The organism is Flavobacterium tructae, from assembly GCF_001853485.1.
GTDB classification, from domain to species: Bacteria; Bacteroidota; Bacteroidia; order Flavobacteriales; family Flavobacteriaceae; genus Flavobacterium; species Flavobacterium tructae.
This window is the reverse complement of sequence record NZ_MIKE01000002.1, coordinates 1-57,671: the sequence shown is the minus strand read 5'-3', so window position 1 is coordinate 57,671 and position 57,671 is coordinate 1. Positions and strand designations below refer to the sequence as shown.

The following is a 57,671-nucleotide window of genomic DNA, read 5'->3' as shown; positions in this document are numbered from 1 at the left end:
CCATCTCTATCGATGCCGAAATTGGAAATCAGGACAACTCCGGTATGCCTTTAATTTATCTTCCTTTTGGAGTTTCTATTGCTGACTTAGGAGTTAATAATGCTAAGAATTTGGATGTTAACTTCAAAAGATCATTTTTAGGAGATGAATTTATGACCAACACCAAAACATTAAACGTTTTTGCTCAGGCTCTTTATCAAATTTCTGACGAATGGACTTCTCAAACCGTGTTCAGCAGCAGTTCTAATAAAGCAAGTGGTTTACAAACATGGTTTTACCTTTTGAAAGATCAGGAATTTTCAAGAAACGCCTGGGATGCAAATGGAAAAGATAACGCAATCGAATTCCAACAAAACTTTAATGGTGATTTCAAAATTGGATCCATGAGAAACCGCTTTTTAGTAGGTGGTGATATCTATTACGGTTCAAATAAATTACTGTACCAAAGTTTACCGGGTTATGCGCCGTTTGATACCATAAAGTATACGGGAGCGGTAACTACTTATTACGACTTTAACCCAACAAATGTAAAGGATGCACTTACCGGGAAAGGGAATGCTCCTTATACCACTAATAGTTCTATAGCGACCTATAGTGTTTACGTAGCAGATGCAATCAACATTACAGAAAGATTAATTCTTTCGGCAGCAGTACGTTTTGATCATTTTCAAAATAAAGGATCATTTGATCCTGCTTCGAATACAAAAGCGGACAATTTTTCTCAAAATGCTTTCTCACCAAAATTTGGTGCCGTGTATCAAATCGTAAAAGATCAGGTATCTGTTTTTGGAAATTACCAAAATAGTTTTACCAATAAAGGATTCTTAAATGCTAATGTTGGCGGAAAGCTTGAAATGAAACAGTTTGATCCTGAAAAAGCAAATCAGCTTGAAGTTGGTGTGAAAGTGAATGCTTTCCAGAATAAAGTAAGCGCAACTTTTAGTTATTATGACATCAAAGTTGACAATATTGTAATCGCAGATCCGAATCTTCCAAATGCGAGCATACAAAACGGAACACAATATAGTAAAGGTTTTGAAGTAGAGCTTACGGCGAACCCAATTCCGGGATTGAACCTTCTTGTGGGTTACTCTAATAATAACTCTAAATTAAATGATTTAAGGCCTGTAACCGCAGGACCTGAAAATCTAATCAACTACTGGTTCAGCTATAACCTTCAAAAAACAAAACTGAAAGGATTAGGTTTAGGATTTGGAGGGAATTACGGAGACGCTACCTATATTTACAATAACGGACCTGGTCAAACTTTTGAGCTTCCGTCATATGCTGTGGTTAATACTGCTTTGTACTACGATCAGCCAAAATACAGAGTGTCTTTAAAAGTAAATAACTTAACAGACCAATTGTATTTTAATGGTTATACGACAATAAATGTTCAGGCTCCACGTACTGTTATGGGAAGTTTAACTTATAAATTCTAGTTTTTTTTTAGAATACTGAATACAAAAAGGCTCGAACGTAATGTTCGAGCCTTTTTTTGTTTGATGTAGTACTGCAGAAGTTAGTTATTTAATTCGGCTGATTTAAGTTTTGTTATTCCTTCGTGTAGAATTTGATCTTTCAAAGTTTAATAATAGGCAGTCCAAATGACTATGTAACAGCTATAAATAACTTTTACCTCAATTTAAATTTTTATATTTGAATTGTCTGATACAGAATCAATTGTTGAATTTTTAATCATTACTTATGTTATTAAATAGGAGAATATCACTTTTGTACTTTGTTAATGAGATCAGATCACAGATTGTACTGATCGTATTATTTGCGATATCAATTGGACTGCTCGACATGCATCCCTTATTTCAACAGGTATCTCTGCCGTTAAGTATTCCGGCATTAGTGGGTACTGCGGTTTCTCTTCTTCTTGCTTTTCGGACAGCGCAATCGTACGAAAGATGGTGGGAAGCCCGAACTGTTTGGGGAGCGATAGTAAATGATTCCAGGACTTTAATCCGGCTGATAATCCAATTTACACCAAAAGAAAATAAAGAGATTGCTGATGCTTTTACAGAAAGACAGATCATCTGGCTTTATGCATTGGGAGAGTCATTGCGCAAACAGCCGTTTTCAACAAGGGTGCAGACTTATCTTGATGTTTTTCAGATCAAAGCATCTAATATCCCTAATGCTTTGTTGGATAAACACTCCCTGAACATTGCAGAATTAGCATCACAAGGAATAATTTCAGAGTTTAAACAGGTGCAGTTAAATGAAACATTAGCCAGACTTTGCGACAGTATGGGCAAATGCGAACGTTTAAAAAATACCGTTTTTCCAAAATCATATAGTGTATTAGTTCATACCCTGATCTATGTATTTGCAGCTATACTTCCTTTTGGGCTCGAAGACTCACAGCTGGTGGTAGAGATTCTTATAACGATATTGATTCCTGTTCTGTTTATTTCCATAGAAAAAACAGCTATTATAATGCAGGATCCTTTTGAAAATACACCTGTTGACACACCGATGACTTCGCTTGCAAAAACAATAGAGATCAATCTGCTTGAAATGACAGGGGCAGAAAATATACCAATAAAGGAAAAAAATGAGCTTTATTACGAGATGTAATAAAATTAGAATGTGGCATTAAAAAAATATTTTATTATGGATATTGAATTTGAACTTTTACTTTCTGCCAAATTACTGTTAGCGCTTTTATTGGGAGGAATTATTGGTATTGAGAGAGAAAGAGAACAGCAGAATGCAGGTGTGCGAACTTTTGCGTGTATCTGTGTAGCTTCTTGTCTTTTTGTTTCGATTGCTGCCCATCTTACCGAGGATAAATCGGCTATTGCCAGAATGCTTGCAGCTATTGCAACAGGACTTGGTTTTATAGGGGCAGGGCTTATTTTTAGAGATGAAAAAAATCTACCTAAGGGATTAACCACTGCATCGGGTTTATGGACGACTTCGGCTGTAGGTATGGCCATCGCGCTCAATATGTTTGTTATCGCCATCTGCTCGACAGCCATTATCCTTTTTATATTTACAATTAATCAATTCTCATGGTACAGAAAGTTTGTGGAGAAATTATTTAAAGATAAAAATCTGAAAAAGTAATCTAAAAAAACAGGTAGGTATTGAGTGTGAAATTATTCAGAATCATAAAAAAGAGATTTCTTTCAACAATGTAAATTTGTATTTTTAATTGATCTATAATACAGTAAGAAATTAAAAAAGAAATAGCATTGCATTGGTCACAAAAATGGAAAACGTACAAACTACGGGAACTGTAAAAATTGAAAAAGATCAGAGCAAACGCAATTACCTGCAATTGCCCGAAGGTTCAGCAGGTTCAAATCTAAAAGCGGGGCTTTTCAAAAAGGAGCAATAAGTTTTGAAACTTTGCGTTGAAAGTTTTTTATAAATTAGGATCGTTTGACTCGTTAATCTGTACTATGTTAACCCTAAATTGGCGTATGTTATCTGATTGTGCATGAAATAGTATTAAGATAGAATAATCTTCTATTTTTAATAAAATTTCAACAAAAAATATGCAACCAATATCGCTTATTTCAGATCATTTTATTGAAGAAAAATGTAATTTTAAAGAACTTATAGAAAGACTTCGGGCTGGGTTTTCGACTTCGGATATCAACGTGCCTATGCGCCATCATCATGATTATCCTAATCCGGAAGAAGGTAAAGATTCTACACTGCTGCTAATGCCCGCATTCCAATCAGGTAAAGACTTAGGAGTAAAAATAGTTACGGTAAGTCCTAATAATGGTAAATATGACCTGCCTTCCATTCAGGGAACTTACATTTATCTCGACGGACACAAAGGAAATATAAAGGCAATTCTTGATGCAAAATCACTAACAGGCAAACGTACTGCGGCAACCTCTGCTTTGGCAAGCAGCTATCTTTCGAGAAAAGACTCCTCGTCTATGTTGATGATTGGTACAGGAGCATTGGCCATCAATTTAATTCAGGCGCATGCCAGTGTGAGACCTATAAAAGAAGTGTATGTTTGGGGAAGAACTATAGAAAAGGCACAATTGGTTTGCCATGTACTCAAAAATTCTCCATTTACCTGCAAACCCGTTTCAACTATAGAAGAAGTTATTTCTCAGGTTGATATCATTTCGTCAGCGACTTTATCACCCATTCCGCTTGTTTTTGGAAGATGGCTGAAAGCAGGACAGCATTTAGATCTTGTTGGAGCATACAAAAAAGATATGCGTGAGGCCGATGACGAAGCGGTTTTAAAATCGAGCCTGTTTTTGGATACCTATCAGGGCGGACTAAAGGAAAGCGGCGATATTTTGATTCCGCTAACAACTGGTATTATCACAGAAGAAACTATCAAAGCCGATTTGTTTGAATTGTGCAGTACTGCAAAACCGGGCAGAACCTCTGAGACTGAAATCACTTATTTTAAATCGGTTGGACATGCTTTAGAAGACCTTGTTGCAGCCGGATATTTTTATGAAGCGTATAATTTAAAAGCACAAAAGAATGTCTAGTATCTATCAAAATATTTGTAATAATACTGATTATAAAGCAGACACTTCCGTCCTGCAAATCAAAACAATTGATATGCATACAGGGGGAGAGCCTTTGCGTGTAATTGTTTCCGGTTTTCCGAAATTGAAAGGAAATACTGTTTTAGAATACAGAAGAGATATAAAAGAAAATTACGATTATTTAAGAACGGCATTAATGTTTGAACCTCGCGGTCATGCAGATATGTACGGTTGTATTTTACTTCCGCCAAATGATGATGAAGCAGATTTTGGCATTCTTTTTATGCATAACGAAGGATACAGCAGTATGTGCGGTCATGCCATTATTGCGATAAGTACTTTGGCAGCAATAATGAACTGGATCACAGTAAAAGAAGGTGAGAATGAATTGAAAATTGATGCTCCGTGCGGTCGGATTTTTTCGTTTGTCACGGTAGTAAACGGAGAAGTAACAGGAGTACGATTTCATTGCGTGCCCAGTTTTGCCGTAGGTTTAGATCGTGTTGTAAATGTTGAGGGGATTGGTGATGTCGTTTATGATTTGGCTTATGGAGGTGCTTTTTATGCTTATGTTGATTTGAGAAAAAATACACATTTGAATTTTGGATTAACGGAAGAAAATTATCGAACCATTATTCAAACCGGGGTCGATATCAAACATGACGTAATGGAGCAGGATGCCGAAATTCAGCATCCGTTTGAAGAAGATTTGAGCTTTTTATACGGAACTATTTTTATAGATGAACCGCTGAATGGTTCTAACCACAGCCGAAATGTTTGTGTTTTTGCCGATGGTGAAGTCGATCGCTCTCCAACAGGTTCGGGGGTTTCCGGAAGAATTGCGATTGAAAAAGCCAGAAGTGCTATCAACTTGGGTGAAGTTATTACGATAGAAAGTATCACAGGAAGTACTTTTAAAGGATCACTTGTCAGAGAAGAAAAATTCGGCCCCTTCAAGGCTGTAATTCCGCAAGTGGAAGGAACGGCCTTTGTAACAGGAGTAAATACGTTTTTAATAGATCCGAAAGATCCTATGAAGAATGGTTTTATACTAAGATAATGATCCATTTTAAAAAATATCCAGAATCACAATTAGTATAAGATTGGGAATTTCTAAGGATAAAAAATCTCTCCGTAAGCTTCCTGATTTGAAAGCTTATGGAGAGATTTTTTTATTCAAACACAATTTAGAAAAATTGAATCTTTTATTTTTATTTTTTGATGTAACCGGAGCAATTCAATTTTTAGCGACCTTTTCGTTTTTTTGATATTCTATCTAAAAGTAGTGATTTTAAAAGAGAACGAAAAATGTTAAAGAGTTTCAGTGTAGCGTTTGAATTAAGATATAAAAATGTCGTTATTTGTATCATTATGGTCGATATTTAAGATGGTTTTGTAAGATTTTTGGTTTGTCATTGAAAGATATTATTTGATTTTAACAAAATGAAAGAAAATTATTACGTTAATAAAATGTTAGGAAATATGATTATTTTAAATAAAGTATTTATTTTGCCCAAAATTCTAAATTTCTTCTAAATTGAACCATTACTTTACTTGTCATTAAAGGCTATTATATGAGAATCGAAAAAAAAATTAACAAGGTTTCGGAAGACGGATTATGCAAATTATCTGTTTTTTCGAATGTTTCTGTTTTTTTTTCGTTTTTCTTTCAAACTGCTTTTTATTATTGGTACTCAAAAATTGCCAGTTTCATTTCAATTTACTTTTTTAAGATTTTATTTCCCTTACGTAAAGAGGTATCATTTGTGTTATTTTATTTAGTATATCTTTTACTTTTCTCCAAAAGATGGATAGGCACTTAAACAGTTATGGATTTTTTAATCTCCTCTTCATTTTAATTGCAAAACTTTGCGGAGGGAATGAGCAATAATTGTTAAATCGCTTTCCTCTTAAAAAATAAGCAGCCTTTAAATTTACCATAACAAACAACACAATGAATACTAGTATTATTAAAAATTATTCAAAACTTAAGTTCTCCTTATATTTTTTGCCCTTATTCTGTTTAGCTGCTCTTGTAATGTTCCTTTATTATGAGAATGCTTTAAGTGTTTATAATTACGCACAAATTCAAAAAAGCACCTTTCTTTATATTAATTCCCATTTAGGACTTTATCCTAATTTACAATACAATCTTACTCAACTTGGAGATGCTTCGATTTTTTTATCCTTCTTAGCCCTTTTTATACTCTATGCACCCAAATTATGGGAAGCTTTGCTGTCGGGTTTATTATTTTCGCTCTTATTTTCCTGTCCGTTAAAAGCAATATTTGGTGTTCCAAGACCTGCCGTAATTTTTAATAATGAAATTACATGTATTATGGGAAGAAAATTATGTGGCTTCAATAGTTTGCCATCAGGACATTCGATTGTCGTTTTTACTGTATTGACCATTATCTTATTTGCCTTTATGCCACAGCGATTGAAATTTAAAGTTCTGTGGTCCGTATCGATCATTACAATAGGATTTATTTTAGCATTTACAAGAGTAGCTGTAGGGGCACATTATCCCCTTGATGTAATTACAGGAAGTATTCTGGGGTATATTTCCGGAATCTCAGGTATTTTTATCAGCAGAAAATATAAAATAGGGGCCTGGATCAACAATGATAAATACTATCCCATTTTTATCGCATTGTTTATTATTTGTTGTATTTGCTTGGTCGGCAAAATTATTAAAGAAAATTTGATCATATATTATCTTTCGTTTATTAGCTTAGCAGTCTCACTTTATAAGATTACTTATGTTTACGTTAAAAAATAATTTAAGAATAACTCATTTTGTTCTATTGATGAGTTTTTTGATTTTTTTGTTCTTCCACCTGCCATTTTACAGCTTTGTTTTTAACAATGTCGATTATAAAAGTTTCAATGGTATTGTTTTGATTGTGAGTTTGGTAATTTTAATGCTGGTGCTTAATGCATTTGTTTTATACCTCTTGTTTTCGCTCTCTCGTCATGTTGGGAAAGTTTTGCTGATCTTGTTTTTTATTGTTAGTTCAATTGCAGTCTACTTTGTGAATACGTATAGTGTCATCATTGATGAAAGTATGATTGGCAATATTTTGAATACTAATTACGAAGAATCCAGCAGTTTTTTTTCTTTTAAAGTAATTTTGTACGTAATTTTTCTTGGAATTATTCCGAGTATTTACATTGCAAAGGTCAAAATAACTAAGGTGCCATTGAAGGAGTTTTCAATCACTTCTTCAGTAACTTTAGTATTTATTGCCGTTTTGATATTTGTTAATGCCAGCAATTGGCTTTGGATTGACAAAAATTCGAAACGACTTGGAGGTCTTGCAATGCCATGGTCTTATTCGGTTAATACACCGCTATTTTACATTCATAAGTTCAAGAAAAATGAAAAGGAAATTTTGTTGCCCAATGCTGTTATAAAAGACAACGAGAAATCGGTTGTAGTTTTGGTTATCGGCGAATCGGCGAGAAGACAAAATTTTTCTCTTTACGGTTATAAGAAAAACACCAATCCGTTACTTTCCAAAACAGAAAATGTATTTCATTTTAATGCCAATTCTTGTGCTACATATACTACTGCAGGTGTAAAATGTATTTTAGAGCATAAGAACAGTGATGATCTCTATGAAATTTTGCCTAATTATTTATATCGAAATAATGTTGAGGTCATTTGGAGAACGACCAATTGGGGAGAACCGCCAGTTCATATAAAAAACTATCAAAACAAGGAAGCATTAAAAGCCGATTGTAAAGGTGTGGAATGCGATTATGATGAGGTTTTACTAAGAGGATTAAAAGAGCAGATTCAGGCCAGTAAAAAGAATAAAATACTAATTGTACTCCATACCAGTACAAGTCACGGACCTACATACAGTAAAAAATATCCACCACAATTTGAGACTTTTAAACCAGTCTGTAATAGTGTTGAATTGGGTAAATGTTCTCAAAATGAACTTCTTAATGCTTATGATAATACAATTGTGTATACCGATTATATACTTCATAGTGTAATTGAGGATTTAAAAGAACTAAAAGAATACAAAAGTACCATGATTTTTGTTTCAGATCACGGAGAATCTTTAGGAGAGAAAAATCTTTATATGCACGGTGTGCCTATTAGCATTGCCCCTAAGGAACAATATGAGATTCCGTTTATTGTTTGGGTATCTGATCATTCAAAACAGCTTAAGCCTAATGAAACATTAACTCAAAACCATGTTTTTCATAGTGTTTTAAAATTTCTTAATGTGGAAAGTCCGGTTTATGATGAGAAAATGAACATTTTTAAATAAGAAGTATTTGTGGTTTTGTCGCAGCTGTGGTAACTTGTTATCTCAGTCATTTCTAATTGAGTGGAACAGCTGCGACAGAAGCTGATATTGACTATAAAAAGAACTTTTGAATACTTAGTTTAACCCGTTGGGTGTAATTATTTTTAACGCATAGAGACATAGACTTTCTTCCTGTAAAAAATCTATGTCTCTATGCGTTAAATATTTTTTTACATGTAGATCTTGCAGATTTTCTAATCTTTTTAATCCCTTAATCCGTGGCTGTTTTTTAAAAACATAAACATAGACTCTCTTATTAAAAATAGGGCGTTTTACATTTCACTTCTTACTTTTTTAGGAGAATCTATGTTTCTATGTGTTAAATGATTTTTGTATTAATTACTCAACAGCCTTATTTTAATTTTTTTGATCAGAGGGATAAAAAATCTGCTTTCTACTAATTAAAACAGGTAGAATTACGCTTAAAAATCACAGTTTTAGTGAGTTTATTTGTTGTTACCAATAACATATCAAACAAATAAACTCCCTAATTATGGAAAACTACTTACACGGCTTACTCGACGAAGAGAATGACCCAATTATTCAGCAATATTTAAAATACATCGACGAAGGAATTCCCCGTACGGATAAACCAAAAGACGTATTGATCATTGGTGCCGGAATGGCCGGAATGGTAGCAGCGGCTATGTTGAAGGAGGCAGGCCATAAGGTTACAATAGTGGAATCTAATACCCGTGTTGGCGGCCGAATTAAAACCTTCCGAAATTCTAAGGACAAGAAATATTTCGAAGACGATACTGTTTATGGCGAAGCCGGAGCAATGCGCATCCCGACCATACATCAGATGGTACTCAAATACATCGATAAACTAGGACTCAAAACAGAGCCTTTTTATTATTTGTCGGTTGATAAAGCTCAGGCAATTGCATATCAGGCGGATCCTGCTAAACCAAAACCGGAAGTTACAAGAAACTCTCTTTTTTACGTCAACCGCAAACGTGTGGTTCAAAATGAGTATATCCCAAAGGATGCGAGTAAAATTGTCGATGTAAACGCCTTGCTCGACTTCCATTTAGGCAGCAGCGAAAACATGAGGGCAGACCAGTTAATGGCCAATTTAATTAATCCGCTTAAAGCTTTTATTGCCGAAGATCCGGAGAAAAACTGGCCCGTTTTGATCGAGCGTTACGGGGAGTATTCGATGCGTCGTTTCCTGAAAGAACATTCCATGTATTCTGAAAATGCTATTGAAATGATTGGTGTGCTCCAAAACCTGGAATCCAGAATGGCTTACGATTTCATCCAGAGTTTTATTGAACAAAATATTATTAAGGATTCTACGCGATTTATGGAAATTGTAGGCGGATGTGACAAGCTCCCTAATGCCTTTTTTAAAGCCCATAAACTAGAAGAAAATACCTATTTCGATTGTAGGATGACTAAAATGATGCTTGTCAACGACAAGGTAAAAATAGAAGTAGACATAGAGGTACAGCGTGACCCTCAGTTTTATGAAGATGCAGGATTCAAAGCATTAAAAACACCTGTTAGCGATATGGAATTTGATGAAGTAATTGTCAGCATACCATTTTCGGCACTAAGGCACGTTTATGTAACACCACAATTCAAGCAGCAAAAACGAAAAGCAATTCGGGAACTGCATTATGATTCTGCTACTAAAATATTGCTTGAATTTCGTGAAAAATGGTGGCAGGAAGCTCCGTATAATATCGTGGGCGGTGGTACAATTACCGATTTTTCTAACCGTTTTACGTATTATCCGAGTAATGATTTGGGAAGTAACGGACATGGTGTCGTTTTGGCTTCCTATTGCTGGTCAGACGAAGCAAGCCGTTGGGATTCGATGGATGATGATGACCGATATTTCTATGCACTTAAAAATCTGGCCATCATGCACAGCGATGATGTGAAAGAACAGCAGCGTATTATTGATCTTGCTGTAATCAGTTCAAGTATCAAAGACCGAAAAGGGAAACCCGGAAAATTAGTGGGTGCTGCAACACAAAGCTGGATGCGTGATCCTTATGCTTTTGGCGAAGCGGCAATCTTCAATCCGGGTCAGTTACAGTTATTACAGCGCCATATTATTTCTACAGAATGGAAAGGAAAAGCACATTTCGCAGGAGAGCATACTTCTTTGAAACATGCCTGGATTGAAGGCGCTATCGAATCGGGAATTCGTACCGCACTGGAAGTCAACGAAAATATAGGTAATCTTAATAACCCGATTTAAGATGGCAGAGCAAAAAATATCAGTAGCAAAGTACCTGCAGATACGCCTGGAAGAATTAGGGCTTACCCACTTATTTGGTATTGCAGGCAATTATACCGCTCCGTTTTTAAATACAATCCTTGAAGACAAAAATGCAAAAATTAAAATTGTTAACGATACAAACGAAATAAATGCCGGACATTGTACGGATGCTTATGCACGACAAAATGGTTTTGCAGCAGTAGCGGTAACCTACGGCGTGGGAGCATTTACGTTGTTGAATTCGGTTGCAGGTTCTTATGTAGAACATTGTCCCGTTTTGGTTATCAATGGAGCTCCAACCAATAAAGATCAACAGCGAAGCCTTGTTCAGGGAATGCTGGCTTCACACATGACTGGTGATATGTACAGCAATATCAATGTGTTTCGTAATGTTACTGTTGCAGCCGAACAGATTACGGGTTCATCTGACGCTCCTTATAAGATTGATGCAGTACTAAATGCCTGTCTTTTATACGGAAGACCGGTTTACCTTGAGGTTTTTGAAGATGCATGGCGAATGGAATGCAATGCACCTGTTACTCCATTGGTAGAAAAAGGAACATCAAAATGCCGGACAAGTGCCCGCAAGGCAGCTCAAAGGGTTGCCGCAATGGCCCGTGGAAAAGAGATTATTTTCTGGGGCGGAATTGAAATTCAGCGCTACGGCATTCAAAAGGAATTTTTGGATCTCATTGAAACTACCGATACAGAATTTGTAACTTCCATACTCGGAAAATCGATCGTTTCTGAAAACCATCGTAAATTTAGGGGGGTCTTTAATGGCAAAGCATCACCAAAAGATGTTAAGGAACAATTTGAAAAGGCTCAGGTAAAAATTGGTCTTGGTGTATGGACGACGGGTAAAAATCTGGGTGGTTTTGATGTCTGGAAAGATGACACGGTGCTCGCGAATCACAGCGGTGTAAGAATAGGTGCTTCTTATGTGGCCAATGTATCGCTAAAGGATTTTATTATTTTCCTGAAAGAAGAACTCACTAAAGTTACCTTTAGTGCCTATGAAATGTATGACACGGAAAAAAAGCTGCCTAAATCATTTTTTGTCGCCGATGATAGCATAGCAAAAAATGAAAAACCACTTTTGACCTATGATACTTTTTTCAAACGGATCAATAGTTTTATTAATGGCAGCCATATAGTAGTTGCAGATGCCGGTTTTCCTTTATTGGGAGCCCAAGGCATCCGTATTGCAGAACCTAATGGATTTGTGGCGCAGGCATCATGGCTTTCTATCGGTTATTCGGTACCTGCTGCAACCGGAATAAAATGTGCCAGACCGGATAAAAGACCAGTGGTATTTGTTGGCGATGGTGCTTTTCAGGAAACCTGTCAGGCCATATCAACACAGAATAAACTGAAACATGATACTATTGTTTTTGTATTGGATAATGGTATTTATGGTATCGAACAAATGCTGGTGAATCCTAATCCTTTCCGTGGTGCTGATCAGGTAGATTATGATATCCCTGATTTAAACAGTGTCTATGACTACAATGAAATGCATCGTTGGAAATATGCCAAACTCGTTGATGTATTTGGAGGGAAAGGTTTTGAAGTGAACACTCTAGATGAACTCGAAGACGTTTTACAACAGCTTGATACTATTAAGGAAAATACAATCATACACGTGAACATTCCAAAAACATCCATTCCGGAAGCGATTGCCTATAAAACGGAGGAGCCGGGAGAGGATGAATTTTTAGATAAAGACTGGAGTTTGTGTTAGGTTAAAAGGAGTGGTCTTGACATTTCTATAATTACTTATTATCTTTAGAAATTCGGATAAAAAAAAGAAAAAGAACAGAGTGGGAGTAAACTGGGGGATAGATGAAATCTATATAAAGTTTAACTTTAAAAATAAGCAAGTTTCACTCTGTTCTCTTTTATCAATTCAGTTAATTTTTCTTTCCAGTTTTTGGCTATTGAGCCGCCAGAATCATTATCATAATTATCATCATTGTCATTAATAATGTTATTTAATAAATAATTTACAGCTGCTATAATTTTTTTTTCAGAGACAGTTGTTGGAACTCCTCCACGCAATACATGATGATCTATCGATGACAGTGATGCATAGTTAATGGTAAATCCTTCGGTAAGTATTTTTTCTCCTTTGGTATTAAAAGAGGTATCGCATCTTGATAGAGAGGTTAGTATTTGGGGAGAAACCCAAGAACCACGAGAAAGCCTTTCCCAGTATAAATTAATTAAACGATCTCTTTTTGCCTGACTAATCAATAATAGTGAAACCGATGCTACTAGGTGAGCTCTCCAATTTTCCTGCTCTAATAATAATCTAATACCGTCACTAATTTTCTGTTCAGAGTTTGTTTCGAGTATGGCTTCTAATTTCGAAAAACTTAATTTTAAGTTGAAACTTTGAGATTCGTCACTTGTTAGCTCTACTAAACTTAGAAAAGGCAAATGGTTTGGATGCCCGTCCCAAAAATCCTTGAAAATCCCTAAATTCATTTTTAATTATATTTGTGCAGTTAAACAAATGCTAATATAGGGAATTAAAAGCCTAATTACAGCTTTTGAGTATTGTTTGATACTAGTTGAATAATATGCTCCGTGTTAATGGTCAGCAATTTCTATCTGCACCTTTGACAGAGGTTGGTGAAAGTGTTTTTTTAACCTGTAGATGGGAAGATAAGTAAACAATATTGAAAGCAGGCCTGCAAGAACAGCATCCAGAAGAGCCATAAGGGTAGGATCTAATTTATGGTTAACCGTTAAGCTCTGCTGTGCAAGAAGCAATATTGTTAATACCAGTAAACCGGTTATGATGCCATGCAAGAGGCATAATTTTGTTATAAACTTGTTTTTATTCAGCTTATGGTCTATTGCCACTTCGATTAATTCTTGTTTGGAGGCGACAATAACCCGATTGATGATATCCATTGTCAGGATTACAGGCAAAAAGATAGCCATTGGCAATGTTAAACGTGCTAAGCTTTGAGGACCGGCAAAAAAATGAGTATATCCTAATTCCTGGAAACTGGCATAAGCAATAATAAAATTGAAACATACGTTGGGAAGAAAATAATAAATCGCACGTTTTCTTAAAAAGCGTTTGAGGGATGTTTTTTTGGACTGAGTTGCTGTTTTCATACGTAATTTATAAGGGTAAAGCCAGTATTTCCAAGGCCTTATCTTTAATTTTTGAAGCTTCTTGTTTCGATAAGAAGTCTTCGTTGGACATTAAGGTAAAGTCCATTTGATCGTTAAAAGTAGTCGTCACTAAAGTGTTTGAATTTAGCCAGGGAAATGCTACTGTTGGACTGAAGATATCTTCCAGAATGAAATTTTTGTAATCGTTCCGGATTTGAAGGTTACCCATATTCGAAAGCGTCAGATCGTGTGCACCTCGGCTGGATTTTAGCAGCGCAATCATGCGATGTACCAGAGGGTGCATCTGTTCACCCATCCATAGGAGTTCCCGGGCATCCATTTTTTCTATTTTTTGAGCAAGATCTTTTTTGATGTGTTTCGCCTGATCCAGTATCTGATTTTTTTCTTTTTTTAAAGACAGTTCCACCGTTGGGGCAAAGGCAAACATTTGGTCTTTTCTAATTTCAGGAATAAAATGGCGGATATCAATAGGGCTGATGACCTTTTTTTTCGCTGATTTTCCTTGCAGATCCTGAAAAGCCTGCATAAAAGCGGTACAAAGAATGGCGTGTACCGAAATACCACTGTCTTTGCATTTTTGCTTTATAATGGAGGAGTTTGTCGGATCTAATTTCCAATGAATGGCATAATTTTTTCCAAGATTTCTTTTTTTATTTTTCCGTTGCAGTAAAAAGAAAAATTTCCCCAAAAATAAAAAAAGCTTTGCTTTGCGAGCTTTTTTTTGAAGATCAAACTGGGGCGTTAGGAAATTGTTGACCGATTGGAAGAGTGGATAGGGTTTCAGATCAAGTGTCGGATTATCGATTAAGGCAAGTAATTCCTGCATCAAAGTGACCATGCTGGTTCCATCGCAGATACAATGTGGCACTACCCATAACAATTCAGAGAATTTTTGTCCTTTGATCCATACCAATTGAGCCAAAGGGGAGCCTTCGCCTTTAAACTGCCGATACCATTCCTGTTCAGATTCCACTAACCAATGGGTATCTGTTTGGCGTTTTACGATGCGAAGCGGAATAGGTTTCATATTTTCCCTGATCGCATAAGCCGGATGCTGCTTATCCTGTAAATCAACCTCTGCACGGAGCAATGGATGCTTGTGTTGGATTTTTGTTAAGGCAATTTCGATCTGTTCTTGTAGAATTTCACCTTTGATTTTTGCCGTAAAGACACAGTTTAGAGGTGTGGCGGAATTCACATACATGATTCGTTCCACTAATAAGAGTTTTCGCTTGTTCATGAGGCGGCTTGATAATTTAATTGGTGTTTAATAGAATCAATTATTTCATCACGAATGGCTAAGGCTTCGTAATAAGGCAAATAACCTTCACTTCCCATAAACGAGAAGTCGATAACACCTTGATAAGTAGAGGTAAGGATAGTTGTTGTATTACCCAATGGCCCAATGACTGATGGACTGCGAATCGTTTCCAACGCAAAGGATTGGTATTGATAGGGTATCTGAATACGTCCCAGGTTAGAAAACATACAATCGTTGGAGGACTTGCCTCGTTTTAGAAGTTTTGTAAAGTTGTTCAACGCCTTATGAGCAGATTCCATAACCATCATGGTGATATAGGGATTAAGTTTGGCGGTTTTGCGATCTACATGCTGCTGCATGACACGTAAATTGTCTAAGAAATCGAGTTTAGGATCTGATGACAGGACGATCATCAGACCGAAGGCGAAAATATGATCTTTTTTTACCTGAGGAGCAAAGCGCCTGATATCTACCGGACAAGAAACTTTATTAAAGGCTTTGTTTCCACGTACTTTTTTAAAGGTGTCCAATACGATAGCACTTAAAAAAGTATTGACGGTTATGGCTAGTGATTGACAATGGGAAATAAGCTGTTGACTTGTGGCCGGATCTAATTTCCAATGAATCAAATAGTCTGTCTGTCGATCAATCGCTTTTTTGCTGACGGGAATGCATTTGATGGCGAATGTTGCCAGTCGACCAATCATTTTTGCTTTGAATCTTTGTCTGTTACTATTTAAAATAGGGGAAGGAACAACGTCCTGGATGCCTAAAATAGGGTTTTCAATGCCTATATCTGCTGTAGGATTATCTAATACTTTTAAAAATTCATGAATCAAATTCATCGCAGCACCACCATCACATAGACAGTGATGAAAAGTCAGCAGCATATCTGAAGTATCATTTCCTTTGATCCACACCAGGCGGATCAAAGGTTTGCTTTTATAATCAAAGAGTGTCTGCAATTCTCGCATAGTTTCTTGTTGCCAGTCCTCTTCTCTTTTTTGATCTACAATACGGATAGGAATTGGATTCGGTAGTTTAGATACTTCAAACCACGGGACATTGTTCTCATCGAGGTGGATGAGTGCTTGTAGCCAGGGATGTTTTTTTTGAAGTCTGCCCAAGGCATACTGAATCTCTTTTTCCTCCAATACACCGCGCAGGCGAAAAGGAATAACAACATGGAAAGGGTCTTTTCCTTCTCCCAAAAGCATACGCTCTCCAAATAACAATCTTCTTTTCATATTTTATACTGAAGCTAATACCAAACGTTCTTGTTTTACAAAATCTTCTAATAATGCCACTGCTTTGTCATTGCCGCCTGCTGTTAGAAAAGCGGTTTGAACTTCTTTGGCTGCATTTCTGTATTTAGGGTTTTCTAAAAGCTCAAAGACTGTTTTTCTCAGGTCTTCTATCCGAAGTCGTTTGTATCGAATACTGATTCCACAGCCCGCCTGTTCAATCAACTTTGCGGTATGAAAGTGATCGTAAGCGATTGGTGTAATCAACATCGGGAGACCATTGGTAAAGGTGTCGTTTACGGTATTGAAACCACCATGACAGATCACCATATCCATATGCGGCATCAATGTAGATTGTGGGACAAAACCATTTACAATAAAATTAGAAGGCCATTTGTCAAATATATCAGGCGGTGTCGCGGCTATTATAGTAACGGGTTGGTCGGCAAATGCTTCAATGAGTTTGCCAAAAAAATCTTTTCGGATATCCACTAATAAAGTACCCAAAGACACAAATATTTTTGGCGTTGTGCTGGCGGCTAATCGTTCCCAGTCAAATGGACTATTATTCGGACGGCCTTTTACCGGACCTACAAATTTCATGTGTGAGGGTACCGTTTCATAACCGGCAAATGATTGCGAGGTGAAGACCAGGTTTAATTGATGCGAATGTATGAAGATACCCTCATCAGCGATACCGACTTCTTTTTGCAGCTCTTTGATGAGATTTTGCTGCCATTCAAATATTTTAGGAGCACTTTTCTCGGTGTCACCCATAACATCCGGTGGTACCGGGGTTGTTGTTACAGAAGGGATACGATGTTTGTGTGCAAATAAAGCGCCGCCAAAAGTGATACAGTCATTAATGATCACGTCAGGCTGCCAGTGACCGAGTAGTGTTTCTAAGCCCGGCATCATCATTTTGGCAAATGGAACATAGGTTTCTTCCAGTGCCAGTTTCATGACTTCCGGTCCCGAACAAGATGGGCCATCGTCTTGTCGTTTTAATATTCGCTGAAGTTCCTCCTGATAAGGCAGGAGATCTTCCTCGGGATAGATATAAGTTCCTCCTGTCGGAATATGTTCCTTCGCCAATGGTGTAATACCAAACCATTTGACTTCATGACCACGAGCCAATAAACTGGCCCCCAAACTCAATGTTGGACTGATATGTCCGAAAAATGGCGGAACAACAACGAGAAATTTGGCCGGAGATTCAGTAGATCGCTTTGCGGAAATTATGGCATGTTCCAGTAGATCTGCTGCAGTCTTCGTTCCGCCTGCGTCTATAAAAGATTGGCGAACTTTGAGAGCAGCTTCCCGATATTGAGGATTATTCAGAATATCATGAACACTACTTTTTAGATGATTTGCTTTAAATCGGTTAAAATTGAGACGTTCACCCGCTCCGGTACGTACGACACGCCCTGCAACATGTGACTGATCGTATGCAATTGGAATAACAACGAGCGGCAGCCCCTGTGAAAGGGCTTCTGAGACCGTGTTGTGTCCGCCATGGCACACCACAGCATCTAAATGAGGTAACAAATCCAATTGTGGGATTTGTGCATAGACCATAAAATTTTCAGGCCACTGATCAAATAAATCTGGATCTGAAACCACTACAACCGTTAGATCTTCCTCCTGAAAGGCATCGATTACCTTTTGAAAAAATGCTTTTTTATGCTCGTGGTCGAATGTGGTGCCGATGCTGACTAAGATTTTTTTCCCTGGACTGTTTTTCAAACGCTCCCAATCGAAAGTGCTGGATATACGGCGTTCTGTTACTACCGGACCTGTGAATTGATAGTTTGAGCTGAGATCCATTTCTCCAAAGAAATATTGAGAGGTTAACACTAAAGTAAGAAGATCAGAGCAAGCCAGTGATTGGTTTTCTTTGACACCAAGCTCTTCTTGTAGCGCCAGGATCTGATTGACTTCCCATTCGTGTACTTTGGGTAACTCACTAATAATTTTGATTGCTGCCGGGGCAGTTACGGAGGTCGCATAAGGACGATTCACTTTTTTTGCCGCAATTGCCGCCGCAAATAATTGATGATCACCAATGACTAAATTTGGTTCATAGGCTTCCAACAGCTTAACAATTCCGTTATAACAATGTCTGTTTAAAGGGATCAACACTTCTTCGTATAAAAACTTGATACTGTCAATACCGTAAACGACCTTTTTTGAAATGATATCGAGATACTGTTCGCTCTCTCTTTTTTCTTCGTCAGTCTGATCGTATTGGATAAGCAATAATTGTCCGCCTGCAGGAAGTTTAGATTCTAAGGTTTGGTCAAGACTGATCCATGCTACTTCATGTCCTCTTTCTAAAAGCTCGGCACCAATACTCAATGTAGGATTGATATGACCTGTTAGCGGGGGAACAACAAATACAAATTTAGCCATAGTTCTGTAATAAAGGGTTAGTTAAAAATTGAACAATAGTTTCTGCTATCTGAATGGGAGCCTGAATGGGAATATTGTGATCTCCATTGATGAGTTTCAGCTCGGCTGTACCAATTTGAGATTCTAACCATTCTCCTGTCGGTTTACAGTCGGAAGCTGATCCATAGAGCAACAGAGTGGGTATGCGTAATTCGGAAATAAGAACCTGATACAGAAAATCTTTTTCTTTAACCATATCTGCTTTGATACTGGTCTGGTGAAATAAAAACTCGTATAACCGATGGTTTTTTTCGAATTGTCTTTTTCCCATTTTCACTTTTGTGGTATCCGTAAAATTGGCGATGTAATGTTCGAGAAATTCCTTGCTGTAAGCTTCGATAATACCTCGTGCCTTTTCATCTTGCGGATCCGGTGCTTCAATGACAACCAATTGATCTACACGTTCAGGGGCTATCAAAGCAGTTTGGAGTGCAATAAGTCCGCCAAAGCTATAACCAACAAGTTGTGCTTTTTTGATTTGGAGGTAATTCATCATTGCGATTAAATCAGAGGACATATTTTCTAAATCATATCCTTCTAAGGTACGCTCACTTCTGCCATGACTTTTTAGATCGTACATCACCACATGAAAGTGTTGTGCCAAAATGGGAGCAATGTTAAAATAATAAATAGAAAGATTACTAAACATACCGTGGATCAGTACCACGGTATCTTCAGCACCTTTATTGAGTTCCTGTACGTGAACTTTTTTATTATTAATAGTGATTATTGGCATTCGTAGATATAATTAATGATCTTATTCAGATCAAGATTGATCAGTTCATCCAAGTCCATAGCAGACAACCAGCCCGTGAAATCGATCTGATCGCCAAAGTGTGATTTGATTTTTTCTGAAAAAGATACAATCTCTATACTGTCCATTTCCAGATCTTTGGTAAATGAACTTTGCGGAGTGATATCCATTTCTTCTACAAATTCTTCACCAATAATTTCTGTAATAAAACCCTTTAAAAGGTTGAATAACTCTTCATGATTTCTTTTTAATGTTGTGTCTAAAGTGTCCATCCGATAATATAATTTAGGTGTTTGATTGTTTTAATTTCAATTTGATCGATCCACAGATGATCGCCTTGTATGCAGGTTACTTCGTGTCTTTTGGGGTTACCTTTCAGCCCCGTTCCCAATAGTTTTCCATAAGCTTCTTTTGCTACCCAAAATCGGGTGGTCCATTCGGCCTGATCTCGTTCTTCCAGTAAGGCTAATTCTGTATCGGTGAATACCAATTGATAAAATTCAGGACTGCGTTCGGCAATGATTTCCATGTCAATACCCACCGGTTTATCGTGTCGCGCAATGGCTACAGCATCTTTTCCTTTATGTGCCAGTGAGATCTGAATCTGTTCTGTAGCATTGCCTTTGAGATGAGGTTTGCCTGTTTTATCAGAATAAATCTCAAAGGTGATAGGATAACTGGGCTGCTTTTTCTTTTCGCTCAGCACCTGTCTTACGGCATCTTTTACGGCTACACGGCTCACCATCCAATTTTTTCTGCGATTGGGCAGGAGCTCCTGATAGTATTGTTTTTCCCTTTGATTGAAATAACGTTTCAGTATAAAATCCCAGGAACTTACGCGCGAGTAGGCCTGATGAAAGAAAAAGACTTGTGGGGCAATTTCTTCTGACAGACGGTTATGGAGCGGAGACATGGAAACATTCCATAAAGCTTCGTCAATTTCTAATCTCCGGTTTTGCCATCCTTTTATCGCACACCAAACTTTTCCGTCTCTTTGAAGTATAATGTCGGCGATAGCAAATTCATCGTTTAATTCAGTCAGTATACAGGTACATTCAAATACACCGTCCTGATCGTGCATATCTTCGAAGAATTCAATTTGTTTAATTTTGACCGGAAAAGCGATGCGGTCTTTGGTTAAGGTAAGTTGCAACCATAATCCAAACAATTGTCCGGCATTATCCAATAAGGAACCTTTACCGCCATTACCTTTTATTTGTCCAGTAATACCTTTCTTTCCAACAGCTGATACGACCGTAATACCCTGATATTTTTCTCCATGGAACATGTGCTTCTCATAGATTTCCAAAGGAGTTCGCTCAATAGGCAGTCGTTCGCCTATTGACAGATCAAAAGTAGGTTGTGGTGGATGTGATGCTGTTAAAGATACTTCTGCATTGGCAAAATTCTCTATGTCCAGATAGGCGTGATGGTTGGAACGCCAGACGCCTTTTATCATTTTTTCAAAAGGCCTGGCAACGTTCATCCATTGAAATACACTGACGTTCATGATTTTGTGAATTTTGGTTTCCGGCTGTTCTGCTTGTGCTGCTTCTGCCAGTAATTCAAAAATCATGGTCATTGGAATCACAGGTTCCATATCTGCCACATCCGACCAGCCTTTGGGTTGTCGCAAAAGGCTGTGATCAATCAGATAAGGATGCGTATCTAAATTGACGTGTAGTGTTTTTGTAAAAGGACTGTCGGCCAGTTGTTTTTTCGTTAAAACAGGTGTTAAAACGACGGCTTCTCCCTGATTTTGAAAGACATCCAGTACTTCTTCCTGCATTCGGATCATATCGGCGATATTTTCCTGAAAGGCACGGACCAAGGGGTGACTTACTTTTGCTTCGGTTAAAACCTTTTTGGGTTGTACGGTATGGATTGATTTCCGTAAGTTTTGCAGAGGTTCAAAATCACGTATAATAGGTGATCCTAATTGCAATTTTATGCCTTTTTTTGGGACTATTTTTCTGTGATTTTGAATGTTTAAAAAATCGAGCGCCAGTACTTTTCCTTCTACAAATAAAGCGGCTACTACCCGTTGAAGCTGAGCAAGTGCTGTTCGATTGGCTACACTTGAAGCAAGGGTACTGAAGGGGCTGCCTTTTAGCGTATCATCAATAAAACCGATTAATCCTCCTGTACCTACCTGAATAAAAAAACGAACTCCTTCCGCATAAAGTTTTTCGGTTAGTTCCCGGAATCTTACAGGCTGTACCAAATGTTCGGCGCTTAATTTACGGATAGACTTCTGATCTGCCGGATAAGGCAGGAGGGTAGTGGCTGACCACAATGGAATTTTTGTTTTTTGGAATTGAACTTTTTCCATACCGGCTAAGATTACATCCAGTTTATCTGCAACAAATGGAGAATGAAAACCGGATTGAAACGGTAAAACCTGGTGGAATATCTGTTTTGATTTTAATAAAGGGGTCAATTCCTGAAGTGCCGCATTTGTACCACACAGGATAACCTGATGTGGACAATTATCATTGGAAACATAAAGGTTAGGAATTTGTTCAATCAATGGCTTTACCTCTTCAAGACCTGCTCCGATAGCAATGAATTTTGAATCTTTTAGTTCAAATGTTTTCGGATCAAGAACATCGATTAGATCCTTGACAGAACTGGCTTCGGCCAAATCTGAAGCATATCCTGCTAACCATTCTCCTAAACTATGTCCGGCATTCATATCCGGATAGATTCCCAATTTTTTTAAGGAACTGTCCAGTATGCCACAAGTATTAAAAATACCTAATGCGTCGTTCAGCAGTCCTTCACCGGCTGTTTCTATAGGTGCTGTCAATCCAAAATATCGACTGACAGTTTCAACTTCACCTTTTTCTAAACCGTCTAATCCTGGGAATACAAAAGCTAGTTTGCCGCCATTTTGTAAAAGGGGAGCAGAGGTGTACCAAATATCTTGTTTATTGCGCCACGCATTATTTTTGGACACAATTTTGATTGCTTTTTGGATACGCTCGGGTGTTGGATCAAAGAGTGCAATACGATAATCTCCATTTCCTACGGAGGTATCGTTATCCTGAAGCGCCGAAAGTAAAGCTTCACGTGTCGGTCTTGCAAGTAACAATACTTCGTCTTTTTTGGGAATATCATAACCCTCCAGGACTACGTGGGCGTTGATCCCTCCAAATCCAAATGCGTTTACTGCTGCGATTTTGGGTAAACCGGTTTGTGACCAGTTCTTGGCTTCCTGTATTGGTGTAAATCTGGTGTCTTGTATAGAGGCAGTTGGGTTTTCACAATATAAGGTAGGCGGCAATATGTCGTGATGCAGGGCCAGACAGGTTTTAATTAAACCCGCTATTCCGGCAGCAGGCATGGCGTGCCCTATATTGGATTTGACTGATCCTATACCGGCGCGTGCAGCGGTTTCTTCTTTGCCAAAAAATTGTGCCAGAGTTTGCAGTTCTGTTTTATCACCTAAAGGAGTTCCCGTGCCATGAGCTTCCAGATAGCCAATTTGTTCTTTATTTAAATTGGCCTGTGCCCACGCTTGTTCCAATGCTTTTAACTGGCCTTTTACAGAAGGGCTCATCACGCTTGTTCCATTGCCATCACTGCTGATGCCAACTCCTTTAATAATGGCATAAATTTTATCCTGATCGCGTACCGCGTCTTCCAATCGTTTTAGGACAACGAAACCACAGCCTTCTCCAATGAGCAATCCGTCTGCATCTTCGCTAAAGGGCTTGATTTGCTGTTGATGTGATAATGCTCCCAATTGGCTGAATATGCTCCAAAATGCAGCATTTTGACCGGTATGAACTCCGCCGGCAATCATCATATCGCTTCGGCCACGCAGCAACTCTTGCACGGCATGGTCTACGGCTACAAGAGCGCTTGCACAGGCCGCATCAACGGTGAAAGCAACGCCTCCAAGATTGAATCGGTTGGAGACTAATGAGGCAACAAGGTTGGGGATTAACCCCATGGCGGTATCTGCAGAAAACCGCCCTTTGCGTTCCTGAAAGGCCTGTTTTATTTTTTCAATATCGGAAGAAGATACCTCCGGCAATAGTTCTTGCAAAAGTGAGAATATCTGTTCGCCAGTACGTACAATTTCAATGGCGCGTGTAGCTCCGGGACCTGTATAATTCCCTTTTCCGATGACAATTCCGGTTCGTTCCAATGAAACTTTTTTTCGGAATACACCTGCGTCTTCTAATGCTTTTTGAACGAGTTCGAGTGTTAATAAATGGTCGGGTTCAGTGCCTTCAACGGCAAGAGGTAAGATACCAAAGGCCGTAGGGTCGAATTCATAATCAGGAATAAATCCGCCACGATTACAATAAAAGCGGTCCGTAGCTTCCTTGCTTCCGTTAAAGTGAACAGGATCGATTCGATCTGCCGGAACAACTTGCGTGGAGTCGACTTTATTGATGATATTCTGCCAGAATTCCTCTGCATTTTTTGCACCAGGAAACAGGCAGGATAAACCTACAATAGCAATATCTGTTTTTTTCATAATAAAGGAATACGACGGTTATTACCAATTTTTACCAGACATAATTAATACCTGACTTTCTGTTCCATATTTGATTTCGTTCAGAAATAGTTCTTTCCCTTCTTCTAATGGGATCAGCGAAATTCCGCGGCGTTCGTACTCACTTTCTAATGATGAAGAAACCATTCCTGCGCCTTTCCATGGCCCCCAGTTGATCGAGATTACTTTTCCTTTCAGCCTTTTGTTTAAGACTTTGGCATAATCATCCAATACACTATTGGCTGCGGCATAATCCGTCTGTCCTTTGTTACCATACACAGAAGCAATGCTTGAAAATAAAACTACAAATTGGCAATCTGAGCGCAATTGTTCCGCCAGCACACGTAAGGGTTTTACTTTTGTATCAAAGACACGTTCAAAAGAACTTGTGGTTTTCTGCTTGAAAAGTTTGTCTTCCAAAAGACCTGCGCCATGAATGACACCGTCCAATTGTCCATATTGTTTATAAATATCATGGATAAGCTGAGTCAAGCCCTCTTCATCGCAAACATCTAAGGATTGATAGACTACTTTATTTCCCAATTCTTCCATGTGTCGAATGGTACGCAGAATTTGATTGTTTTTGAAAATTCGCAGCGTCTCTTTTTCAATTTCAGATGGAGCACTGAAATTACCGGTCTTGATGAAGTAGCTTCTGATTTCTTCTTTCGATTCCATTAATTCTAATTCTTTTGAATCGGTAATAACGTCTCTCGGGTCTGTTGATCTGCCCACAAGAACATAGGTACATGGATAAGTGGCGGACATGTGTTTGACCAGTTCCGCAGTAATCCCCTGTCCTCCGCCAAGGACTAAAACAACCGATTTTTTGTCCAATTCGATATGTGCCTGATCAAGAGCGGTTAACATGGGCGAAGGTATTATTTCGACTTTATGGCGTTGATTGTTTTTGTAAATCACTTCAACGGATTGGTCTGTTGTCAGGATCTCCCGTAAAGTAATTTCGGCTATTTGGTCTACTTCCTGTGCCGTATTGAGACTGATCAGTCTGAAGTTGGTTTGTTCAAACTCACGAGCTAAACTTTTGAATAAGCCGGGATAACCCTGATAATGACGTAATGCACGGGTATCTTTTAATTCTTCTACATGTGCCGGGATATCGGAGATCAAATAAATCCATTGCGCTTTTTCAAGATCCATATTCTTAATTAAACCAACGTGGTCGATGATACTATGCTTCACAGTAGCGGAGTATATATCGGTAATAATCAGTCCATCAAAGAGCGTTAGATTTTGTTCGTTATGAACCAATTCAGTAATTGCACCGTATTGTTCCAATATTGTTTTAATGGCCAGGGTTTGTGTTCCATTGTCCGGAACTATTGCAAATCGTTTTCCTTTGAGGATTTCGGTGTTTTGTGCTTCAGAAATAAGGGTGGGTACTAAATCAAATCGCAGGCGTGTCAATAAACTTTGCACAGGTTCAGTTGTACTCATTTCACTTATCCAGGCAGCTAAACCATTTAACGTTTTTATGGTGGCTAATTTTTCCATAAGATCATCAGCCTGTTCCTTGTCATCACCAAATCCGATTTTGTTTTTCAGATCGCTGATTATTTCCATTCGTTTAATGGAATCTATACTTAAATCGGCTTCCAGATCCAGATCCAGTCCCAACATTTCTTTCGGATAACCGGTCTTTTCACTAACAATATCTAAAATGGCCGTTTGCAGTTCTGCAAGTGTCACGGTGGTTTTATCCGCTGTTAAAGGTGCTACAGGTGGTAATTCAATTTTTGTTGAAACTGAATCAACCGTACCTGTGTATTCCGTAAGCCAGATTACAAGTCCATTTAAAGTCTTTATTGCCGCCAGTTGTTCCATCACTGTATCTTCATTTTCATGATCACTGTTGAGTATACCAAGCTCATTACGGAGCGCGCCAATAATTTCAACTCTTTTAATAGAATCAATGCTGAGGTCAGCTTCCAGATCCATTTCCATTCCTAACATTTCCTGCGGATAGCCGGTTTTTTCGCATACCACAGTTAACAACAAAGATTTGATATCTCTTGAAGGTATTTGCAGTGTTACTTTAGCTATCGGTTTATCGTTCGTAATTACGGTTGCTGCCAATTGATTAGCCATCTTATTTTCTACTGTCGCAGCATAAACGGGAATAGGAGTTAGGTGCTGCTGTTGTCCTAAGAAGGAAAGCATGACATCCCGCTGCGCCTGGATCAACATTTTCATACTGTTTAAATATTCTTGTAATATGTGTTCTGCGGCAGGTTGTGTATCTGGTGTTTGGATGATCTTGGAGTTTGTCATTTGAATGGGAGTAACGATTGGTAATGCACCATGAGCAGGTAATGTACCTGTGATTGGATGAGCGGCTTGTCCGTTTACACGCCAAATCGTTGGGCTCTTTTGATAAAGCTCCGGTTGATCGATTTGGATTAAATTTGCGTATCTGTCTTCAAAAAGTTTATTTAGATTAAAAGTGCGGCCAGTTCCAAGGTATTGTGCCAACATGCAAAGGAGGTGGGTGAGACTGTTATGATTGTTATCTTCAACATGTAGGATCAGTTCCTCTTGATTGAGGCAGGCCTTTGTTAGTCCTGTTAATATTTTTCCGGGACCTACTTCAATAAATATCCTTGCTCCATCGGCATACATGGCCTGGATTTCGTCAACAAAATGCACGGGTTGCACCAGGTGATCGGTCAATTGTGCTTTAATGTCAGATACCGCGCTTGGGTATAAGGTTGCTGTAGTGTTGGACCAAACCGGAATCTGCATTTCCTGAAAAGGAATTTCTTTCAGAACATTGGCATACAAATCTTTGGATTTACTCACCAAAGGACTGTGAAAAGCGCAGGCAACTTCTAGTTTTTTGGCTGAGATGCGCTCGTTTTTAAGTGCCTCGATGAATTTGTCAATGGCTGCGGTACTTCCGGCAACAACGCATTGAGTTGGTGAATTGTAATTGACCGGATAGCAGTCCTGATGTTGGTCCAGAATTGTTTTCAAACGATCTGCATCAATGTTTACGGCTACCATAGCTCCGGGATCACCATCTGTAATGGCATCTAGAATAGATTGTGCACGTTTGCTGCTGAGTTCAACCAACTGTTGTTCGTTAAATACACCGGCAAAACATAAAGCCGGTAACTCTCCATAGCTATGTCCTGCTAACATATCAGGTACGATACCGAATGACTGTAACAATTGAGCTAAGGCAAGATCTACAATACCTAAAAGAGGTTGTGCGAGACGGGTATCCTTAATGGTTTCTTTTTGTTTCTTTAACGTTGCGGTATCAAATGTGGCTGCAGGGAAGACTACTTTTTCTAAATCAGGATATTGTGATATGATTTTTCGCAGGGCAGGAAACAGCACGAACAGATCTCGTGCCATATGAATGTTTTGGCTGCCTTGTCCGGGAAACAAAAAGACAGTTTTACCCACTCGTTTGTTGACCATAAAAATATCTTTACTTTCAATGCCTGTTAGCAAGAGTTCGATTTTCATCACCAGATCTTCGGCTGTATCTGCAACAATGCTCAATTGTATCGGTTTTTCTGAACCCACGGCTAAGCTGTAGGCAATGTCTTTTAAAGATAAACTATCATTGATTTGCAATAAAGTTTTTACCTGTTCTAATTGAATTTTGGCTGCATCATAATTATCTCCCCGGAAGACGAATAATTCGGAGGGCCAGGATTGTAGAATGGCGGCTTCTTCTTTTTGCGGATGATTTTCGATTACCATATGAAAATTGGTACCACCAAAACCGAAGGCACTAATACCTGCATAACGCTCTTTTTCGGACCATAATCCTGTTTTTGCATGAAAAGCAAAAGGACTTGTGTGGGCATCGAAGTAGGCATTGGGCTGTTGGAGATGAAGGGTAGGAGGTTTTACTCCGTGGTATACGGCCATCGTGGCTTTGATCAGTCCGGCCAGACCGGCAGCACATTTGGTATGCCCAATTTGGGTTTTTACAGATCCAAGATGGGTCTGAGACGGTAAAGCTCCGGATTTTAGAAATAGATTGGTGAGTGCCGTAAGCTCCGTTTTATCTCCCACCACTGTTCCGGTACCATGAGCTTCAACTAAACCAACTGTAGCGGCACTGATACCTGCCTGATCATAGGCGCGTTCCAGTGCGCGTTCCTGACCGATTTTTCGCGGTGCGGTAAGACCAAGGGCTTTACCGTCGCTCGATCCTCCAACACCTTTTATCACCGAATAAATACGGTCACCATCACGAAGGGCATCTTCATATCGTTTTAAGACTAAAATTGCGACCCCTTCGCCCAGCGCAATACCGTCGGCAGCACTGTCAAATGTTGCACAGCGCCCTTTGCGGGAGAGGGCATGTGTACTGGAAAACATCAGATAATCGTTGATACCGTTATGCAAATCTGCTCCTCCGGTAAGTACCATATCCGATTTGCCCAGGATCAATTCCTGGCACGCTAAATCAATAGCAGCTATTGATGAAGCACAGGCAGCATCTACGGTAAAATTTCTTCCTCCCAGATCCAGACGATTTGTAATTCTACCGGCAATTACATTGGCCAATATACCCGGAAATGAATCCTCGGTGGTTTGTGGGAATGCTTTTTCTACTTCTTCGTGAAGCTCTCCGAAAACTTGTTTGTAATAACCTCTGAAACTGTAACTGTTTGCAAGATCATTTCCACCTTCAGCACCAATTATAACCGATATATTTTCTCTGTTGATTTGTTTTTCACCATAACCTGCATCTTCCATTGCACGTTTGGCAACGAGTAAAGTTAAAAGCTGCGTTGGCTCTATCGCTGCAAGAGATTGCGGCGGAATGCCAAATTCTAATGGGTCAAAATCTATTTTTGGAATAAAACCGCCCCATTTTGAATGTGATACGTCCGAACCATTAGAATCAGGCTGATAATAGAGGTCCTTATTCCATCGTTCCTCCGGTACTTCCGTAACGCAGTCTTTTCCAAGAATGATGTTCCGCCAGTATTCTGCTAAATTTTTGGCACCCGGGAACACGCATTCCATACCTATAATAGCGATATCCAGGGCTTTGTCGGCTGATGAAGGTTTTTCCGGCAGTGCTGCCTGTTCAATGTATTTTTGATTTTCGATAGCAACGTTATGGTGGAGTGATTCCAGTGTAATCACCTGATTGTGCATGGTGGCTACCTGCCCAATCATATACATACCTAAATCAAGTTGTTGGTTTTTGGGTATCGTTACGAGTGCATCACCTTGGCGGTCAATGCCTTTTGCTGCAATTCTGAGACGTCCTACATTCAGTTTTTCAAGCTCTTCCCAAATTTGCTTTTTGTCCGTTCCAAGGGCTAGTAACTTTTTCTTTTCATTGTCGAAATGTAGGGCGAATGCCGTATTTAAACAACGTGTTTCATGGCCTGGTGCCGTTTCCAGCAAAACGGTATCTTTAGCTTTCATTGCTTGCTGCTGAAACTCTTGCTGAATAGCTCCTGTACTCACTGCTTCTTGTGTATACAAATAGGCTGTTCCCATTAATACACCAACTTTTACACCTCGGGCAGCGAGAGTGGCAGTCATAATAGATACAAAGGCTGTGGAAAAAGCATCATGAATTCCGCCGGCAAAAAATACACTTATATTTTCCGGATGATCTTCTTTTAAGATACGTTCAATTTGTTTTTCCCAAAGTACTGTGCTGGAGAGCGGGCCAACATGTCCACCACATTCCCGACCTTCAAACACGAAATTTTTGGCGCCTTCTTTTAGGAAAATATCCAGTAACGCTGGGGAAGGTACATGTAAAAACGTAGTTATACCGGCTTTTTCAAATACTTTAGCTTGTGCAGGCCGACCTCCTGCGATCAATACTACGGGAGGTTTGGCTTCAAGGATATAGGCGGTTTGTTCTTCTCGTAATTCTTGTGGAGCAAAACCTAATATCCCTACACCCCAGGTTTTATCACTGGCCAGTTTTTGAGTTTCGATGACTAATGCTCTTGCTTGTTCTCCTTTGAGTAAAGAAAGAGCTATAAAAGGTAAAGCTCCTGTTTCGGCTACCGCTTTGGCAAATGCCGGAACATCACTTACGCGGGTCATCGGTCCTTGGGCGATCGGGTAGCGTAGGCCAAGTTGTTTGGCTAATGGATTATTTTCGTCAATAATTGCAGATGCTTTCGCTTGTTTTAGATGACCATATAGGGCTTCATGAAATCCAAAAATCAATTTTTTCAGCGTTTTGAAATTTTCATACAGCTCTGTCGCTAAAGCAATGTCTTGCCCCATCGTAATATAACTTTTTTCAGGGTCGAGATCATTAAAGTATTGCCCTAACTCTTCGATAGAAACATTTTCAGCTAAAACAGGCGAGTTGGGTCTAACCAATACGCGATGCTGGGCGATGATTTTGGTTTCCGTTCCATTTAATTTCGAACATAGATTTTTGAGTTCCTGTGGAACGGAACTTTCCGGATATAATGCCAATTGACTGTCTAATACAATACCTTTTGCCCCAAGTGCTTTTACAGCGGCAGCGGTATGAAGGCCTATTCCTCCTTGTACCCATACAGGTATGGTCTTGATTTCTTGTATGACACGCTGAAAGAGAACAAATGTGGATTCATAACCAACTAATCCCGCAGCTTCGTTTCCTTTCACAATAATTCCAACAGCTCCCAGTTGTTCGGCTTCTCTGGCTTGTTCAAGGTTAGTTACCTGATAAATTCGTGATACGTTGGGATAAATTTCTACTGAGATCCCAAATGGAAGGATGGCAAGGCTTACCTGCTCGGGCAGTTGAAGGGATGTTAGCCTGTCACTGGTAAGGTATACACCGTAGGAAGGTATACTGTTCCCGTCAAGTTGATGTAATGCTTCCTGAGCGATTTCGATATCATGTCCTAAACTTAATACGGGGAATGCTCCGGCCTGAAATAATTGAGACATTAGGTTGACGTCAGGCTTTTCAAAAGGCGTTAATCCTATAATAGTAGAATTTTTCATAGGTTGATAAGATTGAAATGAGATTTGGAAATGGTGTAACTTCAATAATGACCTTTGTGGTACTATAGTAGTTATCGTGGTATAGTGGAATAAAAGTAATAAATTTCTTCTAAATTACGAGTATTGAAATTTATTTTATAATGATTTTTTTACAAAAACTTTAAATACTGGATTATTTTTAGCTTGTTTGTAAAAAAATACTTCTTTTTTTATGGTTTTTATATTTTTTCTAAATTCGTTCGTACTGTTATTTAATGTATTTGTTTCATTTTTGAATAAGTACGATGAGAATTTTACTTCTAAAATAGTGCTCAGTGTTTCAATTAGAGCGAATTAAAACTTAAATGTACCTTTTAGTATTTATAAAAATCTACGGTATTTTGCAGGAAAAATTACGGTTATTTGCATGAAAAATCTGATCAGTTGTATTTGGTGATCTCTATCGTTAACAAAGAAAATTGTTGTTGCTGGTATTGAGTTGGAATACAGTAAAGTAGAGAAAGCTTTCTCTCGTGATTGAAAAATAAAGGGATTAATTCCTTCGTAAAAAAGTTTTGAAGCGAAACTTTTAGAGGTTTATTTTACAGGTTTTCTGTTTTATAAAGTTGTGATGAGAGGACTCGAACTATAAGGTTCATGGTCCTGTCTTTGGGGTATCTTTATTACTGCCTTGAACCTTAATGTACCAATTCTGCACCGAAATTCATTTTAAATTCAAAGGCTATCTTTAGAAAAAGTAGAGTAAGCCCATATTTTTTGTGGATTTTGTATTTAAGTATGCAATAGAGGGTATAACATAGTGTCGAAATTTTTTTCACTATATAAATAACTGTACTTATATAATTAGCAACAAATAGAAAGTTTTTAGAGTAGTTGAAAAGCACATTTACATTTGCCTGAAAATGTCTTTTTTTTATGTTTTTCTAAAATTTCCTCATAAGTGTAAATCTCTTGCAGTCGAACACTTTTTTTTAAATTTCTTTAACCATTTATGTAAGATATTAGTTAATATTCTACTACATTTGGGCCTTAATATTAACAAAAAAACGCCTATGAAACTAAGATTACTCTTTGTACTTTTTTTAGCTAGTTTATCTTCCTTTGCTCAATACACCCAGATCCCCGATGCGTATTTTGAAGCAGAATTAATCCGTCAGGGAATTGATTCCGGCACACCCGATGGTAAGGTTTTGACTTCAAAAATAAACACCCTGACTAGTTTGAATGTTAGAGGAGTAGGCCTTATTGAGGATTTAACCGGGATTCAGGATTTTACTGCTTTGAAATTTTTACTTTGTGATTCCAATCGATTAACAGCTTTAGATGTTTCCAAGAATACTTCGTTAACATACCTGAGTTTTGGAAACAATTTCTTAATGACGATAAATGTTTCGAAAAATATCGCTTTAACAGAGTTACGTTGTAATCATAATCAATTGACAACTTTAGATGTTTCCAGGAATACTGCTCTAGCTACTTTACATTGTTATGATAATCAATTAAGAGTTTTAGATTTTTCCAATAATACTGCTTTAACCTACTTAGATTGTTCTGCCAATCAATTGATAGGACTGAATTTGAAGAATGGAAATAATTCTAAGTTATCGACGAATAGTTCTTTTCGAGGCAACCCCGACTTAAGTTGTATTGTGGTAGATAATGTGGCTTATGCTAATACAAATTGGGCTGCGGCCAAAAATGCTACGGCGAATTACAATTTAGCTTGTGCAGCTGTTATTCAATATACCCTTATTCCTGATGTCAATTTTGAGAAAAAGTTAATGTCGTTAGGGCTTGACTCCGGTATAATAGACGGAAAAGTGCCAACAGCTAAGATTTCTGGGGTAACTTCTTTGAATGTTTCCAAGAGTTCTATTACTAATTTAACCGGAATTCAGGATTTTGCGTCTTTAGAGGTATTAGATTGCAGCGGTAATTCATTAACGACTTTAGATCTTTCTAAGAATATAGCTTTAAAAAATTTAGTTTGTTATTCTAGTCAATTGACGGCTTTAGATGTTTCTAAGAATACTGCTTTAGAACAATTAACTTGTTATTCGAATCAGTTAACAACTTTAGATGTTTCTAAGAATACTGCTCTAACATATTTATCCTGCTATTCTAATCAATTAGCGGCTTTAGATGTTTCTAAAAGTATCGCTTTAAAAAAATTAGATTGTTATTCTAATCAATTAACAGCTTTAGATGTTTCTCAAAATGCCGCTTTGACCGAATTAAATTGTTATTCTAATAAATTAATTAGTTTCGATATTTCTAAGAGTATTGTTTTAACAAAATTGTATTGTTATTCGAATCAATTATCTGCTTTAGATGTTTCTAAGAATATTGCTTTAATCGAACTATATTGTTATTCTAATCAGCTGACAGCTTTAGATGTTTCTAAAAATACTGCTTTAAGACATATAAACTGTAGTTCAAATCAATTAATGAGTTTAAATGCGATGAACGGAAGGGATTTTAGCACGTACAATTTTAAAAACAACCCTAATTTAGATTGCATTCAGGTGGATCACATTTATTATTATGATAATTCTTATAAAGACACTGTAGCAACTTACAGCAAAGATTGTTCACGCGTTCTTATTCCTGATGTGAATTTTGAAAAAAAGTTGATCTCTTTAGGAATTGATTCCGGAACAGTTGATGGACAAGTGCCAGGTTATAAAATAAACACATTGACTTCTTTGGATGTATCTAATAGTTCTATTGCTGATTTGACCGGTATCCAATCCTTTGTGGGTTTAAATGCATTAGATTGTAGCGGTAATCAATTAACGGCTTTAGATGTTTCTAAAAATATTGTTTTAGGTTCTTTAAACTGTAGTTCAAATCAATTAACGAATTTAAATTTGAAGAATCGAAACTATCTTAATTTTAGAACCAAAAACTTTAAAAACAATCCTAATTTAAGTTGTATTCAAGTAGATAATGTTGTTTATGCGAATACAAATTGGCTCGCAGCTAAAGATGCTGCGGCAACTTACAAGGCAGACTGTGCTGATGTTGTTCGATACACCCTTATTCCTGATGTAAATTTTGAAAAAAGGTTAATTTTCCTTGGTCATGATTCTGGAGCTCCTGACGGAAAAGTGCCAACAATAAATATTTCTTCGTTAACTTCTTTGTATCTCTTCGGTAGTGATATTACTGATTTAACCGGAATTGAGGATTTTGTGGCTTTAAAATCATTAACTTGTGCAGCTAATAAAATAACTGCTTTAGATTTTTCTAAAAATATTGCTTTAAGCGAATTAGATTGTGGCCGTAATCAATTAACGACTTTAAATGTTTCTAAAAATACTGCTTTAACAGTTTTTTCATGCGATTCTAATCAATTAACGGCTTTAGATATTTCTAAAAATGTTTCGTTAACATATGTACGTTGTTATTCTAATAAATTAATCAGTTTAGATGTTTCCAAGAATACTGCTTTAGAATCATTATATTGTTATTCTAATTTAATAACAGCTTTAGATCTTTCCAAGAATAAAGTTTTAACAGAATTTGAATGTAATTCTAATAAATTAACAAGTCTAAATGTGCAGAATGGAAACAATAATAATTTTGTAACTAACAGAACAGATTATAGAAAAAATCCAAATTTAGAATGTATTCAGGTAGATAATGTTATTTATTCTAAGGATAATATGTCTTGGGCAAAAGACGCGACAGCAAGTTATAGTACAAGTTGTCCTGCTTCCGTTGTCGCCCTTAGTAGTGCGTTTGAAGACCAATTAATCGCTTTAGGAGTCGATACAGATGGAAAAAACGGTTCGGTTTTATTGTCCAGTATAATAAATGTAACCAGTTTAAATGTGTCCAATTCCGGTCTCACCAGTTTATCAGGAATCGAATATTTTTCAAATCTAGAAACCTTAAACTGTCAGGGAAATTTATTGACTTATATTGATATGTCTTACAATCCGGCACTGAAATATTTAGATTGTTCAAAGAATCCTTTATCGACTTTGGATGTTTCTAAAAATACCCAACTTACAGAACTGTATTGTGATGGTATTGTGACAAGTGGTAAAAAAGGCAATGCCAAAACCAGTGCTGTCAATCAACTAAAGGTTTTAGATGTTTCTAAAAATTTATCGTTGACTAAATTGAGTTGTTCTAATAATGAGATAGTAAGTTTAGACTTTTCTAAGAATACTCTTCTTACAGATCTAAATTGTTCCAATAATAAATTGACTTCTTTGAATTTGGACAATGGAAATAATAGCAAGCTGGTGAATGTCAATTTCAAAACGAATGCTTCATTATCCTGTATTTTGGTATATGATGTTGCGTATGCCAATGCCAATTGGTCAACTGCCAAAGATGCGGCGGCAATTTATTCGAAAACAAATTGTACTTTAGGATTAGAAGATGTGGTTTTTAACAAAATCACCGTTTACCCTAATCCTACCAAAGGAGAATTATACATTGACAATATTGTGCTGGAAAAAGCAAGCGTGTATGACTCGTTAGGAAAGTTGATAACAGTTACGAAATTTACTAATGGTTCAAACACTAATAGCATCAATTTTTCAGGATTCTTGAAAGGGATTTATTATGTGTATTTAGAAAGTGAAGGGACAACTGTTGTTAGAAAAGTAATGGTCGAGTAAATTAAAAAGCATATATAAGTTAAAAACCACATTTTCATTCGTTTGAAAATGTGGTTTTTTATTTTTTACTTATCAAGCTTATACAGGCATTGTATAGATGGAGATATAGTTCCATTAACAAAAGAAGGTTTAAAAATAAGAAGCGCAGCAAGAATGCTATTATAAATTTTGATAGTAAGGCTTAAAGATTGAAAAGCTGTAAATTAGTTAGAAGTTTTTCTTTTGTTTTCATGGTGAGAGCAGGATTCGAATTGTATGTTGCGATAAATGCAGAAATATTAGAATACTACAAAGCAGTAATTAAATTTCTTTAAGATTGTCCTTATAAGTTCGGCCTATTGGCAACTCTCTGCCATCTCTGAGCTGTACCATGCGTGAATTGAATGATTTTACGTGGCTTTTTAAAACCAAATACGACTTATGTATTCTGATAAAACCCAGGTGACGGTGCATTTCTTCAAACTTTGCCATGCGTTCCAATACCATGTGGTTTTTGTAGCGGGATACAATTTTAAGGTATTCGCCAAAACCTTCTATCCAAAAAATATCATCCAGCTTGACTTTGTTTACAATATAATCTGATTTAAACATAATATAGTCCTCGGCAATGTCTTTAGACTTTATAAAATGGTGGTATTCTTTGGCCTTTGTAATGGCTTTTTCGAAACGTTCAATACTTATAGGTTTTATAAGATAATCTACTACATCAAGTTCAAATGCTTTGGCTGCATGTTGTTCTTCAGCGGTTATGAAAATGCAGAGTGGCTTGTTGGGTGTATTTTGCAGCAACTCTATGCCGTTGATACCGGGCATATTAATGTCAAGGATAAGTAAGTCAACTTCATTTTGCTGTAAAAAAGTGATGGCTTCCTGTGGATTGCTAAAGGTAGCGAGCAGGTTGACACCATCAGTATTGGCACAGTAGTTTCTTATTAGCTCCAGCGCAAGGTATTCGTCATCTACGCCCACAGCCTGCAATTGTTTCATAATTTAATTTTGAGAGTAGAAAAGTACGTCTTATTTAATAATTCGTCAAACAATTGATAATTTTCTGCATATTTCATGGTGAGGATTTTTTTCAGTGCAACGAGCCCCATTCCGTTATATCCGTTATGGTTATTAAAGTGAATCTTGTCCGGTACAGAATTTTCTATCCTGAATACGAAGGTATCATCAACCTTATCAAAGTTCACCTTAATATAGGCTTCTTTATCCGCTCCAATACCGGAATGTTTAAGTGCATTTTCAAAAAGTGTAAAATATATAGAAGGAGGAACCTCTACCTGTTCCTGTACTTCACTATCATTTAGTTCAAATACGATGTTCAGTGTATTATTGTACTTGAGTTGGTACAAACCTGCGAGAGCCTTCATCATTTCGAACTCTTTGTGTATGGCAATAGTTTTTTTATCGGTTTCGTATATAACATATTGCAGCAGCTGGCTTAGTTGTAGTATTGCTTCGGTTGTATTACCATGCTGATTGTAACTGCCCGCGTAAATGTTATTAAGGGTGTTGAGTAAAAAGTGAGGGTTTATTTTTGACTTCATGAGGTTGAGGTCGGTCTCATTTTTTTTCACCTCAAGGTCGAGATAGTCATATTCGATTAAGAACTTATGTCTTGATATTCCTAAAAAAGAAGCAACTAAAATTACGATACTCTGTGAACTGTATACACTGATCAAAAACAATGTCTGGTCTTGTACTGCATCGCTCTCTTGAGAAAATTCAGGTTCAACAAGCAGTCTTAACAACGTTGTTGATATAAATAATATCAGTGCATATAGCAGGTATTCAGGATACTTATTGGTTTGGTAATAGGCGGGAACTAAATAGGAATAACAAACAAAATATAATACCGTGTTAACCGCCATAATAAAAAGTATTCTATACAACGCAAAAGGCATTTCGGTAAAATAAAGTGTCGAAATTACCAGAAAGGTGGTGTATATCACAAAAAACAGGACGTGTTGAAATCGGATAAGGTTGGTCCATTGTTTTTTCATGAGACTGCCTATAATCTTTTGTTCAAACAGTAATCGGAAAGCTACAAGGAGGATAATGATGTTTATTAGTAAAACCATACTTTTTTGTGTTAAAAATTATTCACCCTTTAAAATTATATCATTAAAAATACAAATATCATTATTTTAAAACAGGCACTTTGCGTTGTTTGTTTATTAAATGAGTCGTTCGTTGAAAATTACTTTTTTGAAAAAATCAATCGTATACTTTTACTTCAGACAAATAAATTAACGATTTATCAAAATGTATAGAAAATATATATCAATCCTGTTTTTTTTAATGATTTTTTCTACGAAAGCAGTAGCGCAACAAGATAATTTTAACATGTGGCTGCAATATACAATGTCCGCAAAATTAAGCGAAAAGTACAGCTTTACGGCGCTTTCTCAATATCGGGCATACGATTTAGTAATGGATTCACGTCTTTTTTTAGTTTCGACCTACCTGGAAAGAAAGTTAGATCATGATCTTTATCCGGCTGTAGGGTATATGTTTTTGGTACTTCAGCCCTATACAAGCGATACCGATAAAAAGCTGCGTTATGAAAACAGGCCGTTTCAGCAGTTAACAATCAAAAATAAAATTGGCCGTACTACCTTATTACACCGTTATCGTGTCGAAGAACGTTTCTTAACCAACCCGGATGATTTTGTAGTAAGATTGCGTTATCTCCTATCGTTAAAAATTCCATTGGGTAAAGAAGGAGGGAAGAATTTATTATACGGTATTCTGAAAAATGAAATCAGGATGAATGTAGTAAAGACGGAACAATTTGACAGCAACAGGATCACTGCCGGATTAGGGATTAATGTGGGTAAACAATCAGCCATAGAACTTTCATTTGTCAATCAGGTTAGTCCGGACGATACCAGTAATTATGTGTTGGCGGGCTATAGAAACTCATTTGACTGGTCGTCAAAAACAGAAAATAATTAAACTTAAAATATACCGTCATGCTTACAATTTTAGGATTCTCAATGATCATTGTATTTATGTACCTGATCATGACCAAACGTTTGTTTCCGTTAACAGCGCTCATACTTATCCCTATACTTTTTGCCATTTTTGGTGGCTTTACAGCTGATCTAGGCTCGATAATCATGGAGGGTGTAAAAAATATTGCTCCAACCGGCATCATGCTCATTTTTGGGATACTGTTTTTCAGTATCATGATTGATGCAGGGCTATTTGATCCGTTGGTAAACCTGATATTAAAGTTTGTAAAAGGTGACCCGGTTAAAATAGCTTTAGGAACAGCTTTTCTAACGGTATTGGTTTCGCTTGATGGCGATGGTGCAACTACCTATATGATCGTTGTAGCAGCAATGTTACCCTTATATAAAAAGCTGGGTATGAATCCGCTTGTACTCTCGTGCATTATAATGCTTGGTGGCGGGGTAATGAACATACTGCCTTGGGGCGGACCTACGGCACGTGCGATGACTACCCTTAAAATGGATGCGTCAGAACTGTTTATGCCAATGATACCGGTCATGGCAGGTGGTGTACTTTGGGTAATATTTGCAGCATTCTGGCTTGGTCTCCGCGAAAAAAAGAGGATTGCCCGTGAAGGAGATATGAACAAGCATCTGATAAACGAGGAAGAAACTGTAATAGAGCGCGAGCTAAAAAGGCCAGGTCTCATATGGTTTAATCTGCTGCTTACCATACTACTGTTGGCTTCAATGATGTTTGATGTATTGCCGCTGGCCGTTTCCTTTATGATTGCATTTTGTATTGCACTGATCATCAATTATCCCAAAGTCGATGAACAGCAAAAAGTACTAAAATTACATGCAGGCAATGCCCTTTCTGTAGCATCAATGATATTTGCAGCAGGTATTTTTACCGGCATACTTTCCGGTACAGGAATGATGGATGCTATGGCAGCTTCGATGATATCGGTGGTACCGGATACCTGGGGAAATGCTTTTCCTGTGCTAACAGCGGTAAGCAGTGCACCGTTGACCTTCTTCTTGAGTAACGATGCTTACTATTTTGGGATACTCCCACTGATTACCGAAACAGGATTACATTTGGGGGCTACAAAATTAGAAATAGGAGCGGCATCACTTATAGGTCAGGGAGTTCATTTGTTAAGTCCGCTGGTACCTTCTACTTATCTTTTAGTAGGATTGGCCGGAGTTGAGTTTTCTGATCACGTAAAATTTACTATAAAATGGGCTTTGGGTTCATCACTTGCCATGCTCATTGCAGCATTGCTTATCGGGTTAATAACTTTTTAAAACTACCTTTGTAGAGCAACTTAATGAGTAAGGTTTAAAAAGATGAATACCACACCACAATATCCGGAAAGCAGCAGAATACCACAAAAGTATTTGAAAAATCTAGCAGCTTATGTTACTATAGCATTGCTGTTGGGAATTGCTGTAGGACACTATTATCCTGAAAAGGGTATTCAATTGGATTTTTTAGGCAGTGGATTTTTATATCTTATTGAACCCCTTATACAGCCCATCATATTTTTAACGATTATTATAGGGGTAAGCAGTATTGGCAATCTTAAAAAAGTGGGTCGTGTAGGGCTTAAGGCATTCGTTTATTTTGAAATAATAACGACTATTGCCATGATCATGGGGATAATGGCAGCGTTGTTTATAGAGCCCGGCAAGATCGAAAAAAGACTCATAGACGTAACTCTGCCCAAACATTTTACAGCTACCGAATCACTTGATAGCGGCTGGTTTAATTTTATAGTGCTTAACCGTCCCTTGGTATTGCTGCTGTTGGCTGTTGTAACAGGTGTTTTGCTTAGCCTTTCGCCAGGCAGAGCAAAGTATGTAGGGATCTTGCAAAAAATTATGACCTTTCTCTATAGCGTACTCCTGTATCTGTTTTTACTTATACCGGTTGCGGCTTTTGGCGGAATGGCTTATGCAGTATCGCGATTTGGTATACATAGTCTTTTGCCTTTGGGAAAACTGCTGGCTACGACTTACATCACAATGGCATCTTTTGTATTTATAGTATTGGGACTTTTGCTGCGTTATTACAACATCAGCCTTTGGAAGTTTCTCAACTATATTAAAGAAGAACTGCTTATTGTTTTTAGTACATCATCATCCAGAACAGTGTTTCCTTTGATTGTTGCAAAGCTGGAACAGGCGGGGTGTGGTAAAGCTGTCGTAGGCCTTTCAATACCACTGGGTTATTCTTTTAACCTTGCAGGGGCGTCTATATTTTTGCCTATATGTACGTTGTTTGTTGCTCAGTTGTTTAACATTCCGCTTACGTTTCGCGATATCATCACTATAGGGTTGGTTATCATGGTGACCTCAAAAGTAGCATCGGGAATACCGGGATCCGGTTTTGTAGCACTAACCATAACGTTTACAACACTCAATAAATTCCCTTTAGAAGGCTTGGCACTGCTTTTCAGTATTGATAAGTTTATGAACGAAGCCCGTACTATAACTAATTTTATAGGCAATGGGGCGGCCGTTATACTCCTTTCGAAATATGAAAATGACTTTGAACCCAATCCAGAAATAGACCTTTCCATAACAAAATAAATAAGCCATTAAGGCACCATACTTTAAAATAATAAATATGACTGATTTGATTACTACTTTTAATAGCCTTTGGCAAGATATTATTGCGCATCCGGGTACATCACTGGCAATTATTGGAAACCTTATTCTCATTGAGAGTCTACTCTCTGTAGACAATGCAGCCGTACTGGCTACAATGGTAATGGATTTACCGGAAAACCAGCGTGAGCGTGCGCTTAAATACGGTATTTGGGGCGCTTATATTTTTAGAGGTATTGCAATGGTATTTGCTTCGGCACTTATTGCTATTTGGTGGCTTAAACCTATTGGCGGACTTTATTTGCTCTATCTAGTATATTCCTGGTACAAAGACAAGCAAAAAGAAGGCAGTGAAGAGGAAAAAGTAAATAAGGAGGGGAACTGGTTGTATCGTCTTACAGTGAATACGATAGGTCATTTTTGGGCTACAGTTTGCCTTGTGGAGCTTATGGATATGGCTTTTTCAATAGATAATGTATTTGCAGCGGTAGCCTTTACACCAAATATCATATTGGTATGTATTGGAGTATTTATAGGGATACTGGCGATGCGTTTTATAGCACAGAGGTTTGTGAATCTTTTAGAAAAATACAAGTTTTTAGAAACCGCAGCTTTTGTAGTAATTGCTATTTTAGGGATCAAGCTGGCGTTGTCTTTATACGAACATTTTTATCCTGAAACAGCATTCAGTAAATTCTTAGGCAGCCATGCCGCAGATATTGGGATCTCGGCCCTTACCGTTGCCATATTTTTTGTGCCCATACTTACCAGTACCTTTTTTGATTTTCCAAAGAAAACTAAATCTGTTATGAGATAAATTTCATTATAAAGTATAACAGATAAAGTCTATCATTACGCCGCAAAGTTACTCTTTGCGGCGTAATGACGACTAAAACTACATAGACTGCAAAACTTTCTTCAATTGCAGACAAAGCAGGATCAACATTACACTTTCAGGTCCATAATCCGGTAGAAACTATTTATTGAATTACTCTCCAGCGCCTAATAATTTAAATAAAAGCAAAGAATTCCGGTTTTATATTTTCATCAGTATTTCATTTCGAAATAATTAAATGCAGATTTATAACTAACCTAAAGCAGCGACGTCATGTTGTGAATGTCACAATATTAACAAATTATTAAATGACAGAATTCAAAAATTAACAATTGAGGTTTATCATACATTTGTAAGGGTCTTCTTTAACAGTTGAAATTTTTATTATGAGTTCTAATTTAATTATAAGGTTACGTGCTGGTGATGATTCATGCTTTAAAGAAATATATGATTTATACCATTTTAAAGTATTTTGTTTTGTTAAAAAATACACCTCACAATTAGCAGATTCAGAAGATGTAACACAGAATGTTTTTATTCATCTTTGGAAATATCGTACCAAATTAGATCCTCAGGTAAGTCTTGAAGCTGTTCTGTTTAAGAGTTCTAAGCAGGAAATTTCCAGATGGTATAAAAAGCAAAACCGAATCTTTTCGGTTGAAGATAATGCCCTGATTCTGGAATTGGATAGTAAAACACAGTCTGAAGAAGAAGTGAGTTTACAGATGGAAAGAATTGAATACCTATTGGATAAAATCCCTGCTAAAAGAAGAAAAATATTCAGCCTGCACAAGTTTGAAGACCGCAGTTATAAGGAGATAGCCGAAGAAATGGAGATGTCTCCGGGGGCGGTTGCCAACCAAATTTCTAAAACCTTACAATTTCTTAAGAAAAACTCTGTCCATAATCATGAACTCTATTGGTTTGCTTTATTCTTTGTATATCAGACAGAATTAGTATTGTAGATACATTCAGAAGATAAAACCCGTTGGGGGTAATTGATAAAAAAATCACTTAGTACACAGACACATTGGCTTTACGCCCATAAAAGAATATAAAAAGAAACAGGTTTCTTACTTATAGTAGTCTTTGTGTGTTTACAATAAGAGAAATGCCTTTTATGAGAGCGTTAAATCGATGCTTCTATGGATTTAAAAATAATTGCATCCGGTGGATTATGTAAACCTTTTGAAGGTATTTGCGGATTGATTTTGTTCTAAACTCTTGTTGTTAAATCTTTATTCAGATTAAGAAAACGTTAATAGTAATACTGCTCCGTGATATTTGCCAAAGTGAGAATCTAATGTAGTTGAATTGATAGCTGTACGTAAATTTCAAATATTAAATGTTAACTCGAATGAAATCCAAAAGAATGAAAGAAGAATGGAATGTGATCCCCAACCGTGGTATACTTCCTGACAATATTGAGGCAAGAATGTGGAACAATATACGCAGGGTTACGATTGATAAATATAAAAGACTGTATAACTGGATGGCTGTGGCCTGTGCTGTATTTGTAATTTCAATTGGAAGCTTTCATTTTTTCGATTTACATAAAAAAACAGATATTGAAATTACTTCAACAATTACATTTAAAAATGATATCCGACTTATAAGTTTGTCTGACGGAACAAGGGTATGGCTGAATCAAAACTCTCAACTGGAATACCCGGAACATTTTTCAGATAACGAAAGAAATGTGAGCTTAAAAGGAGAAGCTTTTTTTGAGGTAAAACGGGATCCTTCAAGACCATTTGTAATTACCTCAGGAGTTATAAAAACAACCGTTTTAGGAACTTCATTCAACATTAAAGCCTACAATGAAAAACAGCCTGAGGTAAATGTCAGAACCGGAAAAGTAAAAGTTGAAGGTGAAACAAATACGGTATTGTTGCTAAGAGGAGATAAAGCAGTCTATACTGTGGTATCTTCTACCGTAAAAAAAGAAAAGACAGACATGCTGGAACCTGAATGGAAAAAAGCATTACTGTATGTTGACGGATTGACTCTGGAGCAGGTTTTAAATAAATTAAAAGAAGAAAATGATTTTAAGGTAAATTATTTAGAAGAGGATTTAAAAAACCTCACCATTCAGGGTACACTCGACAGCAGGCAGGGGATTTATGAAATGCTGCAGACTGTTGCATTTGCCTTAGAAATAAAAATCAGACCTACCGGTAATAATACCTATTTGATCAGCAGGTAAAAAAGAATACACCATTTTAATGCGATTTTTTGCAGCCTATAACTTTTGAAAAATAAGGTTTATAAGCAGCCGGGGATTTTTATGCCCAAACTTAAAAGATTTAACACGTACATCATATTCAAAAACAAATTCTAATAAACTAATAATTATCAATTATGAACAATGATTTTTCCAGGCAGTTTTCTTTTGTCTTATGGATTTTATTTTTTGGAGTTTTTCTCGGAACAAATACTATTTATTCGCAAACCGGAACTGTATCAGTTGATTTTAAAAATTCTTCGCCTCAAAAAATTATCGAGAATTTAAAATCACGTACACCTTACCAATTTATCTATCAAAAGGATTTAGATCTTAGTCTGCCTCTTATAACACTAAAAAAAGACAATGTTTCCATCGATGAAATTTTAAGTGATTTACAAAAAATGACCAACTTAAATTTTAGAAGAAACGAAAACAATATAGCCGTAAATAGTAAGGATGCGGACAAAAAAAAAAAGAAAGGAAAAATTACAGGTAAAGTTGTAGATACCAATGGACTTTCACTTCCGGGAGTTAACATAAAAGTAATGGAGTTAAATTACGGAGTACAGTCTGATATCGATGGTAATTATATTTTAGAATTAGAACCTGGAGAATATACGATTGAAATCAGCGCTATCTCTTTTCAAACACAGAAAATTACAGGTGTAAAAATAACGGAAGGAGGAGAAACACCTTTGGTTGTTTCCTTAAAAGAAGCCGCTCAGTCACTCAAAGAAGTTGTAATTGTGCAAAATTACAAACAGGCAACAGCTTCAATTCAGGGATTACTGTTACAGCAAAAAAAAGCAGCACAGTTCTCTGATGGTATCTCAGCAGAACAAATTGCGAGAACACCGGACAGAGATGTAGCAAGTTCACTAAAACGGATTACAGGTGTAACCACCATCGATAATAAATATGTTGTAGTTCGTTCTATGGGAGAAAGATGGAATCAGGCCGTTATGGACGGAATTACACTTCCCAGTACCGATGCTTATCAGCAAAACTTTTCTTTTGATATTATTCCAACCTCAATGGTGGAAAGTATCGTAGTCAGTAAATCAGCAACTCCGGATATGTATGCCAATTTTGCGGGAGGTTATGTAGAAATTAAAACAAAAGATATTCCTAAAGAAAATTTTAATAGTTTCTCGATTAGTACTTCATACAACAGCAGAAGTACTTTTAAAGAAAGACTTACTAAGCAGGAAGGTGCTTATGATTATTTAGGTTTTGATGATGGGAGAAGAGATTATCCAACGAATTTGACAGCCTTACCAATACCAACAAATGAAGCTGATTCCGGGCTTTTTATAGAACAGTCTAAGAGGTTTACAGCAGACAATTTTACTACTTATAAAACTTATGCCGCTCCGGGAACAACACTTCAATACGCGATGGGAAGAGCGTATAAATTAAAAGACAATAACAAGTGGGGTTTTGTAGGATCGCTATTTTTTAAAAATACTCAGGATAAACTGGATATTGAGCATACACAAAGAGCAAGTAATGCCGATAATTCACTTTTTGTTCCGGAGACGGATAAAGCATTGTATTCAACGTTTACAAAATACGGATTCAGAAATTCAGGAGCCAACTATACGTTTAATTCAACTTTGGCAGGAATGTTTAATGCGGGAATTCAGTTTGGCAATCATAAAATAACGGCACGTAATACAGTGATGCACATTTACAACAATCAGCTTACTCAGGTAACAGGATGGAGTGACAGTGATGCCATATCTGAAATTATGAATGGATCGATACTTCCTTCTACTTCAGAAACAGATTATCCCGTTTATCAGACCTTGCTGCAAAGCAAATTAGAAGGGAGTCATAAGTTTGGTAAGCTGGATATCAATTGGTTTGGAGCGTATAACACCGTTTCAAAAGATACTAAAGACGCTACTTTTTTGGATACCTACAGAAAAAAAGTGGGTGATGACACTTTACTTTATCACTATGTATACAACTCAGAAACAAGATTTCCTTTCAGCAGAAGTAACTTTACAAATGATGAAACAGATTATAATTTCGCAATAAATTTTAAGTACTCTTTTGACTTTAGCGATACGTACACCAATGATATAAAAGCGGGATATTTTGGGACCTATAAAAAAGCTACCAACCAGCAGGAATCGGCAAAGGTAGTCGTAATGGGTACAGGTGCGGATAAAGCGGAAATTTATGAACCTCTTTCCAAATTTTTAGACGGTTCAAGATACCATTATGGAGGTTTTGGATGGCAGGATTATGGCGTATACGGTAACAGATACGTAGGTGATGTAAAAGTACACTCGCCCTTTTTAATGCTCGATGATAAAATTGGACGTTATATAAGATTAGTGTGGGGAGTAAGAGCAGAAAGCTATTTGTATACCGAAATTGAAAGCCAGTCTGAAGCAGCCGGAGATTTTGGAAAAGATCAAAAAGACGATAAGTTGTGGCAGTTTCTGCCATCGGCAAGTTTGGTTGTAAGTCCTACCAATAAACTGAATATCAGGTTGGGATATAATAAATCAGTTTTGCGTCCTCAATTTGCAGAACGTTTGAGTATTCCTTATTATGATCCTATTCAGTCTGCCAAAATTTATAATTATTCAGGCGGAATGATTTCCAGTGTTTCCAACAATTATGATTTGAAGTTAGAATGGTTTCCATCGGGGGGTGAAATTTTATCTTTTGGGGTATACCATAAAAATATAGACGATCCTATGGAATCAGTGGGAAGTTTAAATCCATCAAGAATCAGAAACATTTATAACCTTAATTCAGCCAATGCTAAACTTTGGGGAGTAGAAGTAGAGCTGTATAAAAGTCTTTCATTTTTAGGGGAAGGAGAAGCCCTTAAAGATATTTTTATCTCCGGGAATGCTTCTATTAACAGAACTAAAGTAACCTCTTATGTCGCCATTGATGGAACAGGAGGACTGTATGAAGCAAACAGACCGCTTTACGGACAGTCGCCCTATACTTATAATTTAGGATTAGATTACGTGGGAGATCGTTTAGGATTTAGTGTGAGACATAATGCTATAGGAGATCAGTACATATTAGTAGGATTTGATTATCAGTCTGAAGAAATCAGAATGCCTTATTCCATTACGGATGCACAGATTAGTTATAAGTTTTTTAAAGAAAAAAATCTCGAATTCAAATGTAGTATGAAAAACTTGTTTGATGCAGCAATTAAAACCTACGATAATTCAAACAGTTATTCACATATTGAAAATGTGCCGGTAGGGTCAAATCCACGAGACCGATACAGCTTAGGGGCAAACGCCACAAATAAATACGACGAAGATATTGACAAAGTATTATTTAAAGCTAAAAGCGGCAGAACGATAAGTGTTTCCTTAAGTTATTCATTTTAAATATACAATTCATTAAGAAGTTTTATCGGAAGGAGTAAAGGATTACTTCGCACGAAATAAATTGGGAGAGAGACTTTTATTTGTCTGAGAAAAAGAGCGGTTTAAGTCAGAAAGATCCGCGATATTAAGAAACCGTTAACAATAAAAATAGTGGTGATATTTTGTTCTTGTGAAGTCTAATATAGTTGTAGTAAGATTAATTTTTTAATTCTTCACTAGTATTAATCAAGGTCTATTGTTTTTTTTTGCAGTCCCTGTATGGTCTTTTAAATACTTACAGCGTTATAAAAAGACCTGCAGTGATTGCATCAAAAGATCAGGAAGAATGGAAAGCAATCCTTTCATTGCGTTGGAAATCCTAAGAATGAAAGATGGAATTTAGGTATAAACCTCCGATGGTAAAGCGGAAAAAGTTTATCAAAAAGATCTTTGCCAAAAACGAGAAAGACCTAAGGAAAGATATTTTGCTGCTCTCTCCAAAGGCCTAGTTTGATTAGCAGCAAATATAGCAATAATTAAATTATTATGAAAAATTTTTTTCTATTTGCAATGGTAGCTCTACTTTTGGGCTCTTGCCAAAATGATGATTCTACTGCAGATTCTTCTTTTTCAATGAAAGCTTCAGGTGCTGATTATGCTCATCCAGCTACAGTACAAACAGTAAGCGGTGCTATTACCTCTAATACAACATGGACAAACGACAGAGTTTGGGAAATCGATGGAGTTATTACGGTAAAAAATGGCGCAAAATTAACTATTCAGGCAGGAACTTTTATTAAAGCAAAACCTTTGGCACCTGGAGTTGCTACAGGAGTTTTGGTAATTACTAAAACGGGACAAATTGATGCACAGGGAACTGCAGAATCTCCAATTGTTTTTACAAGTTATAACTTATTAGATGACAATGCTAATACTTCAGCTCTTCCGGGAGATTTTGGAGGAGTTGTTATTTTAGGAGATGCAGAGGTTAATACAGGTTCTGTAACGAACATTGTTGAAGGATTAGACGATCAGTCTAATTTTACTGAATTTTATTATGGAGGTTCAAACAACAACCACAATGCGGGAATCTTAAGCTATGTACGTATTGAATTTGCAGGACGTATTTTAGATACAGATGTTGAAATTAACGGTTTAACATTGGCTGGTGTTGGAAACGGAACTACTGTTAACCACATTCAGGTATCTTATGGTAAAGATGATTCATTTGAATTTTTTGGAGGTAAAGTAAACGCTACTCATTTAGTTTCTTTTGCTGCAGATGATGACAACTTCGATTTCGATTTTGGTTACACAGGAAGCATCACAAAAGCTATCGCACTTGCAGACAGTAATTCAACTCACAGTTTAAGCGGAGGAAATCCTGATTCTAATGGTATTGAATTAGATAACAATGCTACCGGAACACTTACTACCATTATCACACGTCCGGTTATTTCTCAATTGTCTATTATTGGTGTAAGCTCTTCTACAGTTGCTGATTTGTATGAAAATGCCATTCACGTACGCAGAGCTGGTAACATCAGCCTTACAGATGTAACTGTAACGGGGTACAACACAGGAATTAGATGGGATTCACCTTCAGTTCCATCAGGATCTTCTTATTTAAGAGTTTCAATCCACGGATTTGATAATGTTGCTCTTCCGGTAGGAACAACTTTAACAGGTTTTGGTACAACTACTTCTACTGTTGACCCGGCTACAAAATGGAGCTTAAACCAGCCTTTCTTTAATAATGGCGCTCTTAACTTTACAGGAACAACAGGAGCCTTTAAAACAGAATCTAACTGGACGAATACCTGGACAAAGTTTTCTAATTTCTAATTAGAAAAAAACAGCTTACTAATTAAATACTGCATGGGCAGAGAAATCTGCCCATTTTTAAAATAAAAAACATGAAAAAAACACTACTTTTTTTTGCTTTTATAATGATTACCACGATATCATCTGCTCAATATACAATCTGGGAAGATGATTTTGATGATTCTAATGTTTCAGACTGGAATTTACTGGACAGAGATGGAAATGGAAGTAACTGGATGGCCAGAAAAAACATTCAGTTGGATGCAAGTACCGGAAGTGTAATTGACGGAACTATTGATGTTCTGGGTACCTACAATATTGATTTTAAAACAGGCGGACCGCTTGAAGGATTAGAAAACAATCTGGCCATTAGTCCGGCTTTGAATATTTCTTTTTACTCTGGAAAAATTAGTTTGACCATAAAAGCACAGCCAAGTATTTACGACAGTAATCAGAATATTGCTATCTATGGTTCTACCTCCGCAGATCCCGCCTCTTTTAAGCTTTTGCATACCATTACTCTGGAAAGAAATACTGTTGAAGAGGCAGAATTTAAAAATTATACGGTAGATATTTCGCAGTTTGCCGGCAAAGCCGAAGTATATCTGGCATTAGGAAATAATCTTTCAGGCCCTTTTATTGGTTACGAAATAGATAAAATTTCAGTAATGGCAGAAGCTTTATTAGGAACAGCTGATAATACATTAAAATCATCCTTATGTTATTTAAAACAAAATCCTGTTCAGGATAATCTGGAGTTAGAAATAGCAGAAGAGTATAAAAATGAAGAAACAGTTTTAAAAATTTACAATACGAGCGGCGTTTTAATAAAAGAGTCTTCTTATAAGCCTGAAGGTTTATCTGTTAGTGATTTAATGCAGGGCATTTATTTCCTTTCTGCAAACAATAATGGAGCTTCCAAAAAAATAAAATTTATTAAAAAGTAATCTGATTTTCAAATCAAATTATGCAAACAAAAAAACAAACATGATGAATTTATTGCCAAAGTTATTCGTTTTTTTAATTTTAATTACTCTTGTAACATCTTGTTCTACGGATGAAAAACTGCCTTTTTACAGCAATGAAACCAATCAGCCGGGAAGAGTAACCATTAGCGGTTACAGTGCTTTAAATGATTCACTGCAGGTAAGGGTTAACGATAAAATTATTGAAATTAATAAAGACAAAAAAACGGCCTTCGTCAAAAAAATAGAAAAAGAGTATGACTTTGTATATTTCGGCAGTCAGGGAAAGACTATTTCTATACTAAACAAAAACACTAAGGCAGTACTACATACCTATCAGTTTAATGCACAAAAGGTTAAGGATACCATTTCCTTTTTTGCAAAAGATAATTTCTGGATTGATAATGTTTCGCGTATAAAGCCAGGTGTTTTAAGTAAAACGGCGAACAGCGGTTATAAATTTATTTTTCCCAATCAAAACGTGTATTCTAAAAATAGTTACACAGGTAATCTTGACGGAATTATACGCAAAATCAACGGGCAGGTTTTAGGAACCGTAGAAAATATAAATAAAGAAAAGTTTAGTTCTTTTATTGAATTTCCATTCAGCTCGCCTCCAACCATTTTAATGGAATTGGTAAAACACGGTACAACAGAATCGTATATCCCGGGACAAAAAGTAACGGTTATTATGACCATGTCTGTTAATAAATCAAAATTAATTGTACTGGAAGAAAAATTAGATGCAAATGGTAATTTTTCGGGTGTAGAAGGAACTTTAAACCTAACCGATTATTTCGTTTTTAAATAATAATAAATCTTCATTTGCGGGAATATAAAATCATTACTAACAATCAAAATCAATAAATGAAATATTCAGCTATTTCTGTTTTATCGCTATTTCTTTTTTTATCTGTTTTTCTATTCTCTTGTTCAGATAATGATTCTCCCGCTCCGGTTTATGAAGCAGGTACAAATGAGTATGTTAATGAGTGGATGTACCAGCAGATGAAGAAATATTATCGCTGGAACAGCACAATGCCGGAAAAAGGCCGCTTAGATCTTTCTCCCAAAGAGTATTTCGCAGGTTTACTGCAAAAAGACGATCGATATTCGTATGCTGTGCATCCGGAACAGCCGGAAACGGCACAGCAAAGTCTCAGACGTAAATTTGGATTCGAAGTTTCTTTTTTTGAATTTGAATCGAAATTTTATGGCGTAATTCTGTATGTATTAGAAGATTCTCCTGCCAAAAGAAATGGTTTAAAGAGAGGTCAGCTGATCACAAAAATAGAAGGAACAACACTGAACCAAAATAATTATGATGCATTATATACTAAAATGACCGCATCAACACAGCTGAATTTGCAGACCGTTTCTTATGCGGTACAATCAGGGTTTTCTAATGTAAAAGAAATTTCGATACTGCAGGGCTATAGCTTTTCGCAACCCATCAATTATACTATTATTGAAGCTAAAAGCAAAAAAGTTGGTTACGTCGAAATTTCTCATTTTGATGCCGGACAGGCGCAGGCGTATCTTCAGACTTTTCAGGAACTTAAAAATAAATCAATTACAGAACTTGTCGTAGATCTGCGGTACAATGGAGGAGGAGATATCGCAGCTGCAACAGCTTTAAGTATTATTCTGGCTCCTAATATTCAATCCAACACTCTTTTTATAAAATTTGAAGGAAATACGAATGGTGGAAATGTAGACCAATCCTTTAAACAGGCTTTAGAAAGCAATGAATCAAAAATAAGTTTTGATGCTCTTCGAAATGCTCATCCATCCATAAACAGAGTCTATATTTTATGTGGTCAGCACACTGCATCTGCCTCAGAGCTTATTATAAATAATCTAAAACCTTATATGGAAGTTATAACCATTGGAAACAAGACCTTTGGTAAAGATGTAGCCGGTTTTCCGCTTATAGACGATAGAATATCAACTAAAAAAGGATGGACTTTGTATCCGGCCATATATAAATTATTTAATTCCAGACATGAAGGCAATTATTCAAAAGGAATTGATCCGCTCATTTCCTTAGATGAAATTCAGCAGCCGGAAGTTTTTCCTTTAGGAAACAGTTCTGAGGTTTTATTAGCCAAAGCTTTAAATTCTATTAACGGAAATACTGCTAAAAATAGTCTGGCAACAGCGAAGACGTTTCCTTTATCTGCAAATGAAGCAGACGCTGATTTCTTAATGACAATTCACTAATTCAAACACGATTTTTACTTCATTATGCAGGGTATCGATAAAAGAGAACATCGGAGAATGGAAGAGGTTTTTAATAAATATAAAAACAGTTACAGCAATTCTGTAATTAAACAAGAAGAGGATAATATCAAGATCTGTCAAAATATGGAAGAATTGGATGTCTTGTATAGCAGTTTTATGATTCTGCTGACTGAATTGCAAAGATGTGCCAGAAATTACGAACAGAAAAAAATAGTGACTCGAAGCATACTTCATAAAAATCTAAGAAAGTTGAATTCTGAAGCTTGCCGAAACAGATAAAGTAGAAAAATGCAGTAATTCCAATAGAAAGTAAAAGCCATGAGACTTTACACAGCCGGAGTGTTTGTGTATGTGACTCATGGTTTTATCTAAATAAAAAAATGATATTTCACCTGGTTAGCATGATAAAAACAATACTAAACTCTAACAGCGTTGGAATAGAATCAATTAGTTATTTTCGTTGGCTACTACTTTACTTGCGACAGAATTGACCGGCGAATAATTAAATTTTACTATGTTGAATTCATAGTTAAACTTGTCTAAATCGTTACACCCACAGTCTATTTTGTCAAATTGATCTTTGGTCGTTGAGGTGGCGGTAACATAAGTAAATGTAGTTACAGTTGTTCCTGTTAGTTCAACATAACCTACAACGCAAGTTAAAATGCCAATCGTTTCTGCTGTTACCCGTTTTGCATCTTCTTGTATAATTTTCATATATCGTAATAGATTTGATTCCAGGTATTTTAGTTTATCATTCGAAATCCCTAGTACATCTTCAAAGAATTGTAAATTCACGGCAGAGGGTGTACCGCTATACGATTTTGTACTGGAGTATGCTGATGTTTCCCCCATTCCATTTATAGTTATCATAGCGTTCTGCATTTCGGTGCCGTCTACCAGATACAATCCTCCAATAAAAGGTGTTGTATGGCATGTTTTTTTTAGAGCGGCTCTTATTTCAACGAATAATGCGAGCGCATTCTTAAATGTTTCCAGAATGATTGTTTCTGTTTTGTTATCTGTGTCCTTTGACAGCGATGCCAGCAATAAATTTTCATTACAGGTGTGCAGCCACGCGCCATCAGGGGTGGGCGTAATGCAATATGGTATAGATTTGTTCATGGGTATGTTTTTTTGTTGTGTACGAAAAGGTCCTTATTGTAATTTAAAAACTTGTTCGAAAACTGTTTTTTCTATTGCAGCAAAAACAAATTTGGCCATTTTATGCACTCTTTTCCATTGAATAGAGTAAGTATTCCTTTCAAAGAAGTGCATAAACTGACACAAATTAATTTCTCTTTACGAAACAGGAGTTCCGAAAAAGTTTTGTTGTTGAACTAAAGAGGTTCTACATAGGAATAACCAACTTTTGTATAGTCTACATTATAAGAAAATTTGGTTGAATCACTAGAGCATTTATGTTTGATCAATACAGCAGCAGAAGAAGCTTTTGAAACTGCATATACAACAGACGTTGTAGGTATATTCAGACCAGGTACTAAGGATAGAAGAGTGATAGTGGTACCAAAGTTCTCAGCTGTTGTGTTACCCGCAGCCGCAGCCTGAGTTGCCGCCATCGCTCTATTAAGATAGTCGCGCATTGGGTTTACTGAACCACCCACACCTGATAGGATATCGTTGAAGAGCTGTTCATTTGCCTGCTGTATAGTACCATTACCAATTAATGCTCTTTGTACTACATTAGTTTGTGACATTCCTCTTATGGAATTCAAAGCTTTTACCATAGCATCTTGATTTAGGGTATAAAGACCATCCACCACTGTTTGCCCCGAAGTTGCCTTTACAGCATCTTTTATTTTGTTTGGAACTTGCAAGGCTCGTAAGAAGGCATTTCCCATTATTCGGTTTTGCTCATCAGTCCATATGTCTAGTTTATAATAAAAGATGTAATCAGTTCCTTCTGTGTGTATCCATGTACCGTCATTAGTAACACCACGTGTTTCACGTATAACATAATCATGTTGCTCGAATTGGTTATTATCAATAATAGTGCTCATTTTTTTTTGTTTTTGGGGTTGCAATCATTGCTACAAGAATTTATCACTACCTGTAACAACTAACCTCAGACCACCAGACTTTCTGGCATTTCTAAGGTATTTGTCTTACTCATGAGGCTTTTCAGTTTCCGCCCCTGTAATAAAAACCTCTACAGGAAGGTTTGTTTAAGTGGGTAATGCAGCATTGTTTTTTTCTACTAATAAACGAATTAAGCAAGACCATAAATCCGTGTTTTTTTATTTTACTTTTTAGAATATCGTATTCTAATTACGCTTGGTATTGTAAAAATTAGCTTACTGATAGTTTTTTGTTTTGTAATATTACTCTTCAAAATTACTTTTTTATAAAATCATGAGATAGCGTATAAATACTTGATTTTTAATAAATTAGTATTTTTTTTCTGTTTGTAAGGCCAATCAACAGTTTATGCTAAAAATAGGTTGAAACAAAAAGTCCTGATTTTCATCGGGACTTTTCCTTTTGCGGCAAAAATGATATCTCTTTCAATGCGCTGTTGTAATGTATTTCGAACTTCTTAAAATCAAAAGAACTTAACAGGGCGCTTTCATTAAAATGAAGCAGAGTGAATTATGGATGGTTGGTCTCTTACGAGGGAAGTCCGTAATTTTTATGTGAAAAATCCGTAATTTTTAGGTAAATGTTATTGCTATTTTGGTGAAAAATCTGTCATCTTTTGATTTAGACATAAGGGATGGCAAATAAGAAGGATTAAAAAAGGATAACATAGAAAAATTTAGTCTTGTAACATCCTTAGTGCTTGTTAAATAAGCATTAGAAAGGAATACTGGTTCGGATTAAAACACACGAATGTGAAATTTATGGATAGAAACATAGAATCAAAGAATATTTATTTAGTTTCAAAATATTGGAAGAAAAAAATATTGAACAGAGAAAAAGTGCTTGGGTTGCAACAGCAACAAAATAGTCTTCCTTGTATTACTATTAAGGCCCAAGAACTAGATTATTTTAATAGACTTACCAATAAAAACGAAATAGCTCAATATACAGTTATAAGTGCGATCTATTCTTTTTTGTTAAAGAAACTGATCCATGAATTTGATGGTTATCTGGTGTCAAACTATAAAGAGCAAGACAATTCTTTACTTCTGTCATTTCCTGTAGATTTAAAAATTTCATTTAAAGAATATCTTCAAAAAGTAAAGCTTGAAATTTTAGAGACCTTAAAAAATTCCGATTATAATAATGCTCTTATAGCTGAAAAAACAAATGTTGATGATTTAAGTCTTTTATCTCATTACGGTATAAATTTCAATTCAGCCTCTAAGTTAGATTGTAACGGTATTTTGTTTCATGTAAAAATAGAGGATACTATAGAAATTCACGCTTCTTATTTAGAAGGTTTTGTAAAGCAAACCATAGTGGAATATCTGGTTCAGCATTTGAATTATTTTATCGTTAATTTAGAGCAGAATGTAGCGTTTAATTTATCAGAATATCCACTACTATCCCCAAAAGAGAAGCACCAAGTAGTAGTAGATTTTAATGATACTAATGTAGCTTATCCGAAAGATAAAACAATAGTAGATTTATTTGAAGAGCAAGCAGCAAAAACACCAAATAATGTTGCCGTTGTATTTGGAGCAACAGAATTAACTTATAGTACATTAAACGAAAAGGCAAATCAGCTTGCCCATTATATTTCTTCAAAACATATTGTAAATAACGGAGATATAATTGGAGTGTTCCTGCCTAAATCAGATACAGGAATCATTTCGTTATTGGCAATAGTAAAGCTAGGCGCAGTTTATCTGCCTATAGACACCAATTATCCTCAGGAAAGAATAGATTATTTAATAAAAGACAGTGGTTTAAAATTGTTAATTGCTAATGATGCCACTTTAGCTATTGATAATTGCGAAACAATAGCTATTAAATCAATCCATTTTGATACTAGTAGCAGTGATACTATCAATGCAGTCATTTCATCCGAAGATTTAGCTTATGTAATTTATACTTCAGGTTCTACAGGGCATCCAAAAGGGGTAATGGTAGAACATAGGAGTGTCCTAAATATGGCATTAGATCAAATCAGATCTTTTGAAATTTCCGAAAGCGATACAATCGCATGGTTTGCTTCGGTTTCTTTTGACGCTTCTATATCGGAGATTCTGATGAGTTTGTTTAGTGGTGCGACGCTATCTATTCCGACAGAAGAAATAATTAAAGACCAGAATCAGTTTATAAACTTTTTAAAAGATACAAAAGTATCAGTTGTAACTTTTCCTCCAAGCTATTTAGGATTATTGACAGAGAATGATATTTCTGGACTAAGATGTATCATTACAGCCGGTGAATCTGCTAATCCGGGTAAAGCAAAAGCAATTGTAAAATCAGGAATTGATTATTATAATGCATACGGGCCTACAGAATGTGCTGTTTGCGTATCGATATACGAAGTAAAAAAAGATTTTGATAAGTCTATTATTCCAATTGGCAAACCAATCTCCAATACTCAGGTGTACATCTTAGACGAAGCCTTACAACTGTTGCCAATAGGAGTTACAGGAAAGCTATATGTATCAGGAGCAGGTGTTACCAGAGGGTATTTGA

36 protein-coding genes (1 of these 36 running past the window's edge) are annotated in these 57,671 nt (G+C 36.7%); 23 read left to right on the top strand and 13 right to left on the bottom strand.

What is annotated here, in order from left to right; translation table 11 throughout:
* From BHE19_RS00710 to BHE19_RS00665, 10 genes are all read left to right on the top strand, one after another.
* On the top strand, nt 1-1,442 hold the 3' portion of the coding sequence (locus BHE19_RS00710) for a TonB-dependent receptor (RefSeq protein ID WP_070905570.1). The gene continues 955 nt to the left of window position 1, outside the view; 1,442 of the gene's 2,397 nt are visible here — the last part of the coding sequence; its start codon lies off the left edge, out of view; its stop codon occupies nt 1,440-1,442.
* A 265-nt stretch (nt 1,443-1,707) separates the two neighbouring features.
* Nucleotides 1,708-2,589, top strand: a complete 882-nt coding sequence (locus BHE19_RS00705) for a bestrophin family protein (RefSeq protein WP_070905569.1) — start codon at nt 1,708-1,710, stop codon at nt 2,587-2,589.
* Nucleotides 2,590-2,625: 36 nt separating this feature from the next.
* Nucleotides 2,626-3,081 carry an MgtC/SapB family protein gene (locus tag BHE19_RS00700; RefSeq protein WP_035746451.1) on the top strand — a complete coding sequence of 152 codons (456 nt, stop codon included), beginning with the start codon at nt 2,626-2,628 and terminating at the stop codon, nt 3,079-3,081.
* A 145-nt stretch (nt 3,082-3,226) separates the two neighbouring features.
* A complete protein-coding gene (locus BHE19_RS23015) occupies nt 3,227-3,355 on the top strand; it encodes a hypothetical protein (RefSeq protein WP_262487634.1) in 129 nt (42 codons plus the stop codon).
* A 160-nt stretch (nt 3,356-3,515) separates the two neighbouring features.
* Nucleotides 3,516-4,490, top strand: coding sequence for an ornithine cyclodeaminase family protein (locus tag BHE19_RS00695; protein WP_070905568.1), 975 nt, complete (start codon nt 3,516-3,518; stop codon nt 4,488-4,490).
* Nucleotides 4,483-5,550: a proline racemase family protein gene (locus tag BHE19_RS00690; protein ID WP_070905567.1), complete on the top strand. Its 1,068-nt coding sequence runs from the start codon at nt 4,483-4,485 to the stop codon at nt 5,548-5,550. The genes BHE19_RS00695 and BHE19_RS00690 overlap by 8 nt, the downstream gene beginning before the upstream one ends.
* An 894-nt stretch (nt 5,551-6,444) precedes the next feature.
* Nucleotides 6,445-7,272 carry a phosphatase PAP2 family protein gene (locus BHE19_RS00680; RefSeq protein WP_026109970.1) on the top strand — a complete coding sequence of 276 codons (828 nt, stop codon included), beginning with the start codon at nt 6,445-6,447 and terminating at the stop codon, nt 7,270-7,272.
* A complete protein-coding gene (gene eptA / locus BHE19_RS00675) occupies nt 7,253-8,779 on the top strand; it encodes a phosphoethanolamine--lipid A transferase EptA (protein ID WP_070905565.1) in 1,527 nt (508 codons plus the stop codon). Before BHE19_RS00680 ends, eptA begins: the two co-directional genes overlap by 20 nt.
* Nucleotides 8,780-9,311: 532 nt before the next feature.
* Nucleotides 9,312-11,033, top strand: coding sequence for a flavin monoamine oxidase family protein (locus BHE19_RS00670; RefSeq protein WP_070905564.1), 1,722 nt, complete (start codon nt 9,312-9,314; stop codon nt 11,031-11,033).
* 1 nt (nt 11,034) lies between these two features.
* Complete coding sequence (locus tag BHE19_RS00665) at nt 11,035-12,798, top strand: alpha-keto acid decarboxylase family protein (RefSeq protein ID WP_070905563.1); 1,764 nt, start codon at nt 11,035-11,037, stop codon at nt 12,796-12,798.
* A gap of 125 nt (nt 12,799-12,923) precedes the next feature.
* On the opposite strand, the gene BHE19_RS00660 is transcribed toward BHE19_RS00665, so the two are convergent.
* From BHE19_RS00660 to BHE19_RS00620, 9 genes are all read right to left on the bottom strand, one after another.
* The gene (locus BHE19_RS00660; RefSeq protein WP_070905562.1) at nt 12,924-13,544 is read right to left on the bottom strand and encodes a hypothetical protein; all 621 of its coding nucleotides are present in this window, start codon (nt 13,542-13,544) and stop codon (nt 12,924-12,926) included.
* 105 nt (nt 13,545-13,649) lie between these two features.
* The gene (locus tag BHE19_RS00655) at nt 13,650-14,186 is read right to left on the bottom strand and encodes a hypothetical protein (protein ID WP_070905561.1); all 537 of its coding nucleotides are present in this window, start codon (nt 14,184-14,186) and stop codon (nt 13,650-13,652) included.
* A gap of 7 nt (nt 14,187-14,193) precedes the next feature.
* The gene (locus BHE19_RS00650) at nt 14,194-15,447 is read right to left on the bottom strand and encodes a condensation domain-containing protein (RefSeq protein WP_070905560.1); all 1,254 of its coding nucleotides are present in this window, start codon (nt 15,445-15,447) and stop codon (nt 14,194-14,196) included.
* Nucleotides 15,444-16,715 carry a condensation domain-containing protein gene (locus tag BHE19_RS00645; RefSeq protein WP_070905559.1) on the bottom strand — a complete coding sequence of 424 codons (1,272 nt, stop codon included), beginning with the start codon at nt 16,713-16,715 and terminating at the stop codon, nt 15,444-15,446. Before BHE19_RS00645 ends, BHE19_RS00650 begins: the two co-directional genes overlap by 4 nt.
* Nucleotides 16,716-16,718: 3 nt before the next feature.
* Nucleotides 16,719-19,070 carry a glycosyltransferase gene (locus BHE19_RS00640; RefSeq protein WP_233431341.1) on the bottom strand — a complete coding sequence of 784 codons (2,352 nt, stop codon included), beginning with the start codon at nt 19,068-19,070 and terminating at the stop codon, nt 16,719-16,721.
* 46 nt (nt 19,071-19,116) lie between these two features.
* Nucleotides 19,117-19,899: an alpha/beta fold hydrolase gene (locus tag BHE19_RS00635; RefSeq protein ID WP_070905557.1), complete on the bottom strand. Its 783-nt coding sequence runs from the start codon at nt 19,897-19,899 to the stop codon at nt 19,117-19,119.
* A complete protein-coding gene (locus BHE19_RS00630) occupies nt 19,890-20,189 on the bottom strand; it encodes an acyl carrier protein (protein WP_070905556.1) in 300 nt (99 codons plus the stop codon). Before BHE19_RS00630 ends, BHE19_RS00635 begins: the two co-directional genes overlap by 10 nt.
* Nucleotides 20,177-24,409 (bottom strand): type I polyketide synthase, encoded by a 4,233-nt coding sequence (locus tag BHE19_RS00625; protein WP_070905555.1) that lies wholly within the window; start codon nt 24,407-24,409, stop codon nt 20,177-20,179. Before BHE19_RS00625 ends, BHE19_RS00630 begins: the two co-directional genes overlap by 13 nt.
* Before the next feature lie 21 nt (nt 24,410-24,430).
* Nucleotides 24,431-31,396, bottom strand: coding sequence for a type I polyketide synthase (locus BHE19_RS00620; protein WP_070905554.1), 6,966 nt, complete (start codon nt 31,394-31,396; stop codon nt 24,431-24,433).
* Between the two features lie 1,052 nt (nt 31,397-32,448).
* Here BHE19_RS00620 and BHE19_RS00615 point away from each other — a divergent pair.
* Complete coding sequence (locus tag BHE19_RS00615; protein WP_070905553.1) at nt 32,449-36,033, top strand: T9SS type A sorting domain-containing protein; 3,585 nt, start codon at nt 32,449-32,451, stop codon at nt 36,031-36,033.
* A gap of 300 nt (nt 36,034-36,333) precedes the next feature.
* Here the strand turns inward: BHE19_RS00615 and BHE19_RS00610 are convergent, their stop codons facing one another.
* Both BHE19_RS00610 and BHE19_RS00605 read right to left on the bottom strand, forming a co-directional pair.
* On the bottom strand, nt 36,334-37,020 hold the full coding sequence (locus BHE19_RS00610; protein WP_070905552.1) for a LytR/AlgR family response regulator transcription factor: 687 nt from the start codon (nt 37,018-37,020) through the stop codon (nt 36,334-36,336).
* Entirely contained in the window at nt 37,017-38,117 is a 1,101-nt protein-coding gene (locus BHE19_RS00605) for a sensor histidine kinase (RefSeq protein ID WP_070905551.1), read from the bottom strand. The genes BHE19_RS00610 and BHE19_RS00605 overlap by 4 nt, the downstream gene beginning before the upstream one ends.
* A 220-nt stretch (nt 38,118-38,337) precedes the next feature.
* Between BHE19_RS00605 and BHE19_RS00600 the strand changes: the two genes are divergently transcribed.
* The 11 genes from BHE19_RS00600 (at nt 38,338) to BHE19_RS00550 (ending at nt 53,036) form a co-directional block, all read left to right on the top strand.
* Nucleotides 38,338-38,994: a DUF2490 domain-containing protein gene (locus BHE19_RS00600; RefSeq protein WP_017496311.1), complete on the top strand. Its 657-nt coding sequence runs from the start codon at nt 38,338-38,340 to the stop codon at nt 38,992-38,994.
* Between the two features lie 17 nt (nt 38,995-39,011).
* Complete coding sequence (locus BHE19_RS00595) at nt 39,012-40,304, top strand: CitMHS family transporter (protein ID WP_070905550.1); 1,293 nt, start codon at nt 39,012-39,014, stop codon at nt 40,302-40,304.
* Nucleotides 40,305-40,346: 42 nt separating this feature from the next.
* A complete protein-coding gene (locus BHE19_RS00590; RefSeq protein WP_017496309.1) occupies nt 40,347-41,591 on the top strand; it encodes a cation:dicarboxylate symporter family transporter in 1,245 nt (414 codons plus the stop codon).
* 37 nt (nt 41,592-41,628) lie between these two features.
* On the top strand, nt 41,629-42,426 hold the full coding sequence (locus BHE19_RS00585; RefSeq protein WP_070905549.1) for a TerC family protein: 798 nt from the start codon (nt 41,629-41,631) through the stop codon (nt 42,424-42,426).
* 404 nt (nt 42,427-42,830) lie between these two features.
* Nucleotides 42,831-43,409, top strand: coding sequence for an RNA polymerase sigma factor (locus tag BHE19_RS00580; protein WP_017496307.1), 579 nt, complete (start codon nt 42,831-42,833; stop codon nt 43,407-43,409).
* 392 nt (nt 43,410-43,801) lie between these two features.
* Nucleotides 43,802-44,650 carry a FecR family protein gene (locus BHE19_RS00575; protein ID WP_070905548.1) on the top strand — a complete coding sequence of 283 codons (849 nt, stop codon included), beginning with the start codon at nt 43,802-43,804 and terminating at the stop codon, nt 44,648-44,650.
* A 155-nt stretch (nt 44,651-44,805) separates the two neighbouring features.
* Entirely contained in the window at nt 44,806-48,045 is a 3,240-nt protein-coding gene (locus tag BHE19_RS00570; protein WP_083342428.1) for a TonB-dependent receptor, read from the top strand.
* 525 nt (nt 48,046-48,570) lie between these two features.
* The gene (locus tag BHE19_RS00565) at nt 48,571-49,869 is read left to right on the top strand and encodes a hypothetical protein (protein WP_070905547.1); all 1,299 of its coding nucleotides are present in this window, start codon (nt 48,571-48,573) and stop codon (nt 49,867-49,869) included.
* A gap of 71 nt (nt 49,870-49,940) precedes the next feature.
* Nucleotides 49,941-50,795, top strand: a complete 855-nt coding sequence (locus BHE19_RS00560) for a T9SS type A sorting domain-containing protein (protein WP_070905546.1) — start codon at nt 49,941-49,943, stop codon at nt 50,793-50,795.
* A 40-nt stretch (nt 50,796-50,835) separates the two neighbouring features.
* Complete coding sequence (locus tag BHE19_RS00555; RefSeq protein ID WP_233431340.1) at nt 50,836-51,624, top strand: hypothetical protein; 789 nt, start codon at nt 50,836-50,838, stop codon at nt 51,622-51,624.
* Nucleotides 51,625-51,680: 56 nt separating this feature from the next.
* Nucleotides 51,681-53,036, top strand: a complete 1,356-nt coding sequence (locus BHE19_RS00550; RefSeq protein WP_070905544.1) for a S41 family peptidase — start codon at nt 51,681-51,683, stop codon at nt 53,034-53,036.
* 468 nt (nt 53,037-53,504) lie between these two features.
* Here the strand turns inward: BHE19_RS00550 and BHE19_RS00540 are convergent, their stop codons facing one another.
* Together BHE19_RS00540 and BHE19_RS00535 are read right to left on the bottom strand one after the other, a co-directional pair.
* Complete coding sequence (locus BHE19_RS00540) at nt 53,505-54,182, bottom strand: hypothetical protein (protein ID WP_070905542.1); 678 nt, start codon at nt 54,180-54,182, stop codon at nt 53,505-53,507.
* 215 nt (nt 54,183-54,397) lie between these two features.
* The gene (locus BHE19_RS00535) at nt 54,398-54,919 is read right to left on the bottom strand and encodes a hypothetical protein (RefSeq protein WP_123923562.1); all 522 of its coding nucleotides are present in this window, start codon (nt 54,917-54,919) and stop codon (nt 54,398-54,400) included.
* A 999-nt stretch (nt 54,920-55,918) separates the two neighbouring features.
* On the opposite strand from BHE19_RS00535, the gene BHE19_RS00530 reads away from it, so the two are divergent.
* Nucleotides 55,919-57,671 (top strand): amino acid adenylation domain-containing protein (locus BHE19_RS00530; RefSeq protein ID WP_165607893.1); only part of this gene is annotated, 1,753 nt, incomplete at its 3' end.

Coding starts and splice junctions, on each gene's coding strand:
- BHE19_RS00705 (WP_070905569.1), top strand. CDS start 1,708: ATGTTATTAAATAGGAGAATATCACTTTTGTACTTTGTTAATGAGATC.
- BHE19_RS00700 (WP_035746451.1), top strand. CDS start 2,626: ATGGATATTGAATTTGAACTTTTACTTTCTGCCAAATTACTGTTAGCG.
- BHE19_RS23015 (WP_262487634.1), top strand. CDS start 3,227: ATGGAAAACGTACAAACTACGGGAACTGTAAAAATTGAAAAAGATCAG.
- BHE19_RS00695 (WP_070905568.1), top strand. CDS start 3,516: ATGCAACCAATATCGCTTATTTCAGATCATTTTATTGAAGAAAAATGT.
- BHE19_RS00690 (WP_070905567.1), top strand. CDS start 4,483: ATGTCTAGTATCTATCAAAATATTTGTAATAATACTGATTATAAAGCA.
- BHE19_RS00680 (WP_026109970.1), top strand. CDS start 6,445: ATGAATACTAGTATTATTAAAAATTATTCAAAACTTAAGTTCTCCTTA.
- eptA (WP_070905565.1), top strand. CDS start 7,253: ATGTTTACGTTAAAAAATAATTTAAGAATAACTCATTTTGTTCTATTG.
- BHE19_RS00670 (WP_070905564.1), top strand. CDS start 9,312: ATGGAAAACTACTTACACGGCTTACTCGACGAAGAGAATGACCCAATT.
- BHE19_RS00665 (WP_070905563.1), top strand. CDS start 11,035: ATGGCAGAGCAAAAAATATCAGTAGCAAAGTACCTGCAGATACGCCTG.
- BHE19_RS00660 (WP_070905562.1), bottom strand. CDS start 13,544: ATGAATTTAGGGATTTTCAAGGATTTTTGGGACGGGCATCCAAACCAT.
- BHE19_RS00655 (WP_070905561.1), bottom strand. CDS start 14,186: ATGAAAACAGCAACTCAGTCCAAAAAAACATCCCTCAAACGCTTTTTA.
- BHE19_RS00650 (WP_070905560.1), bottom strand. CDS start 15,447: ATGAACAAGCGAAAACTCTTATTAGTGGAACGAATCATGTATGTGAAT.
- BHE19_RS00645 (WP_070905559.1), bottom strand. CDS start 16,715: ATGAAAAGAAGATTGTTATTTGGAGAGCGTATGCTTTTGGGAGAAGGA.
- BHE19_RS00635 (WP_070905557.1), bottom strand. CDS start 19,899: ATGCCAATAATCACTATTAATAATAAAAAAGTTCACGTACAGGAACTC.
- BHE19_RS00630 (WP_070905556.1), bottom strand. CDS start 20,189: ATGGACACTTTAGACACAACATTAAAAAGAAATCATGAAGAGTTATTC.
- BHE19_RS00625 (WP_070905555.1), bottom strand. CDS start 24,409: ATGAAAAAAACAGATATTGCTATTGTAGGTTTATCCTGCCTGTTTCCT.
- BHE19_RS00620 (WP_070905554.1), bottom strand. CDS start 31,396: ATGAAAAATTCTACTATTATAGGATTAACGCCTTTTGAAAAGCCTGAC.
- BHE19_RS00615 (WP_070905553.1), top strand. CDS start 32,449: ATGAAACTAAGATTACTCTTTGTACTTTTTTTAGCTAGTTTATCTTCC.
- BHE19_RS00610 (WP_070905552.1), bottom strand. CDS start 37,020: ATGAAACAATTGCAGGCTGTGGGCGTAGATGACGAATACCTTGCGCTG.
- BHE19_RS00605 (WP_070905551.1), bottom strand. CDS start 38,117: ATGGTTTTACTAATAAACATCATTATCCTCCTTGTAGCTTTCCGATTA.
- BHE19_RS00600 (WP_017496311.1), top strand. CDS start 38,338: ATGATTTTTTCTACGAAAGCAGTAGCGCAACAAGATAATTTTAACATG.
- BHE19_RS00595 (WP_070905550.1), top strand. CDS start 39,012: ATGCTTACAATTTTAGGATTCTCAATGATCATTGTATTTATGTACCTG.
- BHE19_RS00590 (WP_017496309.1), top strand. CDS start 40,347: ATGAATACCACACCACAATATCCGGAAAGCAGCAGAATACCACAAAAG.
- BHE19_RS00585 (WP_070905549.1), top strand. CDS start 41,629: ATGACTGATTTGATTACTACTTTTAATAGCCTTTGGCAAGATATTATT.
- BHE19_RS00580 (WP_017496307.1), top strand. CDS start 42,831: ATGAGTTCTAATTTAATTATAAGGTTACGTGCTGGTGATGATTCATGC.
- BHE19_RS00575 (WP_070905548.1), top strand. CDS start 43,802: ATGAAATCCAAAAGAATGAAAGAAGAATGGAATGTGATCCCCAACCGT.
- BHE19_RS00570 (WP_083342428.1), top strand. CDS start 44,806: ATGAACAATGATTTTTCCAGGCAGTTTTCTTTTGTCTTATGGATTTTA.
- BHE19_RS00565 (WP_070905547.1), top strand. CDS start 48,571: ATGAAAAATTTTTTTCTATTTGCAATGGTAGCTCTACTTTTGGGCTCT.
- BHE19_RS00560 (WP_070905546.1), top strand. CDS start 49,941: ATGAAAAAAACACTACTTTTTTTTGCTTTTATAATGATTACCACGATA.
- BHE19_RS00555 (WP_233431340.1), top strand. CDS start 50,836: ATGATGAATTTATTGCCAAAGTTATTCGTTTTTTTAATTTTAATTACT.
- BHE19_RS00550 (WP_070905544.1), top strand. CDS start 51,681: ATGAAATATTCAGCTATTTCTGTTTTATCGCTATTTCTTTTTTTATCT.
- BHE19_RS00540 (WP_070905542.1), bottom strand. CDS start 54,182: ATGAACAAATCTATACCATATTGCATTACGCCCACCCCTGATGGCGCG.
- BHE19_RS00535 (WP_123923562.1), bottom strand. CDS start 54,919: ATGGGAAATGCCTTCTTACGAGCCTTGCAAGTTCCAAACAAAATAAAA.